The sequence below is a fragment of the Pseudooceanicola sp. HF7 genome (assembly GCF_011806405.1).
Lineage (GTDB): Bacteria > Pseudomonadota > Alphaproteobacteria > Rhodobacterales > Rhodobacteraceae > Pseudooceanicola.
The window spans coordinates 1-56015 of record NZ_JAATOW010000026.1; the positions used below are offsets into that span (position 1 = coordinate 1).

The following is a 56015-nucleotide window of genomic DNA, read 5'->3' on the forward strand; positions in this document are numbered from 1 at the left end:
ACCTTTGCGAGGGCAGCTACGAGATCGACTACACCACCGAGAAGTTCGGCAAGCGCCCGACCGAGTGGCTGGAGGAGATGGGCGTGCTGTCCCACCGGCTGCACTGCGCCCATTCCGTCATGCTGTCCCATAACGAGATGGATCTATACGAGAAATACCGCCTGTCCTCCTGCCATTGTTCCTTCGGCAATTACTCCATCGGCGCGCATCGCCTGACGGAGATGTGGCATCGCGGCATGGACGTGGGCCTGGGCACCGATGGGCCGGGCGGCGGCGGCACGATCGATATCTTCCAGGTGGCCCATGCCGCCCATGCGGGCCAGCAGGCGGTGAATGCGGCTGCCTTCCACTGGCGCGAGCCGATCTCCTTCGAGGAGCTGTTGCGCGTGGCGACGGTGGGCGGGGCGCGGGCGCTTGGCATCTTCGACGCGGTGGGCAGCCTGGAGGTGGGCAAGAAGGCCGATATCATCCTGGCGGACGCCGACAGCATGGATGCCGCGCCGCATTACGATCCGCTGTTCACCGCCGCCAACGTGCTGGTGGGGCGCGATGTGTCCACCGTGATCGTCGATGGCGCGCTGGTGATGAAGAACCGCGAGATGACCTGCGTGGATGTCGCGGAGATCAAGGCGAAGCTGAAAGAGCGGCTGCCGATCATCACCGAACGTTTCCACCGGCTGACCGCCTGACCTTTCCCGAACCGGAGACCCTTCATGCGCCCGTTTCCACGCTCTGCCCGAAAGGCCCGCACATGAGCCCTGAAACCGCCATCAACGTCGATCACGTCGGCATGGTCTTCACCCTGGACGACGGGACCGAGCTGACCGCCGTCCGGGACGTGGACATCAAGATCGGCAAGGGCGAGTTTGTCGCCCTGCTGGGCCCGTCCGGCTGCGGCAAATCCACCATCCTGCGCCTGGTCGCGGCGCTGGAAGAGGCCAGCTTTGGCCGCGTCACCATCGAGGGGCAGGACCCTGCGGAACTGTCGCGCGCGCATCGGCTGGGCGTGGCCTTCCAGGATCATGCGCTGCTGCCCTGGCTGACGGTGAAGGACAACGTGGCCCTGCCCTACAAGGTCGCCGGCAAGAAGGTGGATACCACGCGCGTGAAAGAGCTGCTTGAGCTGGTCGGCCTGGGCAAGTTCGCCGGCGCGCGGCCCAGCCAGCTGTCTGGGGGCATGCGCCAGCGGGTGTCGATTGCGCGGGCACTGGTGCTGCGGCCCGATGTGCTCCTGCTGGATGAACCCTTCGGCGCGCTGGATGCCGTCACCCGCCGCCACATGAACGTGGAGCTACAACGCATCTGGGCCGAGGACGAGGTGACGACGCTGCTGGTCACGCACTCGGTCGAAGAGGCGCTGTTCCTGGCAGACCGCGTGCTGGTGATGACGGGCCGGCCCGGCACCGTGGCGATGGAGATGAAGATCCCCTTCGCGCGGCCCCGCGATCCCTCGATCCAGCGCACGCCGGAGTTCCACGCGATGGCGGACAAGCTGACCCTGGCGCTGGAGCCGGAAGCATGAGGCTGTCCCGCCCCCAGATCCAGGACCTGGCCCTTGGCGTGCTGGGCATCCTGCTGTTCCTGCTCGGTTGGGAGCTAATCGGCTTTTACAAGCTGGCCGGGCTGACCTGGCCGCGCTTTTCCACGGTGATGGAATACCTCTTCGATCCCTCCCGGCGCGGGCTGTTCGGGCGGGCCATGGGGGCCAGTTTCTCAATGATCCTGGGGGGCTATCTGCTGGGGTTCCTGATCGGGCTGGGGGCCGCGATGCTCTCCTACACGCTGAAGCCCATGCAGCCCGGGATCGACCGGCTGGCCTCTACCATCAATGCCATTCCGCCCATTGCCCTGGCCCCGCTGTTCATCGTGCTCTTGTCGCGCGAGGTCACGGGGATGGCGATTGCCACGATCAACGTCTTTTTCGTGATCTATGTCGCCGCGACCTCCGGCCTTGAGAAAAGCCGCCAGAACCACCGCGACCTGTTCAAGGTGCTGGGGGCGTCGAAATCCACCCGGATGCTGCGGCTGGACCTGCCGGCGGCTCTGCCCTCCATCGTGTCGGGGATGAAATACGCCACCCCCGCCGCCTTCATCGGCGCGATCCTGGGCGAATGGTTCGGCGCCTCGCGCGGGCTGGGGCTGTTGATGGTCTCTGCCATGCAGAACTTCCAGATCCCGCTTCTGTGGAGCGCGGTCTTCATCGCCTCTGCCGCCTCCCTCATCGCCTTCGGGCTGATGTCGCTTCTGGAGCGCTTCGTCCACGGGAGGTTCTCATGACCGGTTTTGCGACCCGCGCGCGCGGGTTCCTGGCGAAATACTGGGGGGTCATCGGTGTGCTGCTGCTGTGGCAGGGCTGGGTCTGGGCAAAGGACCTGAACGCCATCGTCATGCCGCAGCCGCTGGACGTGGTGCGGGACCTTGTCACCAACCCCGGCATCTACCTGAGCAACGCGGCGCTGACCCTGACGCTGGCCGCCCTGGGGCTGGTGATGGGCATGGCGCTTGGCACGGCGATCGCGGTGCTGGCCTGGACCTCTCGGCTGCTGTCGGGGATCCTGATCCCGCTGGGGCTGATCTTTTCCTCTGTGCCGGTGGTGGCGCTGATCCCGATCCTGGCCCGCCTGCTGGGCTATGACGTCAAGACGGTGCTGGCCATCGTGGTCATCATCTCTTTCTTCCCGGCCTTCGTCTTTACCTCTGCCGGGCTGCGCGCCCTGCCGCCGGGATCGGAGGACCTGTTCCGGGTCTTCGGATCCTCGCCCTGGCAACGCTTCATCCGGCTGGTGCTGCCCTCTGCCGTGCCAAGCTGGATGATCGCCCTGCGCCTGTCCGCGCCGCCCGCCGTGCTGTCGGCCATGGTGGCCGAGTTCCTGATGGGCACCTCTGGCCTGGGCTACATGTTCCGCCAGTCCGCCGCCGATTTCCAGACGGACCGCGCCTTTGGCACCTCTGTCGTGGCCACCGCCATCTCTGTCCTGTGTTTCACCCTGGCGACGCTTGCCGAAAAGCGCGTCAATGCCCGCTGGAGCTAACCAAATGACCGACACATTCATTCCTTCCCAGGTCACCGTCTACGAGGACAATGACCGGGTGAAGGTGACCCGCTACACCTTCCCGCCCATGGGCGAGACGGGGTGGCACACCCATGCGTTTCCCTATGTCGTCACGCCGACGATCTCGGGGACGCTCACCATGATCGACGCCGAGGGCAATCGTAATCCCTACGATATCACCGCCGGTGTGGCCTACTTCCGCGAATGCGGGGTCAGCCACAATGTCGTCAACCTCTCTGACGAAACCGTTGAGTTCGTAGAAATGGAAATCAAATGAAGATCACCCTGCCCGCCGATCCCTGGCAAAAGGTGCGCACCCATCACGACGTGCCCGCCGATGAAGTCATCTCTGGTCTGCAGAAATGCCTGCGCCGGGGCCTCAGCGAAACCGCCCTGCTGCTGGCCTACGAGATGTTCCTGACCTCCGTCCAGATGGAGGAAATGCTCTGGTCCCGCCTGCAGGTCATCGCGGTGGAGGACGTGGGCCTGGGTCATCCCATGCTGCCTGTCCTGGTGGAGACCTGCTACCAGCAGCACCTGCGCATTCCCCGCCCGCTGCATGACCGCTTCCTGTTCGCCGCCCATGCGGTGCGCCTGATCGCGGATGCGCCCAAGGACCGGACCAGCGACGACATGGCGAACTTTGCCAAGCTGGAGCTGAGCGTGCGCGACAAGGCCCCCGAGGTGCCAGACTTCGCCATCGACATGCACACCAAGCGCGGCTGGGAAATGGGGCGCGGCTATGAGCACTTCATGACCGAAGCCAGCCAGGTCGCCAACGAGGTCACCGAGCGCGACACCTCCTTCCGCGACAAGCTGATGAATGCTATCGCCGGCGGCGAGTTGAGCTGAGCTGAAGGACGCGCCATGAAAGTCTACCTTGCCGGACCAGAGGTCTTCCTGCCGGATTTCCCCGCCCTTTCCGATCGCCGCATTGCGCTGACCCGCGCGGCGGGGCTGGTGCCCACCGGCCCCGGAACAGGCCAGGATCTGCTGGAAGGAGAGGTCACGGGCCTGTCCATCTATCGCAACAACCTGGCGATGATGCGGAGCGCGGACCTGTGCATCGTCAACCTCACCCCCTTCCGGGGGCCGGCGGCCGATCCCGGCACGGTTTGGGAAATGGGCTACATGACCGCCCTTGGAAAGCCGGTCTTTGCCTTCACCTTCGATCCGCGCGACTACCGCACCCGGATCGAGGCCTGGGCCGGTGAAACCGCCACCGAGGCCGACGACGGGCTGATGCGCCTGTCGACCGGCGTGATGGTGGAGAACCACGGCATGTCCGACAACCTGATGATGGAGGGATCGCTTGAGGATGCGGGCACGCCCTTCATCCGGGCCGAGCCGGGCGAATCCGAGGAAAGCGTGCTGAAGCGGGTGCTGGCCCTGGCCGCGGAAACCGTCGGCCAGATGGCCTGAGGGAATGGGGGCCGGTCGCGGCCCCCTTCCCTTTTCCATCCGCCGCAAGTCACTGCGATAAAAACGAAAAATGCGGGGCGCCGAACGCCCCGCATTGAAAGCCCGTCTTACGAGTCAGGCGTCCAGGATCACTCGCCTTCCAGCTCGCCGATGCGCGCGCGCATGACTTCCAGCGCGGCAGAGGCATCAACCCCCTTGGCGCTGGCGCGTTCGATCCAGTCCTGTTCGATGAAGCTCAGGCGCTCTTTCATCTCTGCCAGGGCCTCGCCGGAAATCTCGTGCTTCTCGACGCCGGCCTCTGCCAGCTCCTCGGCAGCGGCCATGTCATGGGCATCCCAGACACCCGCTGCGCGCTTGACCAGAGCCAGGCCGCTGACGCTTTCGACGGCGGCCTGGTCTTCGGGCGACAGGCTGTCGAAGGTGCGCTGGTTCATCACCATGTACTGGCTGGAATGCGCGAAGCCGCCGGGCACGTCGCTTTCCGCCTTGAGGAACTTATCCATGTTGAAGGCGACCACGCTTTCCTTCTGCTGGAACAGGCCGTCAATGACGCCGCGCGACAGCATCTCGTAGGATTCGGAGACGCTGGCGCTGACCGGCACCATCGCCAGCTCCTCTGCGATCTGCTGGACGACCTTGCCGGGGATGCGGATCTTCATGCCCTTGGCGGCCTCCGGGCTGTCCAGGAAGGTATCGTCAGAGAAGAACTGCGAAGGACCGCTCGTCCAGAGGCCAAGCAGCTTCACCCCGTCATGCTCGCTCGCGCCGGCGAAGAACTCGTTGTAGGTTTCCCAGTAGGCGATGGAGTTCACGGTGGCATCATCCGCCATGAAGGGCAGCTCTGCCATCTCCGTCAGGGCAAAACGCTGCGGGGTATAGGAATGGACGCCGAAGGCCACGTCCGCGATGCCGGTCTCCACCAGGTCGAAGTGCCCCGCCGGCGCATCCAGCGCCGAGAGGAACTCGACCGTCACGCGTCCGTCCGTGGCGGCGGCGATATCGGCGGCCCAGGGTTCCAGGATCTCCGTGGTGACGTAATGGGTCGGCGGCAGCCAGTTGGAAAACCGCATGACGGTGTCGGCCTGCGCCGTGGCCGCGGACAGCCCCAGGACGCCAGCGGCGGCGGTCATCAGAATATATTTCATGTTCTCTCCTGTTGGTCTTTTTTTACATGAGGTAGGGAAGCCAGGTCGAAATCTGGGGGAAGGCGATCAGGATGATCAGCCGGATCACGTCTGCCAGCACGAAGGCGGCAACCCCGGCAAAGATGCGCTGCAGCGGGACGCTGGGCAGCAGCGAGTTGATCAGGATCACGTTCATGCCGATCGGGGGCGTGATCATGCTGACCTCGACCATGCAGACGACCAGCACGCCGAACCAGATCGGGTCGATCCCCAGGGAGGTGACAACCGGGTAGAAGACCGGCACCGTCAGCAACACCATGGAGGTGCTTTCCAGCACGCAGCCCAGCACCATGTAGATCGCCAGGATGCAGGCCAGGACCCAGAGGGGCGAGAGCTCGAACTGGGTGATCAGGCTGGAGAGCTCGCGCGGCAGGCCGCTGACATTGATGAAGTTGCCAAAGACCAGCGCCCCGACGATCACGGTGAACAGGACCGTGGTGGTAAAGGCGGTTTCCAGCAGGGAGGCCCGCAGGACATGCCAGGGCAGCCGCCCCTTGAGGAAGGCGATCAGGATCGCGCCGCCCGCGCCGATGCCCGCGGCCTCGGTCGCGGTGAAGGCGCCCAGGTAGATGCCGCCGATCACCAGCAGGAACAGCGCCGCCACGGCAGAAACCGGTCGCAGGGAGGACAGGCGCTGCGCCCAGTTGCTTTTCTCACCGGCCGGCCCGCTGGAGGGCTTCAGCCGCACGCTGACCGCCACGGCGCCAACGTAAAGCAGCAGCCCGATGAGTCCCGGCAGGATACCGGCGACGAACAGCATGCCGATATCGTTGCCGGTCAGGATGCCGTAGAAGACGAAGACCACAGAGGGCGGGATCAGCACGCCCAGCGTTCCCCCCGCCGCGATCGCGCCTGCGGCCAGCGAATCCGAATAACCGTGGCGCTTCATCTCCGGATAGGCGATCTGGCTCATGGAGGCCGCGGTGGCCAGGCTGGAGCCCGTCACGGCGGCGAACCCGCCGCTGGCGCCTACGGTGGCCACGGCCAGGCCGCCGCGCCAGTGCCCGACAAAGGCGTTTGCACAACGGTAAAGGTCTCCGCCGATGCCGGTGCGCCCGATCACGTCCCCCATCAGGATGAAGAGCGGCAGGACAGACATGGAATAGAGCGTCGTATTGGTCCAGGCGGTCCGCGCCAGCAATTGCAGCGCCGGGTCCAGGCCGCCGATGATCCAGGCAAAGCCGGTGGTGCCGATCAGCAGCATGCCGATCCCGACGGGCAGACCAAGGAAGAGCAGGATGAAGAGGATGGCGAAGCCGATCAGGGCGATGGTCATGCGAGGTCCTTGGTCTTGGGGGGCGTCGTCGGCTGGGCGCGGTTGCGGAACGGCACCACAAGCGCGCAGATCGCGGCGCAGGCCACCAGAACGGCATCGATGAAGGCGAAGGGCGCAAAGGGGATATTGGCAAAGATCGTGCCATCCCCGTGCGAGGCAAAGCGCAGCCCAAGCTCTGCCAACTTCCAGGCGAGGACCGCCAGCACCAGGGCAGAGATCACGCCGACCACGCAGTCTTGCACGAAGCGCGCCCGCGCCCCCAGAAGCGGCCTCAGGAAGTCGATCTTCACATGGGCATTGCGCGCCGTGACCATCGGCAGGCCGATGAAGATCAGCACCGTCATGTGCAGCTGCGTCAGCTCGTAGGCGCCGGAAAGCGGAGAGTTGAACAGGTAGCGGCCGATCACGTCGACGACGGTGATGGCGACCATGGACAGAAGGGCAAGCTGCACCAGCCAGCCCTGGATGCGGGTCAGCATCCCCGGACGGTCAGGCCCTGGTCTTGCCGACGGGCTTGGGCGGTCTTCGGACATCTCTTCCCCCTATACGATCGCACGGGCCCGGCCATCCCGGGCAAGTACCGACACAGCCGCAGGGACCCGCTTTGTGCAAGGTCCGCTGCCTGAACATCCTTGCACCGTAGAAAGGAAGCCTTCGCGCTGTCAATCAATTTCGGACTATTTTTATACTGAAATGCCGCTAAGCTCTGTGTCATTGATCAAATGGAGGACAGTTGTTTGACCAGAAACAGACGATTCTGCGGGGCAGGTATTGCTCTGGTGGGTCCCGGCGGCGCCCTGGCCAGGCCCGGCGCTGAAGTTTGCAGGTGCCATTTTTCTCTTTGTTTTTGGCCTATTAGATCACATTTCGTCGAATTACAGACATCCAAGAAACCACTTTTTGTCTAATTTTAAACTAAAAGTCTTGACGCAAAGCCCCCGCATGCCGTCAGTATCGGACTGGTAAAAATACCATTTTTGGTGCGGAACGGAGATTTTTGATGTCTGACAGACTTTCAGGACATACGGCGCTGGTGACCGGCGCTGCGCAGGGATTGGGCGAAGCCATGGCACGGGCCCTCTGGGAGGCCGGCGCCCACGTGGTGCTCTGCGATATTTCCGAGACGCTGGAAAAGACCGCGGCAGGCATCTCTGCCGATGGCACGCGGGTGTCCTGCAAGCGCTTCGACGTGGCAGAGGAAGCCGCCTGGGAAAACGCCGTGGCCGAGGTCATGGCAGAGCAGGGCAGCCTTGAGATCCTGGTCAACAACGCCGCCATGACCCTGTCCAAGCCGCTCTGGGACATCCCGGTAGAGGAATGGGACCGCGTGATGGCGGTGAACCTGCGCGGCCTGTTCCTGGGCTGCCGCAGCGCGGGCAGGATCATGCGCGACAAGGGCTATGGCCGGATCATCAACCTGTCCTCTCTGGCCGGCCAGCGTGGCGGCGTCGTGGCGGGCGGGCATTACTCGGCCAGCAAGGGCGCGATCCTGTCGCTGAGCAAGTGCTTCGCCCAGGAGCTGGCGCCCAATGGCGTGACGGTGAACTGCATCGCGCCCGCGGCGATCGAAGGCCCGATGAGCCGCGCCATGCCCAAGGAAAAGGTCGACGGCCTGGCGGCCACCATCCCGGTCCGCCGCCTTGGCCGCGATACCGAGGTCGGCGCAGCCGCCGTCTACCTGGCCGATCCGGGCAATGGCTACGTCACCGGCAGCACGCTGGACGTGAACGGCGGCGTGCTGATGCGCTAGGCGCGCCCCCCCTCTCTCAACTTCAAGAAAACCAAAGGAAAGCAAATGGCTGTAGAATTCCAGGCCCCGGAAATCCCCACCCCTCACCGCGTCATCTTCCTGGGCGCCTCCACCGACGGCTGGTTCACCGCCAGCGGCGAGGAGCGCCGGGAAAAGGTGCTGCCACGCATGAAGAAGATGTTCGCGGACTGGGCCGACATGGGCGCCAAGACCCTGGCGACGCTGGATGACGACCTGTTCATGGTCGGCCAGCCCAGCACCCCGGATTTCACCTGGTACCTGATCTTTGAAGTGCCGGACCAGAAGACCATCGCGGCGATGATCCAATGCGTCCGCCAGGACATCGACGGTGTGCGACTGGACCGCTACATGCGGCTGGAAGCCCGCGTCGGCCGCCCCTTCTTCCTGCTGGAAAGCTGAGGCGGATCATGACCGCGACGGCATCCCCCCAAGGGTCGAGCGAGCCTATCCTGCGCGTGGAAGAGGCCTGCGTCAGCTACGGCAAGCTGCAGGTCCTCCACGCGGCCAGCTTCGAGGTGCCGCGCGGCCAGATCACCGGGCTGATCGGTCCGAACGGCGCGGGGAAATCCACGCTGTTCAACGCGATCACGGGCAATGTCCCGCTGAGCTCGGGCAAGATCACCAGGGAGGGCAGGCTGATTTCCGGCCTGTCCCCGAACCGGATCTTCGCCTCCGGCGTGGCGCGGACCTTCCAGATCCCGCGCCCCTTCGCCCGCATGAGCGTGTTCGAGAACGTCCTGGTCTCTGCCCCCGGGCAGGCCGGGGAAACCGCCTGGCGCGCTCTGCTGCAGATGCGGCGCGTGGCACGGCAGGAACGCGCGCTGCGCGACCGGGTGCGCGACGTCGTCTCCTTCTGCGGGCTCGACCCGGTGCGGGACCTGCCGGCGGGCTCGATTTCGGGCGGCCAGCAGAAGCTGCTGGAACTGGCCCGGGTACTGATCGCGGATCCCGAGCTTATCCTGCTGGATGAGCCCGCCGCCGGCGTGAACCCCCGCCTGCTGGACACGCTGGTGGACAAGATCGTGACCCTGAACGGACAGGGCAAATCCTTCCTGGTGATCGAGCACAACATGGACATGGTCATGTCCCTTTGCGACCCGATCGTCGTGCTGGCGCGCGGCTCCGTGATCCTGGCGGGATCGGCGGCAGAGGTGGCGGCAGATCCCCAGGTCATCGAAGCCTACCTGGGAGGGGAAGCGGCATGAGTGCCCTGCTTGAACTGACAGGCGTCATCGGGGGCTATTCCCCCGAGCTACCGATCCTGCACGGGATCGACATGCAGGTCGACGCCGGCGAATTCGTGACCATCATCGGCCCGAACGGCGCCGGCAAATCCACCGCGATGAAGGCGATTGCCGGGCTGGTGCGCATCACCGAGGGGCGCGTCACGCTGGACGGGCGCGACATCACCAACCATCCCACGGAAGAGATGGCAGAGGCCGGCATGGCCTTCGTGCCCCAGACCGCCAATATCTTCACCACGCTCACCATCGACGAGAACCTCAAGCTGGGCGCGCATACCCTGCCGCGCAAGCAGGCCGCGCAGCGCATCGCCCAGGCCTATGAGCGTTTCCCGGACCTGGTGAAGTTCCGCGACAGCGCCGCGCGCAGCCTGTCGGGCGGGCAACGCCAGATGCTGGCCGTGGCCCGCGCGCTGCTCTGTGCGCCGCGCCTGGTCATGCTGGACGAACCAAGCGCGGGGCTGGCCCCCAACATCGTCCAGGATGTCTTCGTCATGCTGCGCCGCCTGGCAGATGACGGCGTTGCCGTGCTGATGGTCGAACAGAACGCCAAGGGCGCCATGGCCGTTTCGGACCGCACCTACGTGCTGGCCGAGGGCGAGAACCGCATCAGCGGCACCTCGCAGGAGATGCTCAACAACCCCGAGGTAAAGGCCATCTACCTTGGGAATGCCGGAAGGAAATCCGCATGATACAGGCAATCGCCGACGGGCTGTCGACCGGTGCCATCATCGCGCTTGGCGCCATGGGTGTGACACTGGTCATGGGCATCCTGCGTTTCACCAATTTCGCCCATGCCGAATACCTGACCTGGGGGGCCTACATGGCCCTGGCCGTCCTGTCGGTCACGGGCCTGGATGCGGGCCAGACCGGCCCGTTCCGCTTTGGCCTTGGCCTGGTGCTGGCCACGGTGATCGCGGTCGTGCTGACCGTCGCCCTGGCGCTGGCGATCGATTACCTGGTCTTCCGCCGCCTGCGGGGCCGGGTGAACCACATCACGCTGGTCTTCGCCTCTTTCGGGGTGGCGCTGATCGTGCGCTATTCCATCCACCTGATCTTCGGGGGCGCGGCGCATTACTATTCCAACGACCTGCAGATCGCCTGGCTGATCGGCGATGGGCTGCGGGTGATGCCGGATCAGGCGCTGGTCTTCGCGCTGGCGCTGCTGGTCTCTGTCGTGCTGTTCCTCTTCCTCAAGTACAGCGCCCTGGGGCTGGCGATGCGCGGCGTGGCGGAAAACCCCGCCCTTGCCGCCATCAACGGCGTGCATTTCCGCAAGATCCTGTTCTGGACCTGGGCTATCGGCGGCGGCCTCGCGGCGGTGTCGGGCGTCTTTTACGGCATGACCGTGCAGATCCGCCCCGACATGGGCTTCCAGCTGCTGCTGCCGATCTTCGCCGCCGCCATCCTTGGCGGGATCGGCAATGTCGTCGGCGCCCTGTTCGGCGGTTTCATCGTCGCCCTGATCGAGGCCATCGCCCTGCTGTGGATCCCGGCCGGTTACAAGATCGCCGTGCCCTTCGTCGTGCTGCTCCTAGTGCTCTGGCTCTGCCCCAGGGGGCTGTTCAAAGGCTCTTCCGGAGGTTCCAAATGACTGGTCTTCTTGCCTATTTCGTCTTCTTCGCCACCATCGCCACGATTTACGCGATCATCGTCATGGGGCTGAACATCCAATGGGGCTTCACCGGCCTGTTCAACGCCGGGGTGGTGGGGTTCTACGCCATCGGGGCCTATGCCTGTGCCATCCTGACCGGCCCGGCGCGCGACACTCTGATCGGCGGCTTCGGGATGCCCTTCCTGGTCGGGCTTGCCGGGGCGGCGCTGGCCGCCGCGCTGGCCGGGCTGGTGGTGGCCCTGATCACCCTGCGGCTAAGCGAGGAATACCTGGCCATCGCCACCTTCGGCATCGGGCTGACCGTGCAGCTGGTGGCCCTGAACGCCGCCGGGCTGACCGGCGGGGCCAACGGACTTTATGGGCTGCCGCGCCCCTTCTGGAGCCTCTTTGACTCCGTGCAGGCCTTCAACCTGTTCTACCTTGTCTTCGTGGTCGTCATAGGGCTGCTGGTCTGGGCGCTTCTGGCCCGGCTGGTGCGCTCGCCCTGGGGGCGCCTGCTGCGCGCCATCCGCGAAGATGACGTGGCCGCGCGGTCCCTGGGCAAGAACCCGGTCTCCGTCCGGGTGCAGAGCTTCGTCATCGGCTCGGCCATCATGGGCACGGCGGGCGCGCTTTACACCGGCTACGTCGGCTTCATCAGCCCGATCGACTTCATCCCGATCCTGACCTTCCAGATCTGGGCCATGCTCATCGTCGGCGGCTCCGGCAGCCTTCTGGGCGGGGTGATCGGATCCTTCGTGATCTGGCTGATCTGGACAGGCAGCGGCACGCTGCTCAGCCGCCTGGCGCCGCCCGACCTGCAGGCCCAGTCCAGCGCGGTGCAGGTGGTGCTGATCGGTCTGATCATCGTGCTGACCATCCTCATCCGCCCCCGCGGGCTGATCGGCGAGAAAAGCGCCGTTTCGTCAAAGAAATAATAAAACTGCAACAAGGAGTTAAGAGATGAGATCCCATTTCAGGAAACTCGCCGCGGCACTGGCGCTTGCGCTGTGCTCGGCCCTGCCCGCCGCCGCGCAGGACTGCCCGATCAGGATCGGCGCGATACTGTCGCTGACCGGTTCGCTCGGCTCTGTCGGTGAGGCGATCGGCGAAGCCGGCAAGCTGGCCGTGGACGAGGTCAACGCCGCCGGCGGCGTGAACGGCTGCCAGGTGGAATACCTGCTGCGCGACGACCAGGGCCAGCCCTCCGTCGGCCTTGATGCGGCCAAGTCGCTGGTAGAGATCGACCGCGTGTCGGTCCTGCTGGGCGCCATCCAGAGCGGCATCAGCATGCCGATCCTGACATCCGTCGCGATCCCCTCCGGCATTCCGCAGGTCAGCTGCTGCTCCACCGCGCCCAGCTTCACCACCCTGGCCGCCGAAGGCGGGACAGAAGGCCTGTGGTTCCGCACCATTCCCACCGTGCGCCCCCAGGGGATCATCATGGCCGAAAAGGCCCGCGAAATGGGCTATGAGAACCCGGCGGTGATCTACGTGAACTCCGACTACGGCAGCAGCCTGGCCCATGCCTTTGAAGAGGCCGCGACGGCCCAGGGCCTGACCGTCTCCAGCATGGTGCCCTACCAGCAGGAGCAATCCTCCTACCGGGCAGAGGTTTCGACGGCGCTGCGCGGCAAGCCGGATTCCCTGTTCCTGATCGCCTTCCCCGCCGATGGCGCCAACGCGCTGCGCGAATGGCTGTCGCTGGGCGGTCCGCAAACGCTGATGCTGTCCAACGCCCTGCGCGCCGAGGAGTTCGTCTCGGCCGTCGGGCCAAAGTACCTGTCCCAGGCCATCGGCATCGACAATTCCCAGATCGAGGGCGAGTCCGTCGACATCTTCGAACAGGCCTGGAGCACGGCCTATGGCACCTCTCCGGACGGGCCGGCGCTGCACAACATGTACGATGCGGCCATGTCGGTGATGCTGGCGATGCAAGCCGGCGGCAGCGTGGATGGGCAGAGCATCGCGGAAAACCTGCGCGCCGTCACCGGAGAGGGCACGCCCGTACTGACCGGGACCGAGGGCTTCGCCCAAGCGAAAGAGCTGCTCGCCGCCGGTGAGAAGATCGCCTACCACGGCGCCACCGGGGCCTTCACCTTTGACGAATTCGGTGACGTGGCAGGGCCCTACGTCATCTACTCGGTCAAGGAAGACGGCAGTTTCGGTGAGGTCGATACCTGGGACACCGCGCGCGTGGACGCCGCCGTCCAGGCCTTTAACGACTCCCTCAAGTAGGCAACGCGCCTTTCCCGGATCGGACGCTCAGGCGTCCGGTCCCCCCAGGAAGGCCGGGCGGTCCCGCCGCAACCGGCGTCCACTTGCCCGCTCCCATTCCCCTTCGATCTGGGTCATCCGCCGGTCCAGCGTCTCCGCCAGGGCCTTGCGATCCCCCGCCTTCAGCGCCGTCAGCGTATCATCCAGGTAGCCAAGCGCCCGCGCCATGTCATCCGGCGAGCGCAGCGTCAGGATGCGCAGGGAATCCAGCCAGGTCAGCAGCATGGTCATCATCCGGATCAGCAGGCCGTTGCGAGTGGCCGCGGCCATCGCCAGGTCGAACCGCATGGAGGCCACGCTGAGCACATGGCGCATGTCCTCTGTCACCACCTCCGTCGGCGCACCGCTGATCCGCTGGCGGGCAAAGTCGATGGCCTGTTCCATCGCCTCGATATCCGCTTCGGTCAGGTTCATGGTGGCCACTTCGGCGATATGCGGCATGACCAGCCGGCGGGCATCCAGCACGTCGATCATTTCCTGTGGCGTGATCGAGAGGGATGGATAGATGAACTCCGGCGGCACCATCTCGCTGGCGATGAAGCTGCCGCCCCCTGCCCCGGCCCGGATATCCAGGAAGCCCGCCTCTGCCAGTAGGCGCAGGGCCTCGCGCACGGTCACGCGGCTGACCTCCAGCTGCTGGGCCAGGATCCGTTCAGAGGGAAGCTTGTCCCCGGTGCGGACCTGGCCGTTGCGGATGGCCAGGGCAATCTGCCGGGCGGCTTCCTCGCTTGCCTTGGGCAGGACCAGCGGCGAAAGGGTCAGGGGCGAGGTGTCGCGCATCTCTGTAGCTATCCGGATAAGTGAGGAAACCAATTTCGGGTTATTTGTATTCCATTTAAACAGGGGGCGCCATAGCGAAGCCCGCGCTATGGGGCGGAAAACTGCGGTCCGCCAGCACCGTAGAGCAGACGCAGGGGCGGAAAACCCCGGATCGGCACCATCTTCCTTGGCTATTTATCGGTTTTGTTTTATACCGAAAATAGAACTCACCCCCTCCGATCCCCTGTCCAAAGGCAAGCCCATGAGCGATTTCCTGACCCTGTTGACCGACACCCTGGCAGAGGGAGTCGTGACCGCCTCTGACGATGTGCCCGCGCGGTATCACCATGACTGGGCCGGGCTGCCCGCGGTGCGCCCCCTGGCGCTGGTCCGCCCCCGGACCACGCAAGAGGTCTCTGATACCCTGCGGCTGTGCCATGAAAACGGGGTGCCGGTGGTCCCGCAGGGCGGGCTGACGGGGATCTCCGGCGCCGCCCATCCGGAAGCGGCCGGCATCGTCCTGTCGCTGGAACGGATGAACGCGATCCGCGCCGTGAACCCCCGCGATGCCACGATGAGCGCCGAGGCCGGCGTGATCCTTGAGGCCGCGCAGGGCGCCGCCGCTGATGCGGACCTGATGCTGGCCATCGACATCGGCGCGCGCGGCTCCTGCCAGCTGGGCGGGGTGATCGCCACCAACGCGGGCGGGCATAACGTGGTGCGCTACGGCATGACCCGGGACCAGGTGCTGGGGCTTGAGGTGGTGCTGGCCGATGGCACCATCCTTGAAGACATGAACACCCTGGTGAAGAACAACGCGGGCCTTGACCTCAAGCAGCTCTTCATCGGCTCAGAGGGGCTTCTGGGCGTGATCACCGCCTGCGTCCTGCGCCTGCACCCGGCCAGCCCGGCACGCGAAACGGCCCTGGTCGGCTGCGCGAGCACCGATGACGCGATCGAGGTGCTGAACAAGGCCCGCACCGGCCTTGGCTCCATGCTGACGGCCTTCGAGGTGATGTGGGCCAGCTTCCATGACACCATGGCCAGCCGCTGCGACGTGCCCACCCCGCTCAGCGGCAAGCACGCCGTCTACATCATCGTGGAGGCCCGCGGCCCCCAGGGCGACAGCACGCGCCAGGCGCTGGAAGGCTTCCTTGAAACCGCCTTTGAAAGCGGGTTGATCGAGGACGCGGTCCTGGCGAACTCGGTCCGTGAAGAGCACGCGATCTGGGCCGTGCGCGAAACCCCTGCCGAATATGCCACCGTCCTGGGGCCGGTCATTCCCTTCGACATCGGCATTCCCACCGACCGGATGGCAGAGACCGTGGCAAAGGTCGAAGCGCGGATCCAGCAAGGCTGGCCGGATGCGCTCGCCCTGTTCTACGGCCATATCGGGGACAACAACCTGCACCTCGTGGTCCATGTCCCCGCCGCCGGCGACACCCAGCCGGAGGCAGAGGTCAAGGCCGCCGTCTATGCCATTGTCCGCGACATGGGCGGCACGATTTCCGCCGAACACGGGATCGGCGCGATCAAGCGGGACTACATGCATTATTCCCGCACGCAGACCCACCTGCGCCTGATGCAATCGGTGAAGACAGCGCTGGATCCCAAGGGGATCATGAACCCGGGCAAGGGGTTCGATCAGCTTGCCTCCTGATGCAAAAAGGCCCCCGAAACGGCATGCTTCGGGGGCCTTTTCCGTGCTGTCGCGGGGTCAGGCGAACTGGTCTCTTACCGCCCCGGACAGGATCATCGCGTCACTGCCCTGCACGACGAAATGCGCCCAGTCCAGGTCCGCATCCGCCGTGGCACGATCCGGAGAGAAGACACCGCAGGGCACGGCCAGCCGTTTGGCGACCTCGACGATGCGGGCGATCGCATCGGCAAGCGTCAGATCAGAACCCGAGGCCGCAAGGGCCACGCCAAGGTCGCCCGGACCGATCATGATGTAATCGAGCCCTTCGGTGGCCAGAATCTCTTCAAGGTTCTCCAGCGCCTCCATGGTCTCGATCTGGATGCCGATCAGCGGCGCGGGGGCCTCAAGCAGGGAAGCGATGGCATAGCCGTAGCCCGCCGCGCGGCCCGGCCCCACCCCGCGCACGCCCTGCGGCGGATAGCGAGAGGCCGCGACGCAGCGGCGTGCCTCTTCCGGGGTAGACACGCGCGGCACCATGACCCCGGCGGCCCCGGCATCCAGCACCTCTGCGATCAGGTGGGGCAGCGCATCTGGAACACGCACCAGCACATGACCGCCCCGGCATTGCGCGGCGCGCAGGACGTTCAGCAGCGCCTCGCCGCGAAACTGGGAATGTTCGCCATCCGCACAGATGAAATCCACGCCCGCAAGGCACAGGGTCTCTGTCACGGCCGGATAGGGGAACCCCTGGAAAGTGCCGCGCATCTTGGCGGCGGGGTTCAGGAAAGTATCACGAAAGGTCATGGGCCTCCGAGGGTTTAAGCTGGGAAGACCGGGCGGCGTGCCGCCCGATCCTCAGCGCATTTGAAGCCCGCCGTTGATATCCGTGGTCGTGCCGGTAAGGAAGCCTGCAGAGTCCGACGCAAGATACGTCGCCAGATCGCCCACTTCGCTGGCCTCGCCGATGCGGCCCACCGGCACCGCAGAGGCCACCATGGCAAGCTTGTCGGGCGGGGCAAGTGCCGTCGCCTCCGTCAGGATCGGCCCCGGCGCGATGCAGTTCACGGTCACGCCCTTGGGGGCGAACTCATGCGCCATGTAGCGCGTCAGCCCGATGATGCCGGCCTTTGAGCTGGCATAATGCGCGCCCTGCACCTGCGGCCCGCCGCGCTGACCGGCCAAGGAGGACAGGTTGATCACCCGGCCCCAGCCCGCCTCAAGCATGTCCGGCACGAAGACCTGCGATGTCAGCAGCACGCCGCGCAGGTTGACGCTCAGCACGTCGTCCCACTCCTCGGCCTCAAGCTCGAAGAAGGGGCGGGCGACGGTGCGCGCGGCATTGTTGACCAGGATCGACACCCGGCCAAAGGTATCCTCGGCCACCTTGGCGGCAGCCGCGATCGAGGTCTTGTCGCGCACGTCAAGCGCCACGCCAACGGCGGTGCGCGGCGCGGTGCGGGCGGCCTCTGCCGCCTTGTCGCCATCGATATCGCCGTAGCAGACGCTGTGACCGGCGGCGCTCAGCGCATCTGCGATGGCCCGGCCCAGCCCCTGGCCGGCACCGGTGACGAAGGCGACCCGGGAAGCACTCTCCGTCATGTCACTTGGTCCCGAAGAAAAGCGGGTGACCGATCCGGGTCTGGATCGTCACGTAGCGCGACAGCAGCGACTCCCCGGCCTTTTCGCGGACCTGGTTGGTGACGGCGACGGCGGCCTCGAAATCCGGGATATCGGCCAGGATGTAGGAGATATAGGGATAGTCGTGCCCGACCCCGCATTGCAGCAGATCATCGTCCAGCGTGCCCAGCACCTTGACGCCGAAACGCCCTTCCAGGTCATCAAAGGCCTCTTTCAGCGCACCGCCAACGACCTTCTTCTCTTCGCCCGAGGCGCGGAAGAAATCGTCATTGATGCCGATGCAGAACAGCGCCCGCAGGCCGTTGCCCGTAAGATCCTCGAGTTTCAAGTCGTTCACTCCAATTATACTTCATTATCGGTCTGAACTTATACCGTTAATGATTAGCGGATCAATCTGTAACTTGTAGAATTTTTACCGTACAGTCTTCCCTCCACGGGGAAATTCGGCCTTAATCGGCGCAGCAAGGGGCAACTTCAGGACGGACATGAGCAAGCGGGCCAAACTGACAACCAAGTACGTCTTCCAGCCGATCGCATCGCGGCGCAGCGCGGACTTTGTCGTGGACGCGATCGCCAAGGCGATCTTCTTCTGCCACGTGAACATCGGTGAAAAACTGCCCTCGGAGCAGACCCTGGCCCGCCAGCTGGGCACCAATCGCAGCGCCCTGCGCGAAGCCCTCAAGCGCATGGAAGAGGACGGGATCCTCGAAGTGCGCGCCGGGGCCGCGGGGGGCACCTTCGTCATCGGCCGCCCGCCAGAGAACTACATACAGATGTTCTTGCCCGCCGCTGCCGAAGTGCATGATTTCGTTGAGATCCTGATCTCCCGCCGCGCGCTGGAACCCCAGATCGTAGAGCTTGCGGCGAACCGCGCCACGGTCACCGATTTCCAAAAGCTGCGCGAGATCCTGGAACCCCTGAAGGAACTGCGCGGCAAGAAGAAGCTCACCACCTCAGAGGTTGAGCAGCTCTCGATGGCGGCCCTGCAATTCAACATCACGCTTGGCCAGGCCTCTCATATCGGATTTCTTGAAACCATCATGCAGGTGCTGGCTCAGCAGATCGAACCGATCCGCCGGATTGCCATCCTGGACAATCCGGATGCCTCGATCGAAACGCTTTTCGTCACGCTGGACGCGCTGGAGCGCAACGATGTCGCCCGCATCAAGGAGGTGCTGGAACAGCGCTTCAGCCACCTGGAAGATGCCTGGGAGAAAAGCACGGGCCGCAGGCTCTGGCGGGACACGCCGAATTTCCTGGTGAAGACGCCCGCCTCCTGATCCGGCCGCCTACATGCGGTACTGCGGCTCTTCCCGATCCAGGGTGCGCATGATGCTGGCCAGGTGCAGCCGCGCGGAAGAGGCATCCTCTTCCCGCATCTGGCGCGCGGTGGCCTCTGCGATCTCGGTCGAAACCGGCACGATCCTGCGCCCGGTGGACAGCGCCAGGCATTGCACCTCGCAGGCGCGTTCCAGGTAGTAGAGATCATCCCAGGCTTCCGCCGCAGAGCCGCCAAGCACCATAACGCCATGGTGTTTCATGAAGACGATATCGGCCTGCCCCACCGCGGCGGCAATCCGGTCGCCTTCCTTTTCGTCCAGCGCCAAGCCGTTGTAATCATTGTCCACCACCGTGCGGCCATAGAACTTCAGTGCCGTCTGCCCGGCGTAGATCAGCGGATCGCCTTCGACCATGGTCATGGCCGTGGCATAGGGCATATGGGTGTGAAAGGCCGCCCGCGCATGGGGCACGTTGCGATGCACGCGGGCGTGGATGTAAAAGGCCGTCGCCTCTGGCTGGCCACTGCCGGAGACCACGTTGCCCTCAAAATCGCAGATCAGCAGGCTGGAAGCCGTGATCTCCGAAAAGGCAAGACCGTAGGGATTGACCAGGAACAGCTCGTCATGGCCTGGGACCATGACGGAGAAATGGTTGCAGATGCCCTCTTCCATCCCGCGCCGCGCGGCAAACCGGAAGCAGGCGGCCAGTTCGACCCGGGCCTGCCAGACGTCCTGACCATCCAGCGCGGGCCGGTTCGGGCGGCTGACCTCCGGCTTTGCGGTGTCTCCGAATGCATGGGCCATCTCGATCTCCTCTCCCCAGGTGCGATGGCAGCTGGGTGCTTGCCAAAGCCCTTTGATATCAAACCTTTGCGCCGTTCGATCGGGCAGCCTGAAGTGCGCGCCCCGCTCCTCAACGGCCGTTCCCGTCAATCCCGACGGCGCTTGCACCCGAGACCGATCCGCAAAACCGCCCCAACCTGCCGCGCAGGATATCCGGGACAACCCCAGCCCCCTACCCTTCCACGCGCACTTCCGCGATGGAGGGGTCGAGCCGCCGGGCCGCCGCCGTCAGCCGCGCCTCGAAATGGGTCGCCACGTAATTGGCATGGAAGGCCGAAGGCGCGGTCAGCACCAGCCGCCCCTGCCCCACCGTGACCTCCGCCAGACCGTGGAACCACGCGCCGTAAAGCACCTTGTCCTCTTCGAACAGCCGCGCCTGGATGCGCGCCCACAGCCCCTGGCCCTCTGGCGCTTCCGCCGGGCGCAGTGGCACGACGTTGCCGGGCTGCGGCGCGCTTGCCGTGGGGCTGAGCCGTTCGACGAAATCCTCTCCGATCAGCGGCCAGGCCGGGCGCGTGTCCTCCAGCATCCGGTCCAGGTCCACGCCGTAGACGCTGAGCCGCCCGCGCGCGCCCTTCTGCTTCTGGATCAGCCAGCCCATGGCGCGAAAGGCCGCCATCTCCCGTTTCACGGTGCGCTCGTCAACGGACCAGAGTCGCGCGATTTCGCGCTGGCCCACGCAAAGCTCATCCCGTGCCCAGTTGTAGCGGGCGGTGATCAGCGCCATGATCCGCATGACCCGGCGCTGCAGGATCCGGTCGCCCGCCAGGGCAAAAGCCATCAGCGCAGACAGGATATCGTATTTGCGTGACGCGGCCTGCCGTCCCACCGGCTTGGGAAGCTGCATGTCTCTCTCCTGTCGCCGCCCGTTCCGGGCAGATGCCTCGATCCCATTGCGGGCTGAAGGGCCCCTGCCCTGCCGCGCCGGTGACGGGGGTGCGCACCTCGGATCTTTCCGAAGCTTCCGATCCCGAGTCTTTTGACCTCTGGTGATCGGAGCGTTCCCAACGCCTTTCCTCAACTTGCCTGCATTAACGTCCGGTCGTCCGATTCTGTCAAGTCGACTCCGCCGGGCGGGGATCGGCCAACCCAATTCCAATTCGTAAGAATGGGTATCAATGGTATAGGGTGACAGATCCTTGTGTCCCCTATTCAGCCCCTTTTGTCCCCCAATGCCTAGCGGTGGCAAGGCGGATGTCCCCCAATCTCTGGGGAAAACCCCCGGATCTGGAAGGGATCGGGCCTATGCCACTGCCTGGGGCCGATTCGGGCCGCCCGGCTGCGGAATCTTCCCCGCGGGAAAGGTTTTGCCATGGGTGCGCATACTCTAATTCTACTTTTGCCTTTTTGGCAAATCCGGCGTATTTCTGAAAAAGAGCAGTTTTTACGTTGAGGCTTTCATGTACGACCATACAGACCTCGCTCGGCTCCAGGCACAATCCCTGAAGATGCAGGGCTGGATCCGGCAGCAGACCTTTAGCCCGGAGAATACCAAGACCCTCCGTCGCTTCTCTTCCTGGGAGGTGTCGGAGCTGATCTTCCGCATCAACCAGTCGACCTTCCGCGGGCGGCTTGCGGCCGATCCCTCCCTGCCCGGTGGCGAGGTGGAACAGGACGGCCGGCAGCGCTGGTACTCTCTTGAAGAGATCAACGAGCTGCGGCGCCGGATGAAGATCAACCGCAAAAGCCTGATGCCCCCCCGCCCCGCCGGCAAGCGCGCCCTGCGCGCGGCGGTCGCCAACTTCAAGGGCGGCGCGGGCAAGTCGACCGTGGCGCTGCACCTGGCCCATGCCGCCGCGCTGGATGGCTACCGGGTTCTGCTGGTGGACTTCGATCCGCAGGCGACGCTGAGCCACTCCATGGGCCTGACCGACGTGGCCGAGGATTACACTGTCTGGGGCATCATGGCCCGCGACCTGATCCGAGAGACGGACCGGATGAACTCTGCCGTGACCGGGGCGGCCTCCGGTACCGCCCTGCCCCAGCGAAAGATCCCGGCCTCGATCCGGGACATGGGGCTGGACGATCTGAGGCACGCCGACTTCATCAAGCCCACCGCCTGGTCGACGATCGACATCATCCCCTCCTGTGCCAATGCGGCCTTCGTCGAATTCGCCAGCGCCCAGTACCGGCACCTGAACCCGGAGTGGACCTTCTTTGCGGCCGTCTCCCGGTACCTCGACGGGATCGCGGACGATGATTACGACCTGATCATCTTCGACTGTCCGCCCGCCATCGGCTACCAGTCGATGAACGCGGTATTTGCGGCGGACATGCTCTATATCCCCTCCGGCCCCGGCTACTGGGAATATGACAGCACCACCTCCTTCATCGGTCAGCTGGCCGAGGCCTTGGAGGATCTGTCCCACGGCTTCGGCGAAACCTTCCCCGCGGGGAAGATTTCCCTGCCCAAGGCCTTCGTCGATATTCGCTTCCTGATGACCCGTTACGAGCCCGGGAACGACCTGCACCGTGCGATGCTGGAAGCATTCCGAAAGGTGTTTGGGGATCATCTGACAGAGCACCCGATCGAGATGACGCGCGCGGTGGAGCAATCCGGACGCTTCCTCGCCTCTGTCTACGAGATCGATTACCGCAACATGACCCGGGAAACCTGGCGGCGGGCCCGCACGAGTTTCGACCGGGCCTACGAAGAGTTCCGTGCCAGCGCCATCGCGGCCTGGGACAAGATCTGAGGAGGGCGAGCCAATGGCGAAGAAGAGACGCGTCTTCGATATCGAGATGCCCGAGGACGGGCTTGAGAAAACCTTCCCCGCGGGGAAGGTTTCGGACCCAGAGGAGCCATCGCGCCGGCGCGGCCCCATGGCCACGGCGATCGGCGAAACCGCGGCCAGCGGGCTGGAGCGCCGCGCCGTGGAGGAACGGATCCGGGCCGAAAACGATGCGCTGGCCCATGAGCACATGCGGCTCAAGCGGCTGGGCCTGGTCATGGACCTGGTGCCGCTGGATGCGGTGGAAACCTCCAAGCTGATCCGGGACCGGGCCAAGGCGCCGGACTTCGATCTGAAAAGCCTGAAGGAGTCGATCACCTCGCTGGGCCTGTCGAACCCGATCCGGGTCGAGGCCGCGGGCGAGGGGCGCTATGAGCTGGTCCAGGGGTATCGCCGGCTTTCGGCCTACCGCGAGCTTTTGGAAGAGACCGGCGATGAAGAGCGCTACGGCGCGATCCCGGCGGTGGTGACGGACAGCGGCGATGCGCTCGAGGTGCTTTACCGGCGCATGGTGGATGAGAACCTGGTGCGCAAGGATATCTCTTTCGCGGAGATGGCGCAGCTGGCCCTGGACTACGCCGCCGATCCGGAGACGAAGATCACCGATCCCGACAAGGCGGTGAAGGAGCTGTTCAAGTCGGCCGGCTACCAGAAGCGCAGCTATATCCGGACCTTCATCAAGGTGGTGGAGCGGCTGGGCGATCACCTGCAATTCGCCCCGGATATTCCGCGGTCTCTTGGCCTGGCGCTTGCGGCGCGGCTGGAAGAGGTGGAGGGGCTGTCGCTGGAAATCCGAAAGGATCTGGCAGAGCTCGACAACCGGTCCGTCGTGGAAGAACTGGAGGTTCTGCGCCGCCATGCGGGCGAGCCGGTGGAGGCAACGGGCGCCGCACCGAAGGTGCGAGCGCGCACGGCGCCGGGGCAGGGCAGCCGCGCGCGGACATCCTTCCAGTTCGAGCGGCGCGAGGGGCGGGCGAAATGCACCGCCGCCAATGGCAAGCTTGAGCTGCGTCTTGATCGTGATTTCTCTACCATCGACCGGCGCAAGCTGGAGGATGCGGTGAAGCGGATGCTGGACCAGCTGGATTGAAAACCTTCCCCGCGGGGAAGGTTTGAGGGTGAAAATGACCCCCGGATGGCCTGGCCCTCCGGGGGTCTTTCTTTGTGGCGGTGCCGGTCTGCGCGCCCCGGATCTTCCCCGCGGGGAAGGTTTTCCGCCGGTTCGGGGCCTCCGGGCGGGCCGGATGTGCCGGGAGATGGGGGTGCTGGGGGCGCTGCCCCCCACGCCCTGTGCCCCCTCGACGGGGGCGCAGGGCGTTCCCCCCGGAGTTTACCGGCAAGAAGAAGGAGGGAAGGGGCGCCAAGACCTTCCCCGCGGGGAAGGTTTTCGGGAATGTGACGCGATTCCAGTGGCTTGCCTGGGAGCAATTTCTGCCTTAAGAGGCTGGCAGATCTGACCGCTTGGTCAAACATTGCCTGAAAAGAGGGCAGGGCCGCCGGGCGAGGGGGCTTGCGCCCCGCGCGGGCTTGACAGGCGGGGCCGGGGCCGCGCCACTTGGACAATGCGCCGCAGAGGCGGCCAGACAGCCTTCGGCGCAGACCGGGGGTCCTTACAGGGAGACTACGATGACCAGATTGATCATGAACCGCCGGCGCCTGCTGGCAACGGGTGCGGCCTTTGGCGCGACGCCGCTGTTTGCGCCGGCCCTGCGTGCCCAAGGGGCACCGGTGAAGGTGGCGGGTATCCATGCCTCTCCGGTGGAGAACGCCTGGAACTCTGTCCTGCATGCGGCGATGGTCGCGGCGGATGCGGAGGGGGTAATCGATTACACCTTCTCCGAAGGGGTTTCGGCCACCGATTACCCGCGTGCCATGCGGGAGTATGCCGAGGCCGGCAACGTGCTGATCGTGGGCGAGGCCTATGCGGTGGAGCGCGAGGCGCGCAGCGTGGCGGCGGATTATCCCGACACGGCCTTCCTGCTGGGCTCTTCCGGCGGGCCGGCGGGCGACAACTTCGGCATCTTCGGCACCTGGAACTGGGAAGCGGCCTATCTTGCAGGCATGCTGGCCGGCGCGATGACCGAGACCGGCACCGTGGGTTCTGTCGGGGCGATCCCGATCCCGGAGGTCAACATGCTGATCAACGGCTTCGCGGATGGCGTGAAGGCGGTGAACCCGGAGGCCAAGCACCTGGTCAGCTTCATCGGCACCTTCTTCGATCCGCCCAAGGCGCGCGAAGCCGGGCTGGCGCAGATCGACGGCGGCGCGGACATCCTGTTCGGCGAGCGGATCGGCACGGCGGATGCGGCGCAGGAGCGCGGCATCAAGGCCGTCGGATCGCTGATCGATTACACCCCGCGCTATCCCGAGACGGTCTTTGCCAATGCCATGTGGAGCTTCCGCCCGCTGCTGGATGCGGCCCTGGCCGATGCGGTGGCCGGCAACCCGGTGGGCAAGGATTACACGCCCTTCAGCCTGATGAAGGATGGCGGCAATGACATCTTCTTCGTCGAGAGCATGGTGCCCGACGCGGCGATCGCGCCGATGATGGAGACCCGAGAGGCGATCCTGGCCGGGACCTTCGAGGTGCCGCGCAACTTCGACGAACCGGTCTGAGGCCGGAGTGACGACGTGACGGTGGAACGGATCGGCGATGCGCTGGACCTTGCCGCGTGCATCGCCTCTGGCGCGATGGACGCGGGGGAGGCGATGGCGCTTGCCCGGGTGCGGGCGGCGGACTGTGCGGAGCTGGGGGCTGTCTGCTGGATGGCGCCCGAGGGCGCGCTGGCGCAGCCCGCCCCCGGGCCCTTCGCCGGGGTGCCCTTGCTGGTCAAGGACCTGGGCGGGCCGTTCCGGGGCATCCCACTGCAACTGGGATCCGCGGCGCTTGCCGGGGATGCCGGGCTGGGGGATAGCGACCTGGCGGGCCGTTTCCGGGGGGCGGGCTTCCTGCCCTTCGGAGCGACCACCGTGCCGGAGCTGGGCCTGTCCCTGGGCTGCGAACCCGCCGTTGGTCCGGTCTGTCGCAACCCGCTTGATCCCAGGCTCAGCCCTGGCGGGTCCTCGGGCGGGGCAGCGGCGGCCGTGGCGGCGGGCATCGTGCCGCTGGCCCATGCCACCGATGCGGGCGGCTCGATCCGGGTGCCGGCGGCGGCCTGCGGGCTGGTGGGGCTGAAGCCCTCGGCCGGGGCGATCCCGGGGGGGCCGGGCTTTGGCAATGCGCTTGGCGGGATCGCCAGCGAGTTTGCCGTGACGCGCAGCCTGCGGGACAGCCGGGCGCTCTGGTCCTGTGTGGCGGGGGCGGCGCGCGGGCTGGTCCCGGTGCCGGCGCAATTGCCCCTAGGGAATGCGCTACGGATCGGGCTGCTGAGCGAGACCGAGGGCGTGACGCCCGAGCGGGAAGAGGCCCTGGAAGCCGCGGCCCTGGCGCTGGAGCGCGCGGGACATACCGTGGTGACGGTCGCCGCCTCTGACCTGGGGGCCATGCGGCAGGCCTGCGACCGGGTCTTTGCGGGCTATGTCAGCGTGAACCTTGTGGCGGCAGTTGCGGCGGGGCTGGACCTTGGGCAGGTGGAGCCGCTGACGCGGGCCTTCCATGAGCGCGGTCTGGGCATCAGTGCCGCGCAGCTCTGGCAGATGCAGGCGGAGGCGGCGCAGGCGGCCCATGCGCTTTGGCAAGTGTTTGATAATATTGATATTCTGATCGCGCCGATGCTGTCGGATGCGCCTCGTCCGCTGGGCTCTTTCCCGACGGATCACGGCGATACGGAGGGCCACCTGGCCCGGATGAGCGCCTTTGCGCCCTATGCGACCCTGGCCAATGTCACCGGCTTTCCGGCGCTCACGCTGCCCTTCGGTGCGGATGGCAATCGCCTGCCGCTGCCGGTGCAGATGATCGCGCCGCAGGGCGGGGATCTGCGCCTGCTGGCCCTGGCAGAGGTATTGGAACGGGAGGGCCGCTGGACCCACCCGATCCCGGTTTTCGGAGGCGCGACATGAGGGTGCTTGAGCTTCAGTCGATCACCAAGCGTTTCGGCGCGGTGACCGCGAACGAGGATGTCTCTCTTCACCTCGACAAGGGAGAGATCATCGCCCTGCTGGGAGAAAACGGCGCGGGTAAGACGACGCTGATGTCGATCCTGTTCGGTCATTACACCGCCGATGCGGGCACCGTCCGGGTCGAGGGGGCAGAGCTGCCACCCGGCAAGCCGCGGGCGGCGATCCGCGCCGGGGTGGGCATGGTGCATCAGCACTTTGCCCTGGCGCCGAACCTGACGGTTCTGGAAAACGTCATGACCGGCACGGAAAGCCTGTGGAAGCTGCGCTCTGACCGGGCGGGCGCGCGGCGCAAGCTGGCGGATCTGTCGGCGAAATTCGGGCTGAAGGTGGATCCTGATGCACGGGTGTCAGAGCTTTCGGTGGGCGAATGCCAGCGGGTGGAGATCCTGAAGGCGCTCTACAACGATGCCCGCATCCTGATCCTGGATGAACCCACCGCCGTGCTGACCGCCCAGGAGGCAGAGGGGCTGTTTGCCACCCTGCGCGAGATGGCCGCAAAGGGGCTGTCGCTGATCTTCATCTCCCACAAGCTGCACGAGGTCATGTCGGCCTCTGACCGGGTGGTGGTGCTGCGCGGGGGGCGCGTGGTGGCCGAACGGCGCACGCCCGAGACAAGCAAGGAAGAACTGGCAGAGCTGATGGTGGGCCGCGCCGTGCAGCGCCCCGAACGGGTGCCGGGCCGTCCGGGCGCCGTGCTGCTGGAGGGCGTCGACCTGACGCTGGGCGGCAAGGGCGGGGCCAGCCTGAAGGGCGTCAACTTCCGCCTGCATGCCGGAGAGACGCTGGGGATCATCGGGGTTTCCGGAAACGGGCAGACCACGCTGGCCGGGCTGGTGTCCGGCCTTTATCCGCCCGATGGCGGCGCGCTTCTGCTGCGCGGCCATCGCCCGGCGCGCCATGACGTGCCCCATGCCATCGCCGCCGGGATCGGCCGGATCCCGGAGGATCGCAATGCCGAAGGGGCCATCGGCGACATGGCGACCTGGGAGAACGTGGTGCTGGAGCGGATCTGGGATCCGGAGTTCTCTTCCCGCGGGATCGTCCGGCGGGGGGCGGCGAAACAGGCCACGCAAGAGATCATCCGCGATCACGACGTGCGCGGGGCCAGCGTGGACGGGCGCATCCGCCTGCTGTCGGGGGGCAACATGCAGAAGCTGATCCTGGGCCGTGTGCTGCGCGCGGGGCCGGAGATCCTGGTGGCCGCCCAGCCCAGCCGTGGGCTGGACGAGGGCGCGATTGCCGGGGTGCATGAACGCCTGCTTGAGGCGCGGGGCAAGGGCGCCGGGGTGCTTCTGATCTCGGAAGACCTGGACGAGGTCATGGCGCTGTCGGACCGGGTGCAGGCCATCGTGGGCGGAAAGCTGTCCCCCGCGATCCCGGTCGAGGCCGCCGATGCGCGGCTGTTGGGACTGATGATGGCGGGCGACTGGTCCGTCGCGAAGGAAATCGAGGGCGCAGATGCGGTTTGAACGACGGGACCACCCTTCGACGGGGCTGGTGCTTTTGGCGCCGGTGGGCGCGGTGCTGGCGGCACTGGTGGTGGCGGGCCTGCTGATCGCCATCGCCGGGGCCAATGCATTCGAGGCCTACGGGCTGATCCTGAAGGGCGCCTTTGGCTCTCGCCTTGGGTTTTCCGAGACGCTGACGCGGGCGACGCCGCTGATCCTGACCGGGCTGGCGGCTGCGGTGGCCTTTCGCGCCAAGCTCTGGAACATCGGCGGCGAGGGGCAGTTCTACATCGGCGCGCTGGCGGTGGCGGCCTTTGGCATGATCCCGGCGGTGGCCGGGCTGCCGCCGGTGCTGGCGGTGGCGCTTTGCCTGCTGGCTGGGGCCGTGGCCGGGATGCTCATGCTGCTGGGCCCACTGGCCCTGCGGCTGAAGTTCGGCGTGGACGAGGTGGTGACATCGCTGTTGCTGAACTTCGTTGCGGTGCTCTTCGTGTCGATGATGATCGAGGGAGCGATGAAGGATCCGCTGGCCTTCGGCTGGCCCAGCTCCGTCCCGGTGCCGGGCAATGCCGAGCTGCCCAAGTTGATGGAGCGCACGCGGCTGCACGCTGGCCTGCTGATCGCCGTGGGCGCGGCGGTGGCGGTCTGGCTGGTGCAGGCGCGCACGGTCTTCGGAATGCGGTCGCGCGCGGCGGGTCTGAACCCGCGGGCGGCCAGTTTCGCCGGGGTGCCTCTGGGGCGCACGCTGGTCTCTGTCGCCTGCCTGTCGGGCGGGCTGGCGGGGCTGGCCGGCGCGATCGAGGTGCTGGGGGTCAAGGGCTATGTCACCACGGACCTGTCGCCCGGCTATGGCTATTCCGGGATCATCATCGCGATGCTGGCCAACCTGAACCCGCTGGGCGTGATCGCGGCGGCGCTGTTCAGCGCGGTGATGTTCGTGGGCGCGGATTCCATGAGCCGGGCGCTCTCGATCCCCAGTTACATCGCGGATGTGACCGTGGCGCTGAGCCTGCTGACCATGCTGGTGGCGCTATTCCTTACCCAGTACAGGATCCGGCGATGAACGTGATTTTAGATATCCTGTCCTCTGTCGGCATGTGGGAGGCGGTGCTGCGCATCGCCACGCCGCTGATCTTCGGCACCCTGGGCGTGCTGCTGTGCGAGCGGGTAGGGGTGCTGAACCTGGGCATCGAGGGGATCATGACCTTCGGCGCCATGCTGGGCTGGCTGACGGTCTATTCCGGCGGCGACCTCTGGATGGGGCTGGTGATGGCCGGCGTGGGGGGCGCGATGTTCGGGCTGCTGCACGCGGTGCTGACCGTACCCCTGGGGCTGAGCCAGCACGTGACGGGTCTGGGCATCACGCTCTTTGCCTCGAGCTTTGCCTATTACGTCTTCCGCCTGGCGGTGCCGACCGCGACCTCTCCGCCGACGGTGGAGCCCTTCCGGCCGCTGGCGGTGCCGGGTTTGTCTGAGATCCCTTTCGTGGGGCAGGTGCTGTTCAACCAGACCGCGCCGACCTACCTGGCGCTGGCGCTGGTGGCGGCATTGGCCTGGTGCCTCTACCGGACGCCGCTTGGCTTGGCGCTGCGGATGACGGGGGAGAACCCCCACGCGGTGGATGCCCAGGGGATCAACCCGGTCAGCCTGCGTATCGGCACGATCATGGCGGGCTCTGCGCTGATGGGGATGGGCGGGGCCTTCCTGACGCTGGCGGCCTTCAACAGCTTCTTCCCGACCATGGTGCAGGGGCGGGGGTGGATCTGCGTCGCGCTGGTGGTTTTTGCCTCCTGGCGGCCGGGGCGGGCGCTGCTGGGCGCGCTGCTGTTCGCCTTCTTCGATGCCTTCCAGCTGCGGCTGCAGACGGTGGTGGAAGGGGTGCCCTACCAGCTGTTCCTGATGCTGCCCTATGCGCTGTCGATCCTGGCGCTGGTGCTGATGGCACGCCGCGCCCGGGTGCCGCAGGCCCTGATGCAGCCCTATCGGCGCGGCGAGCGCTGAAGGGCGGACAGGCGCGCTGACGGTGGGGGCGGGATGCCTCCGGCGGGAGTTTTTCGGCAAGAAGAAGGGGCTGGCGCGCGGAGGTTCGCGGGGGCTCAGGCGGTGAGGGTGCCGCGCTCCAGCGCGTCGGTGAAGAGCGTCATGCGCTGGCGGGCGGTTTCCAGGATCGGCGTGGCGACGCGATCGGGGAAGGTGGCGGGCAGCCCTGCGGCGGCCTGGTCGAGGGCCTCCGGCCGGGCGAGGTCCGCGAAGGCGTCCTGCGCGAGAGCAGGGGGAATGCCGGCGCGGGCGGCGGATTGGGCGAAGTGGCGCGGGTGGACCTGGTCGATCCGGTAGTGGCGGCGCTGGCCGACGGACATGGCCAGCTGGACCTCCCGGTGGCGCAGGGCGGCGCTGGCGGCATGGGGGGCGGCCGAGAGGATGTCGTAGAGCGGTGTCATCCGGTAGCCGCCGGGGCCGAGGTGAAGCGAGAAGTTCTTGGCGTGGCCATCGGTGGCGGTGAGCATCCAGAACAGCACCTGGGCCTTCAGCAGCAGCTTCATGTCGCCGGCCCGGTCGATGGAGCCGGCCGCGAGGCTGACGCAGGCGCGGAAATCCGGGCCGCCGTGTTGCTGGTACTTTTGCCCCGATTCCAGGCCGAGAGCTTGCAGGAAATCCTCTTGCGGGAGGCGGACCATGCCACCGCGCGCCCTTGGGCCGCGGTCGAACCGGGTGATGACCAGGGCTTTCTGATCCTCGAAACGGGCGATCTCTGCCTGGTTGACGGGCAGGCCGAGGGCCCCGGCGATGCGCAGGCAGAGGTATTCGTTCTCTACACTGTCGGAGAGGTCGATCTGCCCCGCGACAAGGCCCATGGGCCGCTTGAAGATATGGGTGGTGGGGGCCACGCCAAGGGGCTGGTGCCAGGCGCCGTCGCGGCGCAGGAAGGCGGTCTTTTCCTGCGCGCCGGCCAGGGAGATCCGGAAGGGCGACTGGCCGTCTAGCCCCAGCGGGGCGCTGGCGAGGTTGCGCAGGGTGCGGGCGATCTGGGCCTCTGAGCGGGGCGTGCTGTCCAGGCGGAAGGGATCGCCGGGGTCGCTGTCCGGGGGCAGGAACTGGAGCGCGCCGATGCAGTCGCGCCCGATGGCCGCCAGCAGGTCATGGGGGCGGGGGCTGCGGGCCTCTGTCCGTTCGGCGATCAGGCGGCGCAGGTCGGGGTTGTCCGGCAGCAGGTTTTCAAACACCGCCGTGACATGGGCCCCCCGTTGCACGCCGGTATCCAGCGGCAGCTGGCGCGAGATGGCGAAGCGGTTTTCCCAGTCCAGCCACTCGCCTGCATATTGAAAAGAGGTCCCGCCGGAGGGCGAGAAGCCGTAGTGGCCGACCAGCCGTCCGTTCATGCGGACATCCAGCATGCGTGTCAGGGGAGGGCGGCCCATTCAGAAGATATCCCCGATCTCGCCCGGCGCGGCCTGTCCCAGGGGGGTGGCAGAAAGCTCTGACCCTAGGGCGGCGAGGACGGCGAGCATGGTGGAGACGCGCGGTTCATTGGCGCCGTTTTCCAGCCGCGAGATATGCTTGGTCGCCAAGCCGGCGCGCTGGCCAAGCTCTGCCTGGGTCCAGCCGCGCGCGCGGCGTTCGCGGCGGACGAGGTCCGAGAAATCCTTGAGGCTGCGGATCTTGTCCATGTGCGCTCCGTCGGGGTAACGAGTTTGGGATAAATGCAACATGGTACAAGTAGGTTACTTTTGCAAGAAATCCCAAAGGTGTTACCTTTTGGGGCGTTGTGGGGGTGTTTTCAGGCCGGGTGGGACAGGGGGTCAGGGGCCAAGTGGCGCAGCAGCGTGCCGTGGTCGGGCAGGCTGTCCAGGAGTTGGAGGGTCAGCTGCGTGGTCTTGGCCGGGGCGGGGCAGGGGTCTCCAAGGGCGCAATGTTCAAATGCGCGTCTGTCGCGCTCTTTGGATAGTCGGCGCGTTCTTGAGCCCCTAGAAAATCCAAATGTCCCGGACATCCCACTCGGACCGCCTGTTCAATTTCCGCAACGGCCAGAATGAAAGATCCTGATATGACCCAATCGAAGCATGAATTTCCGATCCCGAGCTTTCCGGCAGGGAAACTTCTGATTGATGGTCAGTGGCGGGATGCGCAGGACAATCAGACAATTGACGTCGTGAACCCGGCGACAGAGCAGGTCTATGCACAGATCGCGGCGGGCACGAAGCAGGATGTGGATCTGGCCGTTCAGGCCGCACAGACCTGCTTCGAAAGCAAAGCCTGGCAGCGGATGCGCCCGCTTGACCGCGGGCGCCTGTTGGAGCGGCTGGCCCTTCTGGTTGAAGAACACGCCGATGAGCTGGCGACACTGGAAGCCTGGGACAACGGCAAACCCTTCGCGGTCGCGCGTCATGTCGATGTGCAATTCACGATGGATGCGTTGCGCTACCACGCCGGTTGGGCCTCCAAAATGACCGGGGAATACATCACGCTGTCGCCCTTCGCGAACGACGGTGGCATCTATCGCGCCTATACGGAGCGTCGCCCGGTCGGAGTGGTTGCGGGCATCACGCCCTGGAACTTCCCCCTGGGCCAGGCGGTGCAGAAGATCGCACCCGCCATCGCCTTTGGCTGTACCATCGTTTTGAAACCCTCCGAAGAAACCTCCATGACCGCGTTGCGGTTGGGAGAGCTGATCTGCGAAGCCGGTTTCCCGGATGGCGCGGTGAACATCGTTACCGGCTATGGCGACCCTGTCGGGTCCTCCCTGGTCGATCACCCGATGGTGCGGAAAATCACCTTCACCGGGTCGACCGCCACGGGTCAGCGGATCCTTGCGGCGGCCTCGGGCCAGATGAAGCGGGTGACTTTGGAACTTGGCGGGAAGTCCCCCACGGTTGTACTGGCCGATGCGGATATGGAGCAGGCCATTCCCGGTGCGGCGATGGCGATTTTCGCCAACACCGGCCAGCTGTGCACGGCCGGCTCGCGCCTGATCGTGGAGGAGTCGGTCTTCGATGAGGTCACGACGGGCGTGGCCGAGTTTGCGAATAACCTGTCGATTGGCCATGCCTTCACCCCTGATGTGATGCTTGGGCCGCTGATTTCACAGCGACAGCTGGACAAGGTGTCGGGCATGGTGAGCGCGGGTGTGGATGCAGGCGCGCAGGTTCTGTGTGGCGGGGGGCGGGCTGCCAATTCCGGTTATTTCTACCAGCCAACCGTGGTCACCAATGTCGCCCCTGAAGCGCAGCTGAACCGGGAAGAGATCTTCGGGCCGGTGGTGATTGCCAGCAAACTGAAGGCGCTGGACCAGCTGAAAGCCGCAGCGAACGACACTGAGTACGGTTTGGGCGCCAGCATCTGGACGAGCAATATCAACAAGGCACACTTGCTCGCAGATCAGATCGACGCGGGCACGGTGTGGATCAACACGCACAATATTCTCGACACTGCGATGCCGTTCGGGGGCATGAAGATGTCCGGGCTTGGCCGCGAATTCGGGTCGGAAGCGATCAACGCCTTCACCGAGCCCAAGGCCGTCTGCATGCGCCTTGATCCCAATAAGATCTGAGTTCAGCGCGCCAGACCGACCGACAGCGCAGTCAACCGTTCACGAAAGCGAAAGAGACAAACCATGACACACAATATCGATACTCTGATCGACGGTGTGAGCGAGCAAGTCATCGAGTGGCGCCGCCACCTTCACGCCCATCCAGAGCTTTCGTTCGAAGAATATGAAACGAGCAAGTTCATCGTTCAATCTCTTGAAGGTATTGGCGGAATTGAAATCAGCCACCCCTCCGGGACAAGCGTTGTCGGTCGGTTGATCGGATCCAAGCCCGGACCGGTCATCGCGATCCGGGCGGACTTCGATGCCCTGCCGATCCAGGAGGACACCGGGCTGCCCTTTGCGTCCAAGACGGATAACAAGATGCATGCCTGCGGGCATGACGGGCACACGTCCATTCTTCTTGGCACTGCGGCAGTCCTCGCGGCGATGAAGGACGACCTGGCCGGAGAGATCCGCTTCCTGTTCCAGCACGGCGAGGAAGCCCCTCCGGGCGGTGCGCGCGGCATGATCGAGGGCGGCGCGCTTGACGGTGTGGACCGGATCATCGGCCTGCATCTCTGGTCGCCGATCGAAATCGGAACCGTGCAGATCAACCCGACCTATGTGATGGCGGCCTGCGATGTGTTCCGGATCGAGATCAAGGGCAACGGCGGCCATATCGGTGATCCGCACACATCGATTGATACCATCGCGATCGGCGCGCAGATCGTGGACAACCTTCAGCACATCGTGGCCCGGAACGTGGACCCCATCCATTCCGCGATTGTCGGCGTGACCAACTTCAACGCGGGCGTCGCCATCGCGGTCATTCCGCCCAGTGCGGTGCTGACCGGGGGCACGAATGTCTTTGACCCCAATGTGCGCGACCTGCTGGAAAAGCGCATCGGCGAAATCGCCCATGGTATCTGCGCGACCCATGGCGCACGGTGCGAATACGAATACACCCGCGTTTACGACACGGTTGTGAATGACCCGGATACCGCCGCAATCGTGGACGGTGTCGCGGCGAAACTGTTCGGACGGGAGAACGTCAAGGATCTTCCCCCGATCATGCCCGGCGAGGACTTCGCATTCTTCGCCCAGCAAAAGCCGTCGTGTTTCGTGCTGCTTGGCGCGGGCAACAAGGAAAAGGGCATCATCGCGCCCCACCATGACCCGAAGTTCGACATTGACGAAGACTCTTTGGCGATGGGGACGCGCCTGTTCGTGAACGCCGCAATTGAGCTGCTGGAACAGACCAAGCCCGGCGGCTGATCGCATGAGGGCGCGCCCGCCGGTTTTTCCGGTGCCGCGCGTCCATCCCGAAAAGGTAATGCCCTGCGCATGGATCGGTCCTGCGCAGGGCATTCCTTTTTAGGGCTGTGTTCCGTTCAGAACGTCAGAGGGGCTGGCACCGAAGGACTTTCGGAAGTCCTGGCTGAAATTGCTGAGATGGAAGAAGCCGTATTCCATGGCGACCTGGGTGACGGTGCATTCATTGGGCCGTGAGGATTTCAACCGGTCATGCGTGGCTTTCAGACGCATAAGCTTCAGATAGGACAGGGGCGTGGTGCCAAGGTATGTCCGAAATCCCGCCTGCACCGTTCGCTTTGTCATTCCGCTTGCGTTGACGATGTCACTAAGCTTGATGCCATCGGTCAGGTGGTCCTCGATGAACTTGCGCGCCCGGCGGATGTGTTCCGGCAAATGCGCCTCAAAGTCTCTGTCCGAGTTTGCCTTGTGAAACTCCGGCGACAGGTCGAGCACCGATGACGTGATCAATTGCTTGAGATGGGTCACCACCGACTCGTTGTGAAGGGCGCTGTCCGCTCGGACCAGACCATTGGCCAATCCGCTCACGACGCTCGAAAAGAGAATCCCGTGCGTATTGAGGCTGAAGACATGCGGACCAAAGCTCAGATCTTCCGGCCGCAGATGACAGGCCCGCGATAGCAGATAGTTACTGACCCAGTCGGCCTGAATGACCAGCGTCAAATGCTGGCTGTTGCCCTCCATGTCGGTCTGCCAGGGAACGCCGGGCTGAAGAACGCAGAATTCGTTCGGGCGGATTGTCCAATCGTTGCCACCGCTGAGGATACGGGTGGTTCCTTGCAGAGGCAGTTTCACGACCAGGTCGGACCCGGGCCGTTCCAGCAGCACGCTGACCTTATTCGCGTCGGACTGGTAGTCGATGTAATGCAGGGACAATCCGTCGATCTCGACCGACTTGTGCCAGAAGGACACCTCCTTTGCGCGTCGGCCCGAGAACTGCAACTCATGTGGCATCAAGGCCTGATCGACATAGCCCTTTATGTCCTTCGCCGTCTGCATGACCGCCGCACTTCTTCGGATTCCCAGACACATGTCAGAGAGGTTCTCTTGCCCGGTCGAGAAAAGCGCGTTCATTGCGAAAATCCTGGATCTTGTGGGATTCAGCATCCGTGAGGCCCGCTCTTCCGTCAAGTTTTTATGTTAAGCTTAAAATAAATCGCCGGAGCGTCGCACAAATTTTACATGCTGCGCCGGATGGGTAGTGACTGCGTTATTTGCCACCTAGCGTTGGGGAAACCCGGTCCGATCCGCACGTGTATCAAGCCCCGTGAAGAGGGGAGCGTGCGATTGAGAAGAGTCCACGAAGGACCGTTTGTCGGCCGGTTAAAAAAACAACGAACATGAAATGTTCACATCCAACAGACGCGAGGAAAACGTCAAATGTTTAAATCTAAGAAGATGCTCAGCATACTCTGCCTGGGCGCCGCCAGCCTCATGCCCGCAGCCTCCCTGGCCGACGATGTCCTGATCGGGAACATCGCGCCTGTCGCGGCACAGCCCAGCCAGGCCATTCTTGCCGACGCGATTGCAAAGTTCGCGGCCGAAGAGGGCTGGAGCTATCGCATGCTGGACGCGAACCTGTCGCCGGATCGCCAGGTGAGCCACGTCGATACCTTCGTCACGCTCGGTGCAGATGTCATTGCCTCCTGGTCCCTGGACCCGAATGCAGTGGCCGCAGCCTATACCCGCGCCCAGCAACAGGGCGTCAAGGTGATCGGTGTCAATTCCGACGGCCAGGGTGTGGATCAGTCCGTCTGGTGGGACGTGCAGATCTGTGTTCCCGGCGGCGTCTACGAGCGCAACGCCAACTGGATCGCAGAGCGCAAGCCCGGTGCGAAGGTCATTGTCTTCGGTGGGCCGCCGGTGCCGTCGATCCAGAACAACAAGGCCTGCTTTATCGATGCCGCCGAAGCCGCAGGGCTTGAAGTGATCGCAACGCCGGACAACACCCAGGACACGACCGCGAATGCCGCCGCGATGGCCGCAGACCTGCTGGTCCGTCACCCGGATGTCGAAGCCGTCTGGGCATACAATGACAACACGGCGCTCGGCTTTTCGGCATCGCTGTTCGCATCGGGTAAAACCGTGTGGAAAGCCGGCGAAGAAGGCGGCGTCATGGTGTTTGGCACCAACGGCGACGAGATCGCAATCGATGCCGTGCGCAGCGGGCGTCTGACTGGCACCTGGGATCCCGATTACATCGCCTTCGGCGGCGCGGTCGTTCTGATGGCCAAGCAATTGCTTGAGACCCCCGATGCGGCTCCTGAGCCTCTGGTCGTGCGCTCCATGTTGGTCACGGCCGAAACGGTCGATGACTACATCGAGAATGAAGACCGCGAATACACGCTCGAGTCTCTTCCCCTGGTCAAGTGACCCCGAAGAGGGTCCGGGCCCCTGCGGCTTTGACCCTCTTCACTCGGCGCGTCCGCTTGTCGGACGCGCTCTCTCCCCTCGTCTAGACTGGCATTGGAATTTGCATGACAACGCCCTCTGAATGGATTGAGACAGACTACCTTGTCATCGGTGCAGGGTCGGCAGGTTGTGTGATGACCGCCCGTCTGTCTGAAGATGCCCAATCAAAGGTCACGGTCCTGGAGGCCGGGCCGCGCGACAGCAATCCGTGGATCCACGTGCCGATCGGCTACGGGAAGACGATGGTCGATCCCAGGATCAACTGGAAATTCGAAACGGACCCCGACCCGTCGATCGCCGGCCGCAAGATGTTCTGGCCGCGCGGCAAGGTGCTGGGCGGATCGTCCTCCATCAACGGATTGCTCTACGTGCGGGGTCAAAGCGCGGATTACAATCACTGGGCCCAGCTGGGGAACACTGGCTGGTCCTACGACGATGTGCTGCCGTATTTCCGCAAAGCCGAAGACCAGGAGAACGGCCCCGACGATTTCCACGGCGAAGGTGGGCCGCTGCGGGTGTCCAATCTGGTCGAGCGAAATCCGCTGTGCGAGGCGTTCATCCAAAGCGGCGTTGCAGCCGGTATCCCGCGCAACGACGACTTCAACGGCGCGCGCCAAGAGGGGATCGGATATTACCAGCTGACAACGCGCAACGCCCGCCGGTGCTCTGCTGCCGTTGGCTATCTGCGCCCTGCCGCAAAACGGCCGAATGTCAGGGTCGAAACCGACGCGGCGGTACACCGCATCCTGTTCGAGGGAAAACGCGCAACTGGTGCCGTGTTCAAGCGCAACGGGACGTTCATCGGCGTTCGGGCCTCGCGCGAAGTCATCCTCTCGGCTGGTTCGATCAAGTCGCCGCATCTGTTGCTGCTCTCGGGCATCGGCCCGGCAGAGCAATTGCAGCAGTATGGCGTGCCCGTGGTGCAGGATTCCGCTGGTGTGGGTGAAAACCTTCAGGACCACTACGGCGCGTTTCTGTCGTACAGAAGCCGGCTGCCGCTGACCATCAACGACATCATGATGAGCCCGTTGCGGCAGGTCAAAGCGGGCTTGCAATACGCCCTGATGCGCAAAGGTCCATTGACCATTTCCGCGGCCCAGGTCGGAGCCTTCGTCAAGTCGCATCCTGACCTCGACGCGCCTGACATCCAGTTCCTGTTCCAAACCTTCAGTCACGGCGACTTCGAAGAGGGCCTGGATAAGTTCTCCGGTTTCGCAAACGTCGTGCATCCCTCCCGCCCCGAAAGCCGGGGCACGCTGCAACTGAAGTCTGCCGATCCCGAGGACGTGCCCTCTGTTCAGGCCAATTATCTTTCGGCGGACTATGACTGCCGGGTGATCGTCGATGGCTTCCGGCTTGCCCGTGACGTGGCCAGGCAGGACGCCATGACCGATCACATTCTGGCAGAGATCGCCCCAAGCGCAGACTTGCAAAGCGATGATGAGCTTCTCGATTACGCGCGCCAGACCGGCCTTTCGATCGCTCACCAGGTTGGCACCTGCAAAATGGGTGTCGATCCGATGGCGGTGGTCGATCCGACCTTGCGGGTGCGTGGGGTCGAGGGGCTGCGGGTTGTCGATGCGTCGGTCATGCCCAAGCTCGTGTCGGGCAACACCAATGCGCCGACGATCATGATCGCCGAGAAAGCCGCTGACCTGATCAAGAGCGGGGCCTAGAGCGCGATGCAGACGATTTTCGATTATATCATCGTCGGCGCTGGCTCTGCCGGATGCGTTCTGGCCAACAGGCTGACGGAAGACGGCAAAAGCTCCGTTCTGCTGGTCGAGGCGGGCGGCGAGGACCGGAATTTCTGGCTTCATATTCCGGTGGGCTACGGCAAGACGATCGCCGACCCCAAGGTGAACTGGAAGTTCGAGACGGAAGCGAACCCCGCGCTTGGGGGACGCAAGATCTACTGGCCGCGCGGCAAGGTTCTGGGCGGCACGTCGTCGATCAACGGTTTGATCTACATTCGCGGCCAGGCCGAGGATTATGACCTGTGGCGACAGGACGGAAACGAGGGCTGGTCCTACGAAGAGGTCCTGCCCTACTTCCGCAAGGCGGAGCAGCAGGAAAACGGGGCAGACGCCTATCACGGGGCAGACGGGCCCCTGGCCGTCAGCAACATCCGTGAACGCAATCCCCTGTGCGAGGCCTATATCGCCTCCGCCGAAGCATTGGGCATTCCGCGCAACCCCGACTTCAATGGCGCAACCCAGGAGGGCGCGGGCTATTTCCAGGGCACGATCCGCCGGGGTCGTCGCGCCTCGGCGTCGGTTTGCTATCTGCGACCCGCTATGAAGCGCCGCAACCTGACCGTCATGACGCGCACTGCAGCCTTGCGGGTCCTGTTCGAAGGGCGGCGTGCCCGGGGCGTCATGGTGGAGCGGGAGGGCAAGCAGTTTGCCGTCACCGCCAATCGCGAGGTGATCCTCTCTGCCGGTTCGGTGAAATCCCCCCACCTTCTGATGCTGTCCGGCGTTGGCGACAGCACGGATCTGCAAGCGCATGGCGTGCCGGTTGTGCATGAGTTGAAAGGGGTCGGACAGAACCTGCAGGATCATTACGGCGGTCAGATCACCTGGCGCTGTTCGCAGCCGATCACGATGAACGACGTCATGCTCAGCAAGTGGCGCCAGCTGCGCGCGGGTTTGCGGTGGATCCTGCGGCGCGACGGCCCGCTGTCCGTCCCGGCGGGGCAGGCAAGTGTATTCACCAAGGTCCTGCCCGAAAGCGCGACGCCGGACCTCCAGTTCCTGTTCCAGACGTTCAGTGGCGGGTACTACGAAGACGGGCTGTTCAAGTTTTCCGGCTTTGCCAATTTCATCTGTCCTGTTCGGCCAAGATCGCGGGGCCACATCGCGCTGCGGTCCGCCGATCCAAGGGACACTCCGAAACTGTTTCCGAACTATTTTTCAGACCCTTACGACCGGAAGATCGCGGTTGAAGGGCTGAAGCTTGCGCGCCGGATGGCAGAGACGGCCCCTCTTTCCGGGTTCGTGATCGACGAGCATTTGCCGGGCTCGCAAGCCGCCACGGACGACGACATCGAACAGTATCTGACCGAACAGGGCGGCTGTGTCTCGCATCAGGTTGGGACATGCAAAATGGGTCACGACAGCCTGTCTGTGGTCGATCCGGAATTGAAGGTGCGTGGGCTCGAAGGGCTGCGGGTGGTCGACGCCTCGATCATGCCCCGCCTCATCTCGGGCAACACCAATGCGCCAGTGATCATGATTGCCGAAAAAGCGGCGGACCTCATTCGCGGGAGAGCAGCGTGAAGCAAGAGAAAGTTCAAGCCGGCACAGTGCTGGTCGACGTCAAGGGAATCTCCAAGAGTTTTCCCGGCGTGAAGGCCCTTTCGAACGTGGATTTGACCATTCGCGCCGGCGAGGTGCACGCCCTTACGGGCGAGAACGGATCCGGCAAGTCCACCCTGTCGAAGGTCATCGCCGGGATGCACCGACCCGATACCGGGACGATCCGCATCGATGGAGAGCTCTGCGAACTGGAAAATCCCGCCGACGCCATCGAGCGCGGGATCGTGATGATTTCGCAGGAATTGACCCTCGCGCCCACTCTGACGGTGGCCGAGAACATCTTCATGGGCCGGCTGCCGAAATCCAGCTGGGGCAAGATCAACTGGTCCAAACTCAATGCGGATGCGGTGCAGGTTCTCGATCGTCTGAACGTTCACGTCAGTCCGACCGCGCTGGTGTCCGATCTCAGCATCGAGCTGCAGCAGGAAATCGAAATCGCGCGGGCCCTTTCGACAGACGCCCGCCTGCTGATCCTCGACGAAGCGACTAGCTCCTTGTCCGAAGCGGCCACCAAACGCCTGCTTGAGCTGGTCGTCCAGGAACGCGACCAAGGCATGGCCGTGTTGATGATCACGCACCGGATGCCGGAAATCTACGCCGTTTCAAGCGTGGCAACGGTGCTGCGCGATGGCAGCCTGATCTCGACCGTGCCTATTCCTCAGACCACCGAAGAGCAGCTGGTCAAGCTCATGGTTGGGCGCGAGCTGGGCGATTACTACAGCAAGCAGGAGATCGCGCAGGGCGAACTGGTGCTGGATGTCAAAGGCCTGACCGCGGAGAACGGCGCGTTTGACCCCGCCGACCTGGTGTTGCGCCGTGGTGAAATCCTTGGCCTGGCCGGCTTGGCTGGCTCCGGAAAATCTGAGTTTGCGCAGGCGCTCGGCGGAGCAATTGCCGCCCATGGCCAGGTTCGGGTGGCCGACAAGGCGATGGCCCTGGGCGATCCCCGGGCAACGATCAAGGCGGGTGTCGGCTATGTGCCGGATGACCGCAAGGGGTCTGCCATCCTGCCGGTGCGCGACATCTCTGAAAACTTCGCAATGGCCTGGATGGATCGGCTGACCAGCAAGGGGCTGATCTCTCTTCGCCGCCAGAAAAGCGAAGTTGCCAGCGCCATTCAGGACTACGGCGTTGTGACATCCTCGGCCGATGCGTTGATTTCGACCCTCTCGGGCGGGAACCAGCAGAAGATCGTCTTGGGAAGAATTTTCAGACGAAAGCCCGATGTCCTGATTCTGAACGAACCAACCCGTGGCGTCGACGTCGGGGCAAAGACCGAAATCTACAAGATGTTGCAACAGGCCGCCAACGAGGGCGCCGGCATCATCGTCATCTCATCTGAACTGCCGGAAATCCTGGGTATTTCCGACCGGATCGCGGTGTTCTTCGAAGGCAGGATCGTCGCTGAATTCGATGGACCGACGGCAGATGAAGAAGCCATCGCACATGCGGCTGTTGCAGGAGCCAAACGGGCCAACCCGCCAGCGAAAACCGCAAACGAGACAGAGGTATAACACATGTCCACACAGAGCACTTCCGGCGGCTTCGGCGCCCTTGTCCGCCGCATCTTTCGAAGCCGCTACGCCGGTGCCTTGATCAGCCTGGTTCTGGTGTCGGTTTTCCTGAGTCTCTATCAGCCCGTGTTCCTGACGTGGCCGAACATCATGAACATCGTCAAATCTAACTCAGTCGGGTTCATCCTTGCGATTGGCGCGACCTTTGTCGTCATCTCTGGCACGGTCGATTTGTCATTTGGGTCGGCCACAACCGCATCGGCCATGGCCTTCGGGCTTTTGCTTGTCGCCGGAACGCCGCTGCCCCTTGCGGTTCTGGGGGCCATCTTCGCCGGTTTCGTGCTTGGGGCGATCAACGGCTACCTCGTGGCCTACGCAAAAATCTCTTTCTTCGTCGTGACACTTGGCACCTTGTCGATTTTCCAGAGTGTCGCGCTGGTCGTGAACAGCGGGACAAGTGTGTCCGTCTTTTCCGTTCCCGGGTTTTCCGCGCTGAACCAGTTCGTCAACGGCAATATCGGGCCAGTTCCCGTTCTGCTCGTTTTCAATATCGTGCTTTTCCTGATCGCGGGGGGCGTGCTGCGCTTCACGGCCTTTGGACGTTCGCTTTACGCCATTGGCTCCAACATCGAGGCCGCACGTCTGAACGGGATCAACGTCAAGCGAGTGCTTCTGATCGTCTTCATCATTTCCGGTCTGTCCGCGGGCCTGGCAAGCGTGGTCCAGGTCGGTCGTCTGACCGTCGCCTCTCCGAATGTGGACATGAACCTGCTGCTGACCGTCCTGGCCGCGGTTCTGATCGGCGGCACCGCCATGACAGGTGGAGAGGGTGGCGTGCTTGGGACGATGATCGGGATGCTGTTCCTTGGCGTCGTTCAGAACGGGCTGACCCTGTCGAGCGTATCCTCCTTCTGGCAAGGCACGCTGAGCGGGTCGATCCTGATCCTGTCGGTCTGGCTGGGGGGCATTCGGGGCGTTCTGCGCGCCCAGAAGCAGAAGAAGACGGAATAGCGGGCAGAACTGCCTGGCCGGCCAGCGGCAATCGGACATCGCCTGACGCGCTTTTTCTGGCCCCTTCGAATTCGAGAAACGGAACCGCTCAAAAGGAGTAGCATCCATGCCCGCCAACAAAATGTTCGTCAAAGAGGGTTTCAAGCTCGGTGCTTTTTCGTCCAACTGCTCCGCCGGGATGACCGTCAGCAGCATCCCGGAACGGTGGGTCAACAGCTGGGACAACAACCTGAAGCTGGCCCAAATGCTGGATGACGCGGGCATGGATTTCATCCTGCCCGTCGCCCGCTGGATCGGCTGTGGGGGCGATATCAATTTCCAGGGCAACGTGCTTGAAACCATGACCTGGGCTGCGGCCTTGCTGGCCAAGACCAAGGATATCTCGGTCTTTTCGACCACCCATGCCGCTTTCAACCACCCCGTGGTTGCCGCAAAGCAGATCGCGACGATGGATCAGATCGGCAACGGCCGCGCGGGGCTGAACATCGTGGCCGGCTGGAACAAGCCCGAGTTCAAGGCGCTTGGCCTGGATCTGCCCGACGACCACGAAACGCGCTACGGCTACGCCCAGGAGTGGTTCGACATCGTGTCGAAGATCTGGGCAGATGAGGGGCCGTTCGACTACAAAGGCAAGTACTTCAATCTCGAAGGGATACAGGGCCAGCCTGCGCCGGTGAACGGCGTTGTTCCGGTTCTCAACGCCGCCGGGTCAGGCGTTGGTCGGGACTTTGCCACACGCAATGCGAATTACCTTTTCACCCCGGCCATCGACCTTTCACGCTCGGCCACTGAAATTCAGGACCTGATCGGGCAAGCTGCCGGTCTTGGGCGTGACGTGGGGGTTCTGACCTTCAGTCACGTGACCTGCCGCCCGACGGAAAAAGAGGCCAAAGAGTACCGCCAACACGTCATCGACCACGCCGACTGGAAAGGCGTAGAGACGTTGATGGATATGCTGTTTGCGAATGCGCAATCCTTCCCCCACGACCTGTTGAAGCAAATGAAGAACTCCATGGCGCTTGGTCATGGTGCGTTTGAACTGACCGGGACGCCACGGCAGGTTGCCGACCGCCTCATCGAGCTGCAAAAAGCCGGATTTGCCGGAACGACACTGTCCTTCGTCGATTATGTGGAGGAATTCCCGTATTTCCGGGATGAGGTTTTGCCGCTTTTGACCGAAGCCGGAATTCGCTGAATGGCAACGCCAGGGATGTTTACCCATGCGGTCCGGCCACTGCCTTTGGTTGCGAGGTCGAAGAGGTGATCAACCGCGCCAGCGTTTCCATCATTTTCGGTCGCTTCCGTCAGGTGATTGAGGGCAGCCGGGTTGGCGCATTGACCTATTGGAATCGCAGCGTCCAAAAGCGCGCAGAGGCGGCTTGAAAATCACAGCGAAAACACCGCACCGATACAAGCGAAAGGCCGGAAACCACGCCGGATGCTTCGACCTTTCGGGGGAACGACAGGGTAAGGAAACGACACATGCAAATCTCTTGGTTCGCGACGTTCAATGACAAAACGGCCCCAACGGCAGAAGTCACACCAGAGGAAATCGAGCGGATCACGGATATCGTGAAATCGACTCCGGGCCTTTCAAACGGCCTTGTTTCCACGCCCTGGGACGTGCCGGGCATGCCGTTCGACGACAAGCCGCTTCCGCAGCTGGCGTTGCAGCTTTACTTTGACGACATCGAGCAGCTTGAGGCCGCCCTGGAGCCGGACGGGCATTTGCAGAAGCTGGCCGACAAGTCCAACCTTCCCACCTTCAAGGATCCGCATGTCACGGAAGAGGCCATGCTCACGCGGGTCTACCACGCACCGGACCCCGCGTTCAAAACCGCGGATGGCAAACCCCATTGCTCCTTCCTGGTGCAATATCCCGGCCCCTCGGAACAGCGCAACAAGTGGATCCGCCACTACGTTGTGCATCATACGGCGATTATGAAAACCTTCCCGGGTATCCGCCAGATCGAGGTCTGCACCGCTTTGGATTGGTGTTCGTCCATGCCGTGGGAACGCGTCGGCCACATGCTGCGAAACAAGGTGGTTTTCGATGATGACGTTGCGCTGCAGGCCGCCCTGGGATCGCCCGTTCTTGACGACATGATGGCCGATGCCGCGCTGCTTCCGCCTTACGACGGTGGGAGCAAGCATTTCCCCATGGCGACATGGGGCGCCCCCAACCGTTAATGTCCGTCTTCGCCCGCTCACGGCGGGCCAGCAACGCTTACTCTTAGGATCCCCGACCATGGCAAGCTCCCACAAGATCGCGTTTATCAAGGCCAGCTGGCATTCAGAGATTGTTGACCAATCGCTAGTCGGATTTCGTTCGGCGCTGGATCTCGACGCATTTCACGTCGAGGTTTTCGATGTCCCAGGGGCGTTCGAGCTCCCCCTTCTTGCAAAAACTCTTTCCAAGACGGCGGAGTACGACGCGATTGTCTGTGCTGCCCTGGTGGTTGATGGCGGGATTTATCGCCATGATTTTGTATCTGCTACAGTCGTTGAAGGCCTGATGCAGGTGCAGCTTGAAACCGGAGTCCCGGTGCTGTCCGTTTCGCTCACGCCTCACAACTTTCAGCCAACGCCAGAGCACATTGCGTTCTTCAGCGGCCATTTCGTGACCAAGGGCGAAGAGGCCGCACAGGCGGTGACATCGCTTCTTCAACTCGGCATCTACAAACGCGGTGAACCGGCGGGCCACTGACACACGGCTTACTTTGGTTGAGTCTCTCCGCGGGAAAACCGACGGGGAGAGACGCCCTTCCAGTCCTTGAAGGCGCGCCCGAAGGATGCGGCGTCCGCATACCCAAGCTGCTCTGCGATGTGTTCAAGCGGGATCTGAGCGCCGCTTTCCAGAAGCTGGCAGGCGCGCCGCATGCGCTGAGTCCGCAGCAATTCGCGAAAACTCACATTGTTCTGGGCTAGATAGCGGCGAAGCGTGCGCTCTGGCGCGCCAAGGTCCGTGGAGACTGCGAAAAAGGTGATGTTGTTGCTCGCCAATCTTTTCGAAATGGCCAGCTTCATTTTTTCGATGATGTCCTCATCCTGATCATTCTCAACCCGCATCAAATCCATCAGGTGGGTTTCAAGCACAGGTTTCAAATGATCCAGGCGCGACCGCGCGGTGTTGGTCGTCGACATCTCCATCAGGCGGGAGGGGATGACAATTCCGGTGTAGGCCGCATCCCCCCGGACCGGGCAATTGAAGTTTGCTTTCAGGGCGTCGCGATGTGTTGAGACATCGTGCTGAAAGCGCACCTCAAGGGGCCGCCACTGCGCGCCGAGAGCCTGGCGCATGCACATGTCAATCGATGCAATCGAAAACTCGGCATCCTGTCTGCGGGGCCAGATGTCATCGTTGCCCGCGATATAGCGCAGCTCGGTTCGATCTTCATCCACCTCGTGAATGCCCAGGCTGGAATGGGTCTGCCAGTGTTTCTGGAACTTTATGAAGGCGCGCAGCACTTCGAGAGGCGAATTCAGCGTCATTGTCAGAACATGGAACGGCCCAAGTTCGGCAGGGCTGAAGGCTGCCCCCAATTCCAGACCAATCAGCGGGTTTCCGGTGTGCTCTGCAACCAGTTCAGTAAATGCCAGATACTGTGAAAATTTGATCCACGCATAGGGCGACTCGACGATGTCGCGGGTCAGGCCGACCTCGCGCAAAAGCTGCGTCGTATTGCATCCGGATTCGCGCGCTGCCTTGATGAAAAAGTCCAGAAAGAGGACCCGAATTCTAGCAGGGTTCATCTTCGGGGAGAGGTCAGCTGCGGTGATCGGTTCCATGTCATGAACAGTATGCAAATTGGCCGGAATTGCAATTTTTTTGTCCGTCGATGACCTCTAATTTCTGACAGATCGTTGGCCTTCAAAGCGCCAGTAGAACCTACCCAGTTCGCCAAGACGGAAAGGCACGCTGCGGCCGGCCGTTTGTATGTTGCCCCCACTGATGAGAGCCCCATGACAAAAGACACCAAAATCGATTTCATCTATCTGTCAGAGCCCGACATGGTCGAAGCAGGGGTCACCGACATGCCCTCTTGCGTTGACACGATGGAAGAGATGTTCGCGCTGCTTCATGTGGGCGATTACCGGATGGCGGGTGAGAACAATAACTCCCATGGCTCCCTGATCCTGTTCCCTGAAGACTCTCCGCACGACACCATGCCCAAGAACACGCCGGATCGCCGCCTGATGGCGATGCCTGCCTATCTGGGCGGCTCCTTCGGGACATCGGGTGTCAAATGGTACGGATCGAACATCGCCAATCGGGAGCGTGGTCTGCCCCGCTCCATCCTGATGTTTATCCTCACGGACACCGAAACCAGCGCGCCGCTTGCCCTAATGTCCGCGAACCTCCTGTCAGCCTATCGCACGGGCGCCATTCCAGGCGTGGGCGCGCGTCACCTGGCGCGCAAGGACTCCCGCGTGGCCGGGATTCTCGGGCCGGGCGTTATGGGTAAGACCAGCCTGAGCGCCTTTATCGCTGCCTGCCCGCAGATCGACACCGTCAAGGTCAAGGGACGCGGCCAGAAGAACCTGGACCTGTTCATCGACTGGGTGAAAGAGACCTACCCGCAGATCTCCAAGGTCTATGCCGTCGACACGGCCGAGGAACTGGTGCGCGGATCCGACGTGGTGGCCTATTGCAGCTCCGGTGCCACCGGCGACCCCTCGACATACCCCATTGTCGAACGGGACTGGATCAGCCCCGGCACCTTCCTTGCCATGCCGGCCCTGGGCAACTTTGACCAAGGGGTTGCGGCTCCGGATGTCCGCAAGGTGCTGGATTACACGGGTCTTTACGAAGCCTGGGTATCCGAGGTCCCGCACCCCACCCATGACCATATCCCGCTTGTCGGCATGAAATGGATGGACATGGTTACCGACGGCGCATTGCAGCGCGATGCGCTGGAAGACCTGAGTGCCATCGTTGCGGGCACAACGCCCGGCCGTCAGAACGACGACGAGATCATCATGCTTTCCGTTGGCGGCATGCCGGTGGAGGATGTGGCCTGGGGCACGATTGTCTACCGGAACGCCATCAAGAATGGCCTCGGGACGAAGCTGAACCTTTGGGATGAACCCATCCTGCACTGACGGCGCGCGGTCCGGACGGACTGCGCCCCCCACACCCATTCTCCAGCTGAAAGCATTCTCATGACCCAAGTCACCCGGGTGAAAACCGGAACCAAATACGAAGACATCGCCTGTTATTCCCGGCTGGTCTGCGTCGGTGACCAGATCTTCGTGTCCAACACCGCGGGGCGTGACCCCGAGACCAAGGAAATGCCCGAAGGCGTGACCGAGCAAGCCCGGACCGCGATTTCAAACCTTGAACGCGCGCTCATGGCTGTAGAGTCCTGCTTGGGGGACGTTGTTGCCATTCGTGTCTATGTTCCGAACCCGGAGGACGCGGATGCCGTTGGGCGCGTTCTGGGCGAAAGGTTCCGTGGGATCGATCCGGCCCTGACGCTGACCTGCCCAACGCTTGGCTCGACCATCTACAAGGTGGAACTGGATGCGACCGCCATTCGCGGCGCCTCCAAGGCCGAAGCTGTCTACATCACCCTTTAGGACCATGGATGGGGTTTGCCCGACCGGGCAGACCCCTTGTCCGCCAGAGACCAGGATCCCTTATGGCCCCCATCGTTACACCCGTTCAAACACACGCCGACGTGCCGTCAAAGACAACCGTTGCCATTATCGGCGGCGGCATCGTCGGCTTGTCGGCTGCATTGACTCTTGCCGAACGCGGGGTGCCGGTCGTTGTGTTCGAAAAGGGCCGTGTTGTCGGCGAGCAGTCGTCGCGCAACCTGGGCTGGATCAGAAAGACCAACCGGTCTCCGCAGGATGCGCCCCTGGCCATCGAAGCGGACAAGCTCTGGACGGGCATGGCGCAGCGCACCGGATCAAACGTTGGCTATCAGCAGCCTGGCATCATGTTCCTGTCGCAGACCGAAGAAGAGCTGGCTGCGAACCGCAAGTGGCTGGATGCGGTCAAGGATCTCAACATCGACTCGCGGCTTCTTAGCCCAGAGGACGTGGACCGCATGGTTCCGGGCGGCAGCCGCAGATGGCGCGGCGGGCTTTACACCGCCTCGGACGGCTACGCAGAGCCCACCCTTGCGGCAAGTGCGATCGCCAGTGCCGCGATCGACAAGGGGGCCATCATCGTCGAGAACTGCGCGGTGCGCACCCTGTCGACCTTCGGCGGCAAGGTTCGCGGTGTCATCACCGAGCGCGGCGAAATCGCCTGTGAGCAGGTGATCCTTGCGGGCGGCCTGTGGTCCAGGAAGTTCCTGGGAAATCTCAAAATCTCCCTGCCGACCCTGCCCATCATCGGTTCGGTTCTGCGGACGGCGCCGATGGAAGGTCCGACCGATATCGCGGTGGCCGGACCCGATTTCTCCTTCAGGAAACGCAAGGACGGCGGGTTCACGATCACCCAGCGGGCCGCGATGAGCGCGCCCTTGGTCCTGGATCACGCGCGGATCGGGTTGAAGTACCTGCCCACCTTGCGGGCGAACTGGCACAACCTGCGACTGTCCCTTGGGCGGGATGTCCTCAGTGACTACTCGCTGGCGCGCAAATGGAAGGGCTCGGACATCTCACCGTTCGAACGCACCCGCACCATGGATCCCGTGGCCAATCCGCGCCTGATCGAAGAGGCGATGGACAATCTCACCGCGGCCTGGCCCGCCTTCAAGAGCGCCGAGATCACGGAAACCTGGGCTGGCACCATCGACGTCACGCCGGACTCGCTGCCGGTCATGGGCGCTGTCCCCAATTGGGATGGGCTCACGCTCGCGACCGGGTACTCGGGCCATGGTTTCGGAACGGGTCCTGCGGCAGGACAGCTGGCGGCTGATCTTGCGACCGGTGCGAAACCTCTGGTCGACCCCGCACCCTATGACATTCGGCGTTTCGACTAAGGACTGCCAAGGCGCGACCGGCCGCTGCCTTTCAAAACACCCTCGGGCCAGATCACGATCACATCGGAGAGATAGAATGAAGTCAGACCCCGCATATCATATGATCATCGGCGGCAAGAAAGTGTCGGCACCCTCAGTCTTCGAGGTCACGAATCCCGCGACGGGGGCCGTGATCGGACAGGCGCCCAATGGCCAGAAAAGCGACCTCGATGCGGCTGTCGAAAGCGCGCAAACGGCCTTCAAAACCTGGTCCCTGGTGACGGATGACGACCGGGCCGAGGCGATCCTGAAGGTCTCTGCCAAGCTGACGGAACACGCCGAAGAGCTGGCGCAACTCCTGACCGCCGAGCAGGGCAAGCCCTTGAACGGTATAGGATCTCGCTTTGAAGTCAGCCTGTTAAAGGACTGGGCCGAACACACGGCCAACACCAAGCTGCCGGTCAAGGTCATCCAGGATGACGAGACCGGCAAGGTGGAGCTTCATCGCAAACCGCTGGGCGTTGTCGGGTCGATCACGCCCTGGAACTTTCCCCTAGCAATCGCGATCTGGCATGTGCTGCCGGCCATCCGGACGGGCAACACCGTCGTCATCAAGCCGTCGCCCCACACGCCGCTTGCCACGCTGCGCATGGTCGAACTGATGAACGAGGTTCTGCCCGCTGGCGTGATCAACATCGTGACCTGCGATGACACGTCCTCGAACCTTGGGGCCGAGATGTCGTCCCACAAGGGCATTCGCAAGATCATCCTGACCGGATCGAACCGGACAGGCGCCAAGGTGATGTCGAGCGCCGCTGACACGATGAAGCGCCTGACGCTCGAACTTGGCGGCAACGATGCGGCGATTGTCCTGCCGGACGTGGACCCGAAGGCGATTGCGGAAGGCTTGTTCTTCGGGGCGTTCTTCAACAACGGTCAGGCCTGCGCGGGTATTAAGCGCCTGTATGTCCACGAAAAAGTCTATGATGAGGTTTGCACCGAGCTCGCGGCCTTCGCGGGCACGATCAAGACAGGCCCCGGCACCGAGGAGGATTCCATCCTTGGCCCGCTGGCCAACCAGATGCAGTTCGACATCGTCGCACGCCTGGTCGAAGAGGGGGCAAAGGAGGGGCGCGTTCTGACCGGTGGCGCGCCGGGTGAGGGGCTGTTCTATCCCGTGACGCTGATCGCGGATATCGGCGATGACAACCCGCTGGTGCAGTCGGAACAATTTGGCCCGGTCCTGCCGATCATCAAGTACTCCGACATCGACGAAGCCATTGAAATGGCGAACAGAAACGAAAACGGGCTGGGCGGATCAATCTGGTCTTCCGACGTGGAAAAAGCGCGCAAGCTGGTGCAACGGCTGGAGTCCGGCATGGGTTGGGTCAACCAGCACGGCATGCTGCGGCCCGACATTCCGTTTGGTGGTCGAAAGAAGTCCGGCCTGGGCGTGGAGTTCGGCGAAGAGGGTCTTGCCTCTTACACCGACATTCAGGCCGTGGTCTCCTGACCTGAGAAAACGACGGCCCGCGCGACGCTCCTGTCCCGCGGGCCCCATTTTACATAATTAGGATTATTGGGCCATCTGAATGCCCCCAAAATCGGCGTCGGTACGGCATCTGTATCGTGTCGGTATCGCGTCGGTATCACGTCGGTGCGCAGCGCACGTGGGTTTAGGGGGCTGGCAAGCTTTGGCCCGGGCGGTTTTTGCCGCCCGGGGCCGGTCATTTTGGCCTCTCCGCCTGCCCCGAAAGCGCGCCGGGCAAGCGGCGCACCTTCGGGATGGGGGACGCCCTGGCGCTTAAAGCCCGCGCGGGGCGCGCCGCCAGATCAGGCTGCCGGGGCGGGCACGGGCGAGCGAGGCGGTCAGCAGACCCGCGATACCGGCCTTGGCCAGGTCACCGGGAATGAAGGCCAGCACCAGCATCGTGGCCTCGAGCAGGGTCTTCTTCAGCACCAGCGCCATGCCGACGATCCCGAAACCATAGAGCACCAGGATGCCGCCCACGACAGAGGCCAGGATCGCCATGGGCAGGACCGGCTGGGCGGGGAAACGCTCCATGATCCAGCCGGTGACGAAGGCCGCCGCGACCCAGCCCCAGAGGAAGCCCGCCGTGGGGCCGACAAAGACGCCAAGGCCACCGCGCCCGCCGGCCAGAAGCGGCAGGCCCAGGGCGACGATCAGCAGCAGCAGCAGAACGGCAAGCGCGCCGCGTTTCGCGCCCAGCACCGTGCCGGCCAGCATGATGCCAAGGCTTTGCGCGGTGATCGGCACGCCGAAGCCAAGCTGAAGATTGGGCAAGAGGCCCAGCACCGCGATGATCGCGGCAAAGAGGGCCACGTGGCTTACTGACTTTTCCATGGGCGTTTCCTTTCGTGTGATGTTCGGGAGTCCGCCGTTTGCGGGGCGGTGTTCGGGGATGTCTTGGGGGGTGATGCGGGCGGGGGCTGGATGCCCCCGCGCGCCTTCAGCGCCTCTGCCACGTGATCGGCATCGTCGAGCGTCGCCAGGGTCAGCGGCATGACGATGCGCCAGCGCGGTTTCTTCGGGGATCGGGCGGCCCAGCTTTGCCCCAGCTGGTGGCCGGTGTCCGACAGCACAGGGATCATGCGGATAACCAGCGCGATGGCGATATCCATCGCCCGCACGTTCAGCCCCAGCCGCGCCAGCGGCCGGCAGAGGGTGCGCACAACGGCCATCATGTCGCTGAGCCGGGTGGTCATTGTGACAAGGTTGGCAAGGCCCACCGCCGTCAGCAGGCGCAGGGAGATCGCCATCCCCGTGCGGGCATCCTGCACCACGACATGCCAGATCAGCACGACGGCAACGATGGGCAGAAGCATCCGCAGGCGGCGCGCGCCGTGCAAAAGGAAGATGCGACCGGGCAAGGCGTAAAGCCCCACCATGCCTGCAAAGGCCAGGGCCAGGAGTGGCAGCGCATCGGTGGCCGCCAGCCCGATCGTGACCAGAAGCAGCGCGCCCAGCTTGGCCCCGGCGGGCCAGTCATGGGCGCGGGTTCTAACGGGTGAGGTCAGAGAGATCATCGCCCGCCCCCCTCTCTTCCATGGCCGCAAGGTAGGCCGCCGTGACCTCGGGCCCCGGGCCGGCGCGCAGAAGGGTGCCTTCGTCCAGCCAGAGGCAGGTGTCGCAATCCGCGATATCCTCCGGATCGTGGGAGATATGGATGCTGGCCCCGGGGAACTGGCGCAAGGCGCGGCGCAGCTGCATCCGGGTGGGAATGTCGAGCCCGGCAAAGGGTTCATCCAGCACGATGACCCGGGGCTGCATGGCGACCACGGCCATCAGGCAGACCAGGTGCTTCTGGCCGTGCGACAGGGTCGACACCGCCGCCTCTGCCCAGTGGGACTTGCCGAAGCGCGCCAGGATCGCGCGCGCATTTTCCTGCGCCTGCCGCTTGCCCTGCCCCTGCTGGGTCAGGCCGAAGGCCAGTTCCTCTTGCACGGTGGGAAAGATGATCTGGTGATCGGGGTTCTGGAACAGGATGCCGACCTCAAGGATCGCGGCGCGGCGGTCGCGGGCCATGTCCTTGCCGTTCAGGGTGATCTGACCGTCGTCCGGAGCGATCAGCCCGGCAATCACCCGCGCGAGGGTCGATTTGCCCGATCCGTTGCGCCCCAGCACGCCAAGCCGGGTAAAGTCGATGGCCGCGTCCAGCCCCGACAGGATGCGGCGGCCGTCGATCGCCAGCGAAAGCTGCGACATCTCCAGCCGTGCCGGGCGGCCCTGGCTGGCGTCGCGACCGGCGGCCTGGCCGGAGGCGGGTTGGGGGCGCAGGTCGGACATCGGGCGTTCGCGATCCATCTTCCTGTTTCATCTGGCGCCCGGGGGGGGCGCAACCGGGGCGTGCCATAAAGGCGCCACGCTGCCGTGCAGCACAGTTACGATAAAGACCCCCCGAAGCACAACGCCATCAAAGCGGGCCATCGAACCCGGGCCATGCCGGTCTGTTCCCGTGCCGGGCGAGCGGTGCCCTGAAAACGAAGGCGCGCCTTTGCCGGAACAGGGCCCTCGCGCGGGGCGATGCGGGTTGAACCCGGCGGCAAAGCGGCGGAGACTTGGGCAAAGCCCTTCAGCACCGGATTTCCCTTGAAACGCAGCCTGCTCTCCCCCGATTCCGCCCTGTCCCGCGTCCGTGGCAATCTGACTGACCTCGAGACAGAGAACATCGCCTCTCTTGCGGCGCGCGCCCATGGCGTGCCGGACATGATCCCGCTGTGGTACGGCGAAGGCGATATCGTCACGCCGGCCTTCATCCGCGATGCGGCCAAGGCGGCGCTGGACGATGGCGAGACCTTCTACGTGCCCCAGATGGAGGGCCGCCCGGATCTGCACGCGGCGCTGACCACCTACCAGGCGGACCTGCACGGGATCGAGCTGGGCCCGGAGCGCACCACGATCACCCCCAGCGGCATGCAGGCGGTGCATATCGCGCTGACCATGGTGCTGCAGGCGGGCGACAATGCCGTCTACGTGGAGCCGCAGTGGCCCAACATCCGCCACGCGATCTGTGTCGCCGGGGCCGAACCGCGCGGCGTGCCGCTGGACCTGGTGGAGGGCAAGTGGGTGCTGGACACCGACAAGCTGTTCGATGCCTGCGATGCGCGCACGCGGGCGATCATCCTGTCCTCTCCCTCCAACCCGAATGCCTTCATGGCCGATGCCCAGCTGTACCGTGACCTGCTGGAATTCTCGCGCCGGCATGGCATCTGGATCATCAGCGACGAGGTCTACGCGCGGCTGGTGCACGAGGGGCGCGCGGCGCCCTCCATGCTGCAACAGGCCGATCCGGAGGACCTGGTGATGTGCATCAACGGCTTCTCCAAGGCCTGGGCCATGACCGGCTGGCGGATCGGCTGGCTGAACCACCCCGCCTCGGTCGCGCCGACGGTGCGGGCGATGACGCAATACCTGAACTCCGGCACGGCCTCCTTCATCCAGGCGGGGGCGCTGGCCGCGCTGGTGCAGGGCGAACCGACGGTGGAGATGATCCGCACGCGGGTGCGCGACGGGGTCGATGCGGTCTACGAGGTGCTGGGGCGGTCCAACCGGGTCGTCCTGCCAGAAAAGCCCCAGGGCGGCATGTATGTCTTTTTCCGCTTCGATGGCGAAGAGGATGCGGACCCGGTCTGCCGCCGTCTGGTGACGGATGCGGGCGTGGGCCTGGCGCCGGGCGCGCTGTTCGGGGAAAGCTTCCGACCCTACGTGCGCCTTTGCGTGGCGCGGCCCGCAGAGCAGATCGCGGCGGCCTGCGAAAGGATCGTGGCGGCGCTGTGAGACGGCCCTGAAAGGGGTTTGGCGGTTTCCTTGATCTTCAACTTCTCCTAGCATCCTTTGGGAATGCTGGCCGGATTTTCGGCCGGAGTGCCGGAAGGAAAACCGCGATGAAGAGCCTGGGATGGTGAACCTGGCGCTGTTGTTCCTGGCCTCGGTCTGCTGGGCCGGGGGGTATCTGTTCATCTCATGGGCCGACAAGGCGCTGAGCCCCTTGCAGGTGACCGCCGGGCAGACCCTGCTGGGCGCGCTGGCGGTGGGGCTTTACGTGCTGCTGGCCCGCCGCCCGGTGATGGGCACGCTGCGGGCCAAGCCCTGGCTGCCGGTGGTCACCGCGCTGACTGCGGTGGCGCTGCCAAACCTGTCGACCTCTGTCGCAGAGGAGGACGTGCCGGCGGCCCTGGCATCGCTGGTCGGAACCACGGTGCCGATCCTGACCCTGCTGCTGGCGGTCTTCGTCACCCGGACGG

Annotated in this window: 55 protein-coding genes (1 of these 55 running past the window's edge); 39 read left to right on the forward strand and 16 right to left on the reverse strand. The window is 64.2% G+C overall.

Going from position 1 to position 56015, the window contains the following annotated elements; genetic code table 11:
- The 7 genes from HCZ97_RS14225 to HCZ97_RS14255 form a co-directional block, all read left to right on the forward strand.
- A partial coding sequence (locus HCZ97_RS14225) for an amidohydrolase family protein (RefSeq protein WP_167689382.1) occupies window positions 1-689 on the forward strand: 689 nt, incomplete at its 5' end.
- Window positions 690-751: 62 nt separating this feature from the next.
- Window positions 752-1522 carry an ABC transporter ATP-binding protein gene (locus tag HCZ97_RS14230; protein WP_167689383.1) on the forward strand — a complete coding sequence of 257 codons (771 nt, stop codon included), beginning with the start codon at window positions 752-754 and terminating at the stop codon, window positions 1520-1522.
- Window positions 1519-2277 carry an ABC transporter permease gene (locus tag HCZ97_RS14235; protein ID WP_167689384.1) on the forward strand — a complete coding sequence of 253 codons (759 nt, stop codon included), beginning with the start codon at window positions 1519-1521 and terminating at the stop codon, window positions 2275-2277. Before HCZ97_RS14230 ends, HCZ97_RS14235 begins: the two co-directional genes overlap by 4 nt.
- Complete coding sequence (locus HCZ97_RS14240) at window positions 2274-3032, forward strand: ABC transporter permease (protein ID WP_167689385.1); 759 nt, start codon at window positions 2274-2276, stop codon at window positions 3030-3032. Before HCZ97_RS14235 ends, HCZ97_RS14240 begins: the two co-directional genes overlap by 4 nt.
- Before the next feature lie 4 nt (window positions 3033-3036).
- Window positions 3037-3330, forward strand: coding sequence for a cupin domain-containing protein (locus HCZ97_RS14245; protein WP_167689386.1), 294 nt, complete (start codon window positions 3037-3039; stop codon window positions 3328-3330).
- Window positions 3327-3905: an AAA family ATPase gene (locus HCZ97_RS14250; protein ID WP_167689387.1), complete on the forward strand. Its 579-nt coding sequence runs from the start codon at window positions 3327-3329 to the stop codon at window positions 3903-3905. Before HCZ97_RS14245 ends, HCZ97_RS14250 begins: the two co-directional genes overlap by 4 nt.
- A 15-nt stretch (window positions 3906-3920) precedes the next feature.
- Window positions 3921-4475, forward strand: a complete 555-nt coding sequence (locus HCZ97_RS14255; RefSeq protein ID WP_167689388.1) for a nucleoside 2-deoxyribosyltransferase — start codon at window positions 3921-3923, stop codon at window positions 4473-4475.
- A gap of 128 nt (window positions 4476-4603) precedes the next feature.
- On the opposite strand, the gene HCZ97_RS14260 is transcribed toward HCZ97_RS14255, so the two are convergent.
- From HCZ97_RS14260 to HCZ97_RS14270, 3 genes are read right to left on the reverse strand one after another with little or no spacing between them, the layout of a single operon-like run.
- On the reverse strand, window positions 4604-5620 hold the full coding sequence (locus tag HCZ97_RS14260) for a TRAP transporter substrate-binding protein (protein ID WP_167689389.1): 1017 nt from the start codon (window positions 5618-5620) through the stop codon (window positions 4604-4606).
- 22 nt (window positions 5621-5642) lie between these two features.
- Window positions 5643-6935, reverse strand: coding sequence for a TRAP transporter large permease (locus tag HCZ97_RS14265; RefSeq protein WP_167689390.1), 1293 nt, complete (start codon window positions 6933-6935; stop codon window positions 5643-5645).
- The gene (locus HCZ97_RS14270; protein WP_167689391.1) at window positions 6932-7414 is read right to left on the reverse strand and encodes a TRAP transporter small permease; all 483 of its coding nucleotides are present in this window, start codon (window positions 7412-7414) and stop codon (window positions 6932-6934) included. Before HCZ97_RS14270 ends, HCZ97_RS14265 begins: the two co-directional genes overlap by 4 nt.
- A gap of 521 nt (window positions 7415-7935) precedes the next feature.
- Between HCZ97_RS14270 and HCZ97_RS14275 the strand changes: the two genes are divergently transcribed.
- The 7 genes from HCZ97_RS14275 to HCZ97_RS14305 are packed head-to-tail and all read left to right on the forward strand — an operon-like array spanning window position 7936 to window position 13779.
- Entirely contained in the window at window positions 7936-8685 is a 750-nt protein-coding gene (locus tag HCZ97_RS14275) for an SDR family NAD(P)-dependent oxidoreductase (protein ID WP_167689392.1), read from the forward strand.
- 45 nt (window positions 8686-8730) lie between these two features.
- Complete coding sequence (locus tag HCZ97_RS14280; protein ID WP_167689393.1) at window positions 8731-9105, forward strand: hypothetical protein; 375 nt, start codon at window positions 8731-8733, stop codon at window positions 9103-9105.
- 8 nt (window positions 9106-9113) lie between these two features.
- Complete coding sequence (locus tag HCZ97_RS14285) at window positions 9114-9911, forward strand: ABC transporter ATP-binding protein (RefSeq protein WP_167689394.1); 798 nt, start codon at window positions 9114-9116, stop codon at window positions 9909-9911.
- Window positions 9908-10639: an ABC transporter ATP-binding protein gene (locus HCZ97_RS14290; RefSeq protein WP_167689395.1), complete on the forward strand. Its 732-nt coding sequence runs from the start codon at window positions 9908-9910 to the stop codon at window positions 10637-10639. Before HCZ97_RS14285 ends, HCZ97_RS14290 begins: the two co-directional genes overlap by 4 nt.
- Window positions 10636-11541, forward strand: a complete 906-nt coding sequence (locus HCZ97_RS14295) for a branched-chain amino acid ABC transporter permease (protein ID WP_167689396.1) — start codon at window positions 10636-10638, stop codon at window positions 11539-11541. The genes HCZ97_RS14290 and HCZ97_RS14295 overlap by 4 nt, the downstream gene beginning before the upstream one ends.
- Window positions 11538-12479, forward strand: coding sequence for a branched-chain amino acid ABC transporter permease (locus HCZ97_RS14300; RefSeq protein WP_167689397.1), 942 nt, complete (start codon window positions 11538-11540; stop codon window positions 12477-12479). Before HCZ97_RS14295 ends, HCZ97_RS14300 begins: the two co-directional genes overlap by 4 nt.
- A 25-nt stretch (window positions 12480-12504) precedes the next feature.
- A complete protein-coding gene (locus HCZ97_RS14305) occupies window positions 12505-13779 on the forward strand; it encodes an ABC transporter substrate-binding protein (RefSeq protein ID WP_167689398.1) in 1275 nt (424 codons plus the stop codon).
- A 27-nt stretch (window positions 13780-13806) separates the two neighbouring features.
- Here the strand turns inward: HCZ97_RS14305 and HCZ97_RS14310 are convergent, their stop codons facing one another.
- Entirely contained in the window at window positions 13807-14598 is a 792-nt protein-coding gene (locus tag HCZ97_RS14310) for a FadR/GntR family transcriptional regulator (protein WP_167689399.1), read from the reverse strand.
- A 241-nt stretch (window positions 14599-14839) separates the two neighbouring features.
- On the opposite strand from HCZ97_RS14310, the gene HCZ97_RS14315 reads away from it, so the two are divergent.
- Window positions 14840-16237 carry an FAD-binding oxidoreductase gene (locus tag HCZ97_RS14315; RefSeq protein WP_167689400.1) on the forward strand — a complete coding sequence of 466 codons (1398 nt, stop codon included), beginning with the start codon at window positions 14840-14842 and terminating at the stop codon, window positions 16235-16237.
- A 57-nt stretch (window positions 16238-16294) separates the two neighbouring features.
- Here the strand turns inward: HCZ97_RS14315 and HCZ97_RS14320 are convergent, their stop codons facing one another.
- Genes HCZ97_RS14320 through HCZ97_RS14330 form a run of 3 tightly spaced genes read right to left on the reverse strand, consistent with a single transcriptional unit; the run spans window position 16295 to window position 18191 of the window.
- Window positions 16295-17020: an HpcH/HpaI aldolase/citrate lyase family protein gene (locus HCZ97_RS14320; RefSeq protein WP_167689401.1), complete on the reverse strand. Its 726-nt coding sequence runs from the start codon at window positions 17018-17020 to the stop codon at window positions 16295-16297.
- Window positions 17021-17071: 51 nt separating this feature from the next.
- Entirely contained in the window at window positions 17072-17815 is a 744-nt protein-coding gene (locus HCZ97_RS14325; protein ID WP_167689402.1) for an SDR family NAD(P)-dependent oxidoreductase, read from the reverse strand.
- A gap of 1 nt (window position 17816) precedes the next feature.
- Entirely contained in the window at window positions 17817-18191 is a 375-nt protein-coding gene (locus HCZ97_RS14330) for a hypothetical protein (protein ID WP_167689403.1), read from the reverse strand.
- Between the two features lie 148 nt (window positions 18192-18339).
- Here HCZ97_RS14330 and HCZ97_RS14335 point away from each other — a divergent pair, with 148 nt between their 5' ends.
- A complete protein-coding gene (locus HCZ97_RS14335; protein ID WP_167689404.1) occupies window positions 18340-19134 on the forward strand; it encodes a FadR/GntR family transcriptional regulator in 795 nt (264 codons plus the stop codon).
- A gap of 9 nt (window positions 19135-19143) precedes the next feature.
- Here the strand turns inward: HCZ97_RS14335 and HCZ97_RS14340 are convergent, their stop codons facing one another.
- Together HCZ97_RS14340 and HCZ97_RS14345 are read right to left on the reverse strand one after the other, a co-directional pair.
- Window positions 19144-19938 carry an aldolase gene (locus HCZ97_RS14340; protein WP_167689405.1) on the reverse strand — a complete coding sequence of 265 codons (795 nt, stop codon included), beginning with the start codon at window positions 19936-19938 and terminating at the stop codon, window positions 19144-19146.
- 211 nt (window positions 19939-20149) lie between these two features.
- Window positions 20150-20824, reverse strand: coding sequence for a DnaA N-terminal domain-containing protein (locus tag HCZ97_RS14345; RefSeq protein WP_167689406.1), 675 nt, complete (start codon window positions 20822-20824; stop codon window positions 20150-20152).
- Window positions 20825-21377: 553 nt separating this feature from the next.
- Between HCZ97_RS14345 and HCZ97_RS14350 the strand changes: the two genes are divergently transcribed.
- The 7 genes from HCZ97_RS14350 (at window position 21378) to HCZ97_RS14380 (ending at window position 30217) form a co-directional block, all read left to right on the forward strand.
- The gene (locus HCZ97_RS14350) at window positions 21378-22673 is read left to right on the forward strand and encodes an AAA family ATPase (RefSeq protein ID WP_167689407.1); all 1296 of its coding nucleotides are present in this window, start codon (window positions 21378-21380) and stop codon (window positions 22671-22673) included.
- 13 nt (window positions 22674-22686) lie between these two features.
- Entirely contained in the window at window positions 22687-23799 is a 1113-nt protein-coding gene (locus HCZ97_RS14355) for a ParB N-terminal domain-containing protein (RefSeq protein ID WP_167689408.1), read from the forward strand.
- Between the two features lie 536 nt (window positions 23800-24335).
- A complete protein-coding gene (locus tag HCZ97_RS14360; protein WP_167689409.1) occupies window positions 24336-25325 on the forward strand; it encodes a BMP family protein in 990 nt (329 codons plus the stop codon).
- 15 nt (window positions 25326-25340) lie between these two features.
- Window positions 25341-26708, forward strand: a complete 1368-nt coding sequence (locus HCZ97_RS14365) for an amidase (protein ID WP_368484381.1) — start codon at window positions 25341-25343, stop codon at window positions 26706-26708.
- On the forward strand, window positions 26705-28237 hold the full coding sequence (locus tag HCZ97_RS14370) for an ABC transporter ATP-binding protein (RefSeq protein WP_167689410.1): 1533 nt from the start codon (window positions 26705-26707) through the stop codon (window positions 28235-28237). Before HCZ97_RS14365 ends, HCZ97_RS14370 begins: the two co-directional genes overlap by 4 nt.
- Entirely contained in the window at window positions 28227-29279 is a 1053-nt protein-coding gene (locus HCZ97_RS14375) for an ABC transporter permease (RefSeq protein WP_167689411.1), read from the forward strand. The genes HCZ97_RS14370 and HCZ97_RS14375 overlap by 11 nt, the downstream gene beginning before the upstream one ends.
- Window positions 29276-30217, forward strand: coding sequence for an ABC transporter permease (locus tag HCZ97_RS14380; protein WP_167689412.1), 942 nt, complete (start codon window positions 29276-29278; stop codon window positions 30215-30217). The genes HCZ97_RS14375 and HCZ97_RS14380 overlap by 4 nt, the downstream gene beginning before the upstream one ends.
- Window positions 30218-30312: 95 nt before the next feature.
- Here the strand turns inward: HCZ97_RS14380 and HCZ97_RS14385 are convergent, their stop codons facing one another.
- The gene (locus HCZ97_RS14385) at window positions 30313-31635 is read right to left on the reverse strand and encodes a HipA domain-containing protein (protein ID WP_167689413.1); all 1323 of its coding nucleotides are present in this window, start codon (window positions 31633-31635) and stop codon (window positions 30313-30315) included.
- Window positions 31636-31884: a helix-turn-helix domain-containing protein gene (locus HCZ97_RS14390; protein WP_167689414.1), complete on the reverse strand. Its 249-nt coding sequence runs from the start codon at window positions 31882-31884 to the stop codon at window positions 31636-31638.
- Between the two features lie 362 nt (window positions 31885-32246).
- Here HCZ97_RS14390 and HCZ97_RS14395 point away from each other — a divergent pair, with 362 nt between their 5' ends.
- Both HCZ97_RS14395 and HCZ97_RS14400 read left to right on the forward strand, forming a co-directional pair.
- Complete coding sequence (locus HCZ97_RS14395; RefSeq protein WP_254871542.1) at window positions 32247-33764, forward strand: aldehyde dehydrogenase; 1518 nt, start codon at window positions 32247-32249, stop codon at window positions 33762-33764.
- Between the two features lie 63 nt (window positions 33765-33827).
- Window positions 33828-35018, forward strand: a complete 1191-nt coding sequence (locus HCZ97_RS14400; RefSeq protein ID WP_167689416.1) for an amidohydrolase — start codon at window positions 33828-33830, stop codon at window positions 35016-35018.
- Window positions 35019-35117: 99 nt separating this feature from the next.
- On the opposite strand, the gene HCZ97_RS14405 is transcribed toward HCZ97_RS14400, so the two are convergent.
- On the reverse strand, window positions 35118-36149 hold the full coding sequence (locus HCZ97_RS14405; RefSeq protein WP_167689417.1) for an AraC family transcriptional regulator: 1032 nt from the start codon (window positions 36147-36149) through the stop codon (window positions 35118-35120).
- A gap of 306 nt (window positions 36150-36455) precedes the next feature.
- On the opposite strand from HCZ97_RS14405, the gene HCZ97_RS14410 reads away from it, so the two are divergent.
- The 8 genes from HCZ97_RS14410 to HCZ97_RS14445 all read left to right on the forward strand — a co-directional run bounded on the left by HCZ97_RS14410 (window position 36456) and on the right by HCZ97_RS14445 (window position 46039).
- On the forward strand, window positions 36456-37448 hold the full coding sequence (locus HCZ97_RS14410) for a sugar ABC transporter substrate-binding protein (RefSeq protein WP_167689418.1): 993 nt from the start codon (window positions 36456-36458) through the stop codon (window positions 37446-37448).
- Between the two features lie 104 nt (window positions 37449-37552).
- Window positions 37553-39163 carry a GMC family oxidoreductase gene (locus HCZ97_RS14415; RefSeq protein WP_167689419.1) on the forward strand — a complete coding sequence of 537 codons (1611 nt, stop codon included), beginning with the start codon at window positions 37553-37555 and terminating at the stop codon, window positions 39161-39163.
- A gap of 6 nt (window positions 39164-39169) precedes the next feature.
- Complete coding sequence (locus tag HCZ97_RS14420) at window positions 39170-40768, forward strand: GMC family oxidoreductase (RefSeq protein ID WP_167689420.1); 1599 nt, start codon at window positions 39170-39172, stop codon at window positions 40766-40768.
- Window positions 40765-42321 carry a sugar ABC transporter ATP-binding protein gene (locus HCZ97_RS14425; RefSeq protein WP_167689421.1) on the forward strand — a complete coding sequence of 519 codons (1557 nt, stop codon included), beginning with the start codon at window positions 40765-40767 and terminating at the stop codon, window positions 42319-42321. The genes HCZ97_RS14420 and HCZ97_RS14425 overlap by 4 nt, the downstream gene beginning before the upstream one ends.
- 3 nt (window positions 42322-42324) lie before the next feature.
- On the forward strand, window positions 42325-43332 hold the full coding sequence (locus tag HCZ97_RS14430) for an ABC transporter permease (protein ID WP_167689422.1): 1008 nt from the start codon (window positions 42325-42327) through the stop codon (window positions 43330-43332).
- A 106-nt stretch (window positions 43333-43438) separates the two neighbouring features.
- Window positions 43439-44527: an LLM class flavin-dependent oxidoreductase gene (locus HCZ97_RS14435; RefSeq protein ID WP_167689423.1), complete on the forward strand. Its 1089-nt coding sequence runs from the start codon at window positions 43439-43441 to the stop codon at window positions 44525-44527.
- A 287-nt stretch (window positions 44528-44814) separates the two neighbouring features.
- Window positions 44815-45522: a hypothetical protein gene (locus HCZ97_RS14440; protein WP_167689424.1), complete on the forward strand. Its 708-nt coding sequence runs from the start codon at window positions 44815-44817 to the stop codon at window positions 45520-45522.
- 58 nt (window positions 45523-45580) lie between these two features.
- Complete coding sequence (locus tag HCZ97_RS14445; RefSeq protein ID WP_167689425.1) at window positions 45581-46039, forward strand: 6,7-dimethyl-8-ribityllumazine synthase; 459 nt, start codon at window positions 45581-45583, stop codon at window positions 46037-46039.
- Between the two features lie 8 nt (window positions 46040-46047).
- Here HCZ97_RS14445 and HCZ97_RS14450 read toward each other — a convergent pair whose 3' ends face one another.
- The gene (locus HCZ97_RS14450) at window positions 46048-47121 is read right to left on the reverse strand and encodes an AraC family transcriptional regulator (protein WP_167689426.1); all 1074 of its coding nucleotides are present in this window, start codon (window positions 47119-47121) and stop codon (window positions 46048-46050) included.
- A 174-nt stretch (window positions 47122-47295) separates the two neighbouring features.
- Here HCZ97_RS14450 and HCZ97_RS14455 point away from each other — a divergent pair, with 174 nt between their 5' ends.
- The 4 genes from HCZ97_RS14455 (at window position 47296) to HCZ97_RS14470 (ending at window position 51762) form a co-directional block, all read left to right on the forward strand.
- Window positions 47296-48435 carry a tyramine oxidase subunit B gene (locus tag HCZ97_RS14455; protein ID WP_167689427.1) on the forward strand — a complete coding sequence of 380 codons (1140 nt, stop codon included), beginning with the start codon at window positions 47296-47298 and terminating at the stop codon, window positions 48433-48435.
- Between the two features lie 60 nt (window positions 48436-48495).
- On the forward strand, window positions 48496-48912 hold the full coding sequence (locus HCZ97_RS14460; RefSeq protein WP_167689428.1) for a Rid family hydrolase: 417 nt from the start codon (window positions 48496-48498) through the stop codon (window positions 48910-48912).
- 62 nt (window positions 48913-48974) lie between these two features.
- Window positions 48975-50270 carry an FAD-binding oxidoreductase gene (locus HCZ97_RS14465; protein ID WP_167689429.1) on the forward strand — a complete coding sequence of 432 codons (1296 nt, stop codon included), beginning with the start codon at window positions 48975-48977 and terminating at the stop codon, window positions 50268-50270.
- 76 nt (window positions 50271-50346) lie between these two features.
- Window positions 50347-51762 (forward strand): aldehyde dehydrogenase family protein, encoded by a 1416-nt coding sequence (locus HCZ97_RS14470; RefSeq protein ID WP_254871544.1) that lies wholly within the window; start codon window positions 50347-50349, stop codon window positions 51760-51762.
- Between the two features lie 291 nt (window positions 51763-52053).
- Here the strand turns inward: HCZ97_RS14470 and HCZ97_RS14475 are convergent, their stop codons facing one another.
- From HCZ97_RS14475 to HCZ97_RS14485, 3 genes are read right to left on the reverse strand one after another with little or no spacing between them, the layout of a single operon-like run.
- A complete protein-coding gene (locus HCZ97_RS14475) occupies window positions 52054-52614 on the reverse strand; it encodes a biotin transporter BioY (RefSeq protein WP_167689430.1) in 561 nt (186 codons plus the stop codon).
- Entirely contained in the window at window positions 52599-53297 is a 699-nt protein-coding gene (locus HCZ97_RS14480) for an energy-coupling factor transporter transmembrane component T (RefSeq protein WP_167689431.1), read from the reverse strand. The genes HCZ97_RS14475 and HCZ97_RS14480 overlap by 16 nt, the downstream gene beginning before the upstream one ends.
- A complete protein-coding gene (locus HCZ97_RS14485) occupies window positions 53272-54075 on the reverse strand; it encodes an energy-coupling factor ABC transporter ATP-binding protein (protein ID WP_254871545.1) in 804 nt (267 codons plus the stop codon). Before HCZ97_RS14485 ends, HCZ97_RS14480 begins: the two co-directional genes overlap by 26 nt.
- Before the next feature lie 285 nt (window positions 54076-54360).
- Here HCZ97_RS14485 and HCZ97_RS14490 point away from each other — a divergent pair, with 285 nt between their 5' ends.
- Both HCZ97_RS14490 and HCZ97_RS14495 read left to right on the forward strand, forming a co-directional pair.
- Complete coding sequence (locus HCZ97_RS14490) at window positions 54361-55548, forward strand: pyridoxal phosphate-dependent aminotransferase (RefSeq protein WP_217701792.1); 1188 nt, start codon at window positions 54361-54363, stop codon at window positions 55546-55548.
- 121 nt (window positions 55549-55669) lie between these two features.
- Window positions 55670-56015, forward strand: partial view of a DMT family transporter gene (locus HCZ97_RS14495; protein ID WP_167689433.1) — the 5' end (the start) only. Its footprint extends 671 nt past the window's final position; only the first 346 of its 1017 coding nucleotides appear in the window; its start codon is at window positions 55670-55672; the stop codon falls past the right edge of the window.

Bases quoted from the DNA above. Each gene is read 5' to 3' on its own strand.
- HCZ97_RS14230 (WP_167689383.1), top strand. From the start codon at position 752: ATGAGCCCTGAAACCGCCATCAACGTCGATCACGTCGGCATGGTCTTC.
- HCZ97_RS14235 (WP_167689384.1), top strand. From the start codon at position 1,519: ATGAGGCTGTCCCGCCCCCAGATCCAGGACCTGGCCCTTGGCGTGCTG.
- HCZ97_RS14240 (WP_167689385.1), top strand. From the start codon at position 2,274: ATGACCGGTTTTGCGACCCGCGCGCGCGGGTTCCTGGCGAAATACTGG.
- HCZ97_RS14245 (WP_167689386.1), top strand. From the start codon at position 3,037: ATGACCGACACATTCATTCCTTCCCAGGTCACCGTCTACGAGGACAAT.
- HCZ97_RS14250 (WP_167689387.1), top strand. From the start codon at position 3,327: ATGAAGATCACCCTGCCCGCCGATCCCTGGCAAAAGGTGCGCACCCAT.
- HCZ97_RS14255 (WP_167689388.1), top strand. From the start codon at position 3,921: ATGAAAGTCTACCTTGCCGGACCAGAGGTCTTCCTGCCGGATTTCCCC.
- HCZ97_RS14260 (WP_167689389.1), bottom strand. From the start codon at position 5,620: ATGAAATATATTCTGATGACCGCCGCCGCTGGCGTCCTGGGGCTGTCC.
- HCZ97_RS14265 (WP_167689390.1), bottom strand. From the start codon at position 6,935: ATGACCATCGCCCTGATCGGCTTCGCCATCCTCTTCATCCTGCTCTTC.
- HCZ97_RS14270 (WP_167689391.1), bottom strand. From the start codon at position 7,414: ATGCTGACCCGCATCCAGGGCTGGCTGGTGCAGCTTGCCCTTCTGTCC.
- HCZ97_RS14275 (WP_167689392.1), top strand. From the start codon at position 7,936: ATGTCTGACAGACTTTCAGGACATACGGCGCTGGTGACCGGCGCTGCG.
- HCZ97_RS14280 (WP_167689393.1), top strand. From the start codon at position 8,731: ATGGCTGTAGAATTCCAGGCCCCGGAAATCCCCACCCCTCACCGCGTC.
- HCZ97_RS14285 (WP_167689394.1), top strand. From the start codon at position 9,114: ATGACCGCGACGGCATCCCCCCAAGGGTCGAGCGAGCCTATCCTGCGC.
- HCZ97_RS14290 (WP_167689395.1), top strand. From the start codon at position 9,908: ATGAGTGCCCTGCTTGAACTGACAGGCGTCATCGGGGGCTATTCCCCC.
- HCZ97_RS14295 (WP_167689396.1), top strand. From the start codon at position 10,636: ATGATACAGGCAATCGCCGACGGGCTGTCGACCGGTGCCATCATCGCG.
- HCZ97_RS14300 (WP_167689397.1), top strand. From the start codon at position 11,538: ATGACTGGTCTTCTTGCCTATTTCGTCTTCTTCGCCACCATCGCCACG.
- HCZ97_RS14305 (WP_167689398.1), top strand. From the start codon at position 12,505: ATGAGATCCCATTTCAGGAAACTCGCCGCGGCACTGGCGCTTGCGCTG.
- HCZ97_RS14310 (WP_167689399.1), bottom strand. From the start codon at position 14,598: ATGCGCGACACCTCGCCCCTGACCCTTTCGCCGCTGGTCCTGCCCAAG.
- HCZ97_RS14315 (WP_167689400.1), top strand. From the start codon at position 14,840: ATGAGCGATTTCCTGACCCTGTTGACCGACACCCTGGCAGAGGGAGTC.
- HCZ97_RS14320 (WP_167689401.1), bottom strand. From the start codon at position 17,020: ATGACCTTTCGTGATACTTTCCTGAACCCCGCCGCCAAGATGCGCGGC.
- HCZ97_RS14325 (WP_167689402.1), bottom strand. From the start codon at position 17,815: ATGACGGAGAGTGCTTCCCGGGTCGCCTTCGTCACCGGTGCCGGCCAG.
- HCZ97_RS14335 (WP_167689404.1), top strand. From the start codon at position 18,340: ATGAGCAAGCGGGCCAAACTGACAACCAAGTACGTCTTCCAGCCGATC.
- HCZ97_RS14340 (WP_167689405.1), bottom strand. From the start codon at position 19,938: ATGGCCCATGCATTCGGAGACACCGCAAAGCCGGAGGTCAGCCGCCCG.
- HCZ97_RS14345 (WP_167689406.1), bottom strand. From the start codon at position 20,824: ATGCAGCTTCCCAAGCCGGTGGGACGGCAGGCCGCGTCACGCAAATAC.
- HCZ97_RS14350 (WP_167689407.1), top strand. From the start codon at position 21,378: ATGTACGACCATACAGACCTCGCTCGGCTCCAGGCACAATCCCTGAAG.
- HCZ97_RS14355 (WP_167689408.1), top strand. From the start codon at position 22,687: ATGGCGAAGAAGAGACGCGTCTTCGATATCGAGATGCCCGAGGACGGG.
- HCZ97_RS14360 (WP_167689409.1), top strand. From the start codon at position 24,336: ATGACCAGATTGATCATGAACCGCCGGCGCCTGCTGGCAACGGGTGCG.
- HCZ97_RS14370 (WP_167689410.1), top strand. From the start codon at position 26,705: ATGAGGGTGCTTGAGCTTCAGTCGATCACCAAGCGTTTCGGCGCGGTG.
- HCZ97_RS14375 (WP_167689411.1), top strand. From the start codon at position 28,227: ATGCGGTTTGAACGACGGGACCACCCTTCGACGGGGCTGGTGCTTTTG.
- HCZ97_RS14380 (WP_167689412.1), top strand. From the start codon at position 29,276: ATGAACGTGATTTTAGATATCCTGTCCTCTGTCGGCATGTGGGAGGCG.
- HCZ97_RS14385 (WP_167689413.1), bottom strand. From the start codon at position 31,635: ATGGGCCGCCCTCCCCTGACACGCATGCTGGATGTCCGCATGAACGGA.
- HCZ97_RS14390 (WP_167689414.1), bottom strand. From the start codon at position 31,884: ATGGACAAGATCCGCAGCCTCAAGGATTTCTCGGACCTCGTCCGCCGC.
- HCZ97_RS14395 (WP_254871542.1), top strand. From the start codon at position 32,247: ATGAAAGATCCTGATATGACCCAATCGAAGCATGAATTTCCGATCCCG.
- HCZ97_RS14400 (WP_167689416.1), top strand. From the start codon at position 33,828: ATGACACACAATATCGATACTCTGATCGACGGTGTGAGCGAGCAAGTC.
- HCZ97_RS14405 (WP_167689417.1), bottom strand. From the start codon at position 36,149: ATGAACGCGCTTTTCTCGACCGGGCAAGAGAACCTCTCTGACATGTGT.
- HCZ97_RS14410 (WP_167689418.1), top strand. From the start codon at position 36,456: ATGTTTAAATCTAAGAAGATGCTCAGCATACTCTGCCTGGGCGCCGCC.
- HCZ97_RS14415 (WP_167689419.1), top strand. From the start codon at position 37,553: ATGACAACGCCCTCTGAATGGATTGAGACAGACTACCTTGTCATCGGT.
- HCZ97_RS14420 (WP_167689420.1), top strand. From the start codon at position 39,170: ATGCAGACGATTTTCGATTATATCATCGTCGGCGCTGGCTCTGCCGGA.
- HCZ97_RS14430 (WP_167689422.1), top strand. From the start codon at position 42,325: ATGTCCACACAGAGCACTTCCGGCGGCTTCGGCGCCCTTGTCCGCCGC.
- HCZ97_RS14435 (WP_167689423.1), top strand. From the start codon at position 43,439: ATGCCCGCCAACAAAATGTTCGTCAAAGAGGGTTTCAAGCTCGGTGCT.
- HCZ97_RS14440 (WP_167689424.1), top strand. From the start codon at position 44,815: ATGCAAATCTCTTGGTTCGCGACGTTCAATGACAAAACGGCCCCAACG.
- HCZ97_RS14445 (WP_167689425.1), top strand. From the start codon at position 45,581: ATGGCAAGCTCCCACAAGATCGCGTTTATCAAGGCCAGCTGGCATTCA.
- HCZ97_RS14450 (WP_167689426.1), bottom strand. From the start codon at position 47,121: ATGGAACCGATCACCGCAGCTGACCTCTCCCCGAAGATGAACCCTGCT.
- HCZ97_RS14455 (WP_167689427.1), top strand. From the start codon at position 47,296: ATGACAAAAGACACCAAAATCGATTTCATCTATCTGTCAGAGCCCGAC.
- HCZ97_RS14460 (WP_167689428.1), top strand. From the start codon at position 48,496: ATGACCCAAGTCACCCGGGTGAAAACCGGAACCAAATACGAAGACATC.
- HCZ97_RS14465 (WP_167689429.1), top strand. From the start codon at position 48,975: ATGGCCCCCATCGTTACACCCGTTCAAACACACGCCGACGTGCCGTCA.
- HCZ97_RS14470 (WP_254871544.1), top strand. From the start codon at position 50,347: ATGAAGTCAGACCCCGCATATCATATGATCATCGGCGGCAAGAAAGTG.
- HCZ97_RS14475 (WP_167689430.1), bottom strand. From the start codon at position 52,614: ATGGAAAAGTCAGTAAGCCACGTGGCCCTCTTTGCCGCGATCATCGCG.
- HCZ97_RS14480 (WP_167689431.1), bottom strand. From the start codon at position 53,297: ATGATCTCTCTGACCTCACCCGTTAGAACCCGCGCCCATGACTGGCCC.
- HCZ97_RS14485 (WP_254871545.1), bottom strand. From the start codon at position 54,075: ATGGATCGCGAACGCCCGATGTCCGACCTGCGCCCCCAACCCGCCTCC.